Origin of the sequence: Streptococcus parasanguinis, assembly GCF_001069785.1 — a bacterium.
GTDB lineage: Bacteria > Bacillota > Bacilli > Lactobacillales > Streptococcaceae > Streptococcus > Streptococcus parasanguinis_T.
In genome coordinates, this window is the sequence record NZ_JVSR01000002.1 from 1 (window position 1) to 51,339 (window position 51,339).

General features: G+C 40.4%; 53 protein-coding genes and 3 pseudogenes. 49 read left to right on the forward strand and 7 right to left on the reverse strand.

Going from position 1 to position 51,339, the window contains the following annotated elements; all coding sequences use genetic code 11:
- Window positions 1-117: 117 nt before the first annotated feature.
- From ligA to pulA, 3 genes are all read left to right on the forward strand, one after another.
- On the forward strand, window positions 118-2,076 hold the full coding sequence (ligA, locus tag ADG03_RS00040; protein ID WP_049472744.1) for an NAD-dependent DNA ligase LigA: 1,959 nt from the start codon (window positions 118-120) through the stop codon (window positions 2,074-2,076).
- Window positions 2,077-2,085: 9 nt separating this feature from the next.
- Entirely contained in the window at window positions 2,086-3,048 is a 963-nt protein-coding gene (locus tag ADG03_RS00045) for a diacylglycerol kinase family lipid kinase (RefSeq protein WP_023917844.1), read from the forward strand.
- A gap of 78 nt (window positions 3,049-3,126) precedes the next feature.
- Window positions 3,127-5,424 (forward strand): type I pullulanase, encoded by a 2,298-nt coding sequence (pulA, locus tag ADG03_RS00050; protein ID WP_049472745.1) that lies wholly within the window; start codon window positions 3,127-3,129, stop codon window positions 5,422-5,424.
- A 54-nt stretch (window positions 5,425-5,478) separates the two neighbouring features.
- On the opposite strand, the gene ADG03_RS00055 is transcribed toward pulA, so the two are convergent.
- A complete protein-coding gene (locus tag ADG03_RS00055) occupies window positions 5,479-7,638 on the reverse strand; it encodes an LTA synthase family protein (RefSeq protein ID WP_049472746.1) in 2,160 nt (719 codons plus the stop codon).
- 230 nt (window positions 7,639-7,868) lie between these two features.
- Between ADG03_RS00055 and ADG03_RS00060 the strand changes: the two genes are divergently transcribed.
- The 21 genes and pseudogenes from ADG03_RS00060 to ADG03_RS00155 all read left to right on the forward strand — a co-directional run bounded on the left by ADG03_RS00060 (window position 7,869) and on the right by ADG03_RS00155 (window position 26,476).
- Window positions 7,869-9,032, forward strand: a complete 1,164-nt coding sequence (locus tag ADG03_RS00060) for a class I SAM-dependent rRNA methyltransferase (protein ID WP_049472747.1) — start codon at window positions 7,869-7,871, stop codon at window positions 9,030-9,032.
- Entirely contained in the window at window positions 9,029-9,706 is a 678-nt protein-coding gene (aroD, locus tag ADG03_RS00065) for a type I 3-dehydroquinate dehydratase (RefSeq protein ID WP_049472748.1), read from the forward strand. Before ADG03_RS00060 ends, aroD begins: the two co-directional genes overlap by 4 nt.
- Window positions 9,696-10,568: a shikimate dehydrogenase gene (aroE, locus tag ADG03_RS00070; RefSeq protein ID WP_049472749.1), complete on the forward strand. Its 873-nt coding sequence runs from the start codon at window positions 9,696-9,698 to the stop codon at window positions 10,566-10,568. Before aroD ends, aroE begins: the two co-directional genes overlap by 11 nt.
- Window positions 10,569-10,729: 161 nt before the next feature.
- Complete coding sequence (aroB, locus tag ADG03_RS00075) at window positions 10,730-11,803, forward strand: 3-dehydroquinate synthase (RefSeq protein WP_049472750.1); 1,074 nt, start codon at window positions 10,730-10,732, stop codon at window positions 11,801-11,803.
- A gap of 6 nt (window positions 11,804-11,809) precedes the next feature.
- The gene (aroC, locus tag ADG03_RS00080; protein WP_003014383.1) at window positions 11,810-12,976 is read left to right on the forward strand and encodes a chorismate synthase; all 1,167 of its coding nucleotides are present in this window, start codon (window positions 11,810-11,812) and stop codon (window positions 12,974-12,976) included.
- Window positions 12,977-12,992: 16 nt separating this feature from the next.
- Complete coding sequence (locus ADG03_RS00085) at window positions 12,993-14,099, forward strand: prephenate dehydrogenase (protein WP_049472751.1); 1,107 nt, start codon at window positions 12,993-12,995, stop codon at window positions 14,097-14,099.
- A gap of 100 nt (window positions 14,100-14,199) precedes the next feature.
- Window positions 14,200-14,538 carry a YlbF/YmcA family competence regulator gene (locus ADG03_RS00090; protein ID WP_003011745.1) on the forward strand — a complete coding sequence of 113 codons (339 nt, stop codon included), beginning with the start codon at window positions 14,200-14,202 and terminating at the stop codon, window positions 14,536-14,538.
- A gap of 171 nt (window positions 14,539-14,709) precedes the next feature.
- A complete protein-coding gene (aroA, locus tag ADG03_RS00095; RefSeq protein WP_049472752.1) occupies window positions 14,710-15,993 on the forward strand; it encodes a 3-phosphoshikimate 1-carboxyvinyltransferase in 1,284 nt (427 codons plus the stop codon).
- The gene (locus ADG03_RS00100) at window positions 15,986-16,471 is read left to right on the forward strand and encodes a shikimate kinase (RefSeq protein ID WP_049472753.1); all 486 of its coding nucleotides are present in this window, start codon (window positions 15,986-15,988) and stop codon (window positions 16,469-16,471) included. The genes aroA and ADG03_RS00100 overlap by 8 nt, the downstream gene beginning before the upstream one ends.
- Window positions 16,462-17,316: pseudogene (pheA, locus tag ADG03_RS00105) on the forward strand (prephenate dehydratase). Before ADG03_RS00100 ends, pheA begins: the two are co-directional and overlap by 10 nt.
- A complete protein-coding gene (locus ADG03_RS00110; RefSeq protein ID WP_049472754.1) occupies window positions 17,313-18,626 on the forward strand; it encodes an LCP family protein in 1,314 nt (437 codons plus the stop codon). The pseudogene pheA and the gene ADG03_RS00110 overlap by 4 nt, the downstream one beginning before the upstream one ends.
- A gap of 62 nt (window positions 18,627-18,688) precedes the next feature.
- Entirely contained in the window at window positions 18,689-20,047 is a 1,359-nt protein-coding gene (gene rlmD / locus ADG03_RS00115; protein WP_049472755.1) for a 23S rRNA (uracil(1939)-C(5))-methyltransferase RlmD, read from the forward strand.
- A 238-nt stretch (window positions 20,048-20,285) separates the two neighbouring features.
- Window positions 20,286-20,441, forward strand: coding sequence for a hypothetical protein (locus tag ADG03_RS11715; RefSeq protein WP_173019390.1), 156 nt, complete (start codon window positions 20,286-20,288; stop codon window positions 20,439-20,441).
- A 20-nt stretch (window positions 20,442-20,461) separates the two neighbouring features.
- Window positions 20,462-20,953 carry a phosphoribosylanthranilate isomerase gene (locus tag ADG03_RS00125; RefSeq protein ID WP_042766118.1) on the forward strand — a complete coding sequence of 164 codons (492 nt, stop codon included), beginning with the start codon at window positions 20,462-20,464 and terminating at the stop codon, window positions 20,951-20,953.
- A gap of 118 nt (window positions 20,954-21,071) precedes the next feature.
- Window positions 21,072-21,212 (forward strand): annotated as a pseudogene (locus ADG03_RS12020) (VOC family protein); the annotation flags it as partial.
- A gap of 21 nt (window positions 21,213-21,233) precedes the next feature.
- Window positions 21,234-21,554 (forward strand): TfoX/Sxy family protein, encoded by a 321-nt coding sequence (locus tag ADG03_RS00130; RefSeq protein WP_003003487.1) that lies wholly within the window; start codon window positions 21,234-21,236, stop codon window positions 21,552-21,554.
- Between the two features lie 304 nt (window positions 21,555-21,858).
- Window positions 21,859-22,902: a DMT family transporter gene (locus ADG03_RS00135; RefSeq protein ID WP_021153052.1), complete on the forward strand. Its 1,044-nt coding sequence runs from the start codon at window positions 21,859-21,861 to the stop codon at window positions 22,900-22,902.
- Window positions 22,903-23,078: 176 nt separating this feature from the next.
- Window positions 23,079-23,687, forward strand: coding sequence for a Type 1 glutamine amidotransferase-like domain-containing protein (locus ADG03_RS00140; RefSeq protein WP_049472756.1), 609 nt, complete (start codon window positions 23,079-23,081; stop codon window positions 23,685-23,687).
- Between the two features lie 106 nt (window positions 23,688-23,793).
- Complete coding sequence (locus tag ADG03_RS00145) at window positions 23,794-24,672, forward strand: aminoglycoside phosphotransferase family protein (RefSeq protein WP_049472757.1); 879 nt, start codon at window positions 23,794-23,796, stop codon at window positions 24,670-24,672.
- Window positions 24,673-24,803: 131 nt separating this feature from the next.
- The gene (locus tag ADG03_RS00150; RefSeq protein WP_049472758.1) at window positions 24,804-25,607 is read left to right on the forward strand and encodes an alpha/beta fold hydrolase; all 804 of its coding nucleotides are present in this window, start codon (window positions 24,804-24,806) and stop codon (window positions 25,605-25,607) included.
- Window positions 25,608-25,621: 14 nt separating this feature from the next.
- On the forward strand, window positions 25,622-26,476 hold the full coding sequence (locus tag ADG03_RS00155) for an ADP-ribosylglycohydrolase family protein (protein WP_049472759.1): 855 nt from the start codon (window positions 25,622-25,624) through the stop codon (window positions 26,474-26,476).
- Window positions 26,477-26,581: 105 nt separating this feature from the next.
- Here ADG03_RS00155 and ADG03_RS00160 read toward each other — a convergent pair whose 3' ends face one another.
- The 3 genes from ADG03_RS00160 to ADG03_RS00170 are packed head-to-tail and all read right to left on the reverse strand — an operon-like array spanning window position 26,582 to window position 28,910.
- On the reverse strand, window positions 26,582-27,298 hold the full coding sequence (locus ADG03_RS00160; protein WP_049472760.1) for an ABC transporter permease: 717 nt from the start codon (window positions 27,296-27,298) through the stop codon (window positions 26,582-26,584).
- Complete coding sequence (locus tag ADG03_RS00165) at window positions 27,295-28,110, reverse strand: ABC transporter ATP-binding protein (protein ID WP_049472761.1); 816 nt, start codon at window positions 28,108-28,110, stop codon at window positions 27,295-27,297. The genes ADG03_RS00160 and ADG03_RS00165 overlap by 4 nt, the downstream gene beginning before the upstream one ends.
- On the reverse strand, window positions 28,107-28,910 hold the full coding sequence (locus tag ADG03_RS00170; protein ID WP_173019380.1) for a MerR family transcriptional regulator: 804 nt from the start codon (window positions 28,908-28,910) through the stop codon (window positions 28,107-28,109). The genes ADG03_RS00165 and ADG03_RS00170 overlap by 4 nt, the downstream gene beginning before the upstream one ends.
- A 356-nt stretch (window positions 28,911-29,266) precedes the next feature.
- On the opposite strand from ADG03_RS00170, the gene ADG03_RS00175 reads away from it, so the two are divergent.
- From ADG03_RS00175 to ADG03_RS00185, 3 genes are all read left to right on the forward strand, one after another.
- The gene (locus tag ADG03_RS00175; protein ID WP_049472763.1) at window positions 29,267-29,833 is read left to right on the forward strand and encodes a hypothetical protein; all 567 of its coding nucleotides are present in this window, start codon (window positions 29,267-29,269) and stop codon (window positions 29,831-29,833) included.
- Window positions 29,834-30,002: 169 nt separating this feature from the next.
- Window positions 30,003-30,197: a hypothetical protein gene (locus ADG03_RS00180; RefSeq protein WP_080976902.1), complete on the forward strand. Its 195-nt coding sequence runs from the start codon at window positions 30,003-30,005 to the stop codon at window positions 30,195-30,197.
- A gap of 48 nt (window positions 30,198-30,245) precedes the next feature.
- Window positions 30,246-31,052 (forward strand): hypothetical protein, encoded by an 807-nt coding sequence (locus tag ADG03_RS00185; RefSeq protein WP_049472764.1) that lies wholly within the window; start codon window positions 30,246-30,248, stop codon window positions 31,050-31,052.
- Window positions 31,053-31,082: 30 nt separating this feature from the next.
- On the opposite strand, the gene ADG03_RS00190 is transcribed toward ADG03_RS00185, so the two are convergent.
- Window positions 31,083-32,102 carry a hypothetical protein gene (locus tag ADG03_RS00190; protein ID WP_049472765.1) on the reverse strand — a complete coding sequence of 340 codons (1,020 nt, stop codon included), beginning with the start codon at window positions 32,100-32,102 and terminating at the stop codon, window positions 31,083-31,085.
- Window positions 32,103-32,221: 119 nt separating this feature from the next.
- On the opposite strand from ADG03_RS00190, the gene ADG03_RS00195 reads away from it, so the two are divergent.
- The 7 genes from ADG03_RS00195 to ADG03_RS00225 all read left to right on the forward strand — a co-directional run bounded on the left by ADG03_RS00195 (window position 32,222) and on the right by ADG03_RS00225 (window position 36,086).
- Entirely contained in the window at window positions 32,222-32,728 is a 507-nt protein-coding gene (locus ADG03_RS00195; RefSeq protein ID WP_049472766.1) for a YfbM family protein, read from the forward strand.
- A 31-nt stretch (window positions 32,729-32,759) separates the two neighbouring features.
- The gene (locus ADG03_RS00200; protein WP_049472767.1) at window positions 32,760-33,611 is read left to right on the forward strand and encodes a CbrC family protein; all 852 of its coding nucleotides are present in this window, start codon (window positions 32,760-32,762) and stop codon (window positions 33,609-33,611) included.
- An 18-nt stretch (window positions 33,612-33,629) separates the two neighbouring features.
- Window positions 33,630-34,103 carry a hypothetical protein gene (locus ADG03_RS00205; protein ID WP_192832139.1) on the forward strand — a complete coding sequence of 158 codons (474 nt, stop codon included), beginning with the start codon at window positions 33,630-33,632 and terminating at the stop codon, window positions 34,101-34,103.
- A gap of 26 nt (window positions 34,104-34,129) precedes the next feature.
- A complete protein-coding gene (locus ADG03_RS00210; protein ID WP_049472769.1) occupies window positions 34,130-34,684 on the forward strand; it encodes a hypothetical protein in 555 nt (184 codons plus the stop codon).
- Between the two features lie 95 nt (window positions 34,685-34,779).
- Window positions 34,780-35,178 carry a DUF7668 domain-containing protein gene (locus ADG03_RS11965; RefSeq protein ID WP_338151652.1) on the forward strand — a complete coding sequence of 133 codons (399 nt, stop codon included), beginning with the start codon at window positions 34,780-34,782 and terminating at the stop codon, window positions 35,176-35,178.
- 11 nt (window positions 35,179-35,189) lie between these two features.
- Window positions 35,190-35,627 carry a hypothetical protein gene (locus tag ADG03_RS00220; protein ID WP_049472771.1) on the forward strand — a complete coding sequence of 146 codons (438 nt, stop codon included), beginning with the start codon at window positions 35,190-35,192 and terminating at the stop codon, window positions 35,625-35,627.
- A gap of 15 nt (window positions 35,628-35,642) precedes the next feature.
- Window positions 35,643-36,086, forward strand: a complete 444-nt coding sequence (locus ADG03_RS00225) for a GNAT family N-acetyltransferase (protein WP_049472772.1) — start codon at window positions 35,643-35,645, stop codon at window positions 36,084-36,086.
- Window positions 36,087-36,365: 279 nt separating this feature from the next.
- On the opposite strand, the gene ADG03_RS00230 is transcribed toward ADG03_RS00225, so the two are convergent.
- Both ADG03_RS00230 and ADG03_RS00235 read right to left on the reverse strand, forming a co-directional pair.
- A complete protein-coding gene (locus ADG03_RS00230; RefSeq protein ID WP_049472773.1) occupies window positions 36,366-37,151 on the reverse strand; it encodes a CPBP family intramembrane glutamic endopeptidase in 786 nt (261 codons plus the stop codon).
- A gap of 4 nt (window positions 37,152-37,155) precedes the next feature.
- The gene (locus ADG03_RS00235) at window positions 37,156-38,043 is read right to left on the reverse strand and encodes a helix-turn-helix domain-containing protein (protein ID WP_049472774.1); all 888 of its coding nucleotides are present in this window, start codon (window positions 38,041-38,043) and stop codon (window positions 37,156-37,158) included.
- A gap of 353 nt (window positions 38,044-38,396) precedes the next feature.
- On the opposite strand from ADG03_RS00235, the gene ADG03_RS00240 reads away from it, so the two are divergent.
- From ADG03_RS00240 to glpK, 15 genes and pseudogenes are all read left to right on the forward strand, one after another.
- Entirely contained in the window at window positions 38,397-39,416 is a 1,020-nt protein-coding gene (locus tag ADG03_RS00240; RefSeq protein WP_049472775.1) for a DNA/RNA non-specific endonuclease, read from the forward strand.
- Between the two features lie 119 nt (window positions 39,417-39,535).
- Window positions 39,536-39,712 (forward strand): hypothetical protein, encoded by a 177-nt coding sequence (locus ADG03_RS11720; RefSeq protein ID WP_003017298.1) that lies wholly within the window; start codon window positions 39,536-39,538, stop codon window positions 39,710-39,712.
- Entirely contained in the window at window positions 39,712-40,323 is a 612-nt protein-coding gene (locus ADG03_RS00245) for a Fic/DOC family protein (RefSeq protein ID WP_023917895.1), read from the forward strand. The genes ADG03_RS11720 and ADG03_RS00245 overlap by 1 nt, the downstream gene beginning before the upstream one ends.
- 256 nt (window positions 40,324-40,579) lie before the next feature.
- On the forward strand, window positions 40,580-42,328 hold the full coding sequence (locus tag ADG03_RS00250) for a glycoside hydrolase family 13 protein (RefSeq protein WP_049472776.1): 1,749 nt from the start codon (window positions 40,580-40,582) through the stop codon (window positions 42,326-42,328).
- A 149-nt stretch (window positions 42,329-42,477) separates the two neighbouring features.
- Entirely contained in the window at window positions 42,478-42,954 is a 477-nt protein-coding gene (locus ADG03_RS00255; RefSeq protein ID WP_239667191.1) for an RDD family protein, read from the forward strand.
- A 391-nt stretch (window positions 42,955-43,345) separates the two neighbouring features.
- Window positions 43,346-43,933: an Ltp family lipoprotein gene (locus tag ADG03_RS00265; protein ID WP_049472777.1), complete on the forward strand. Its 588-nt coding sequence runs from the start codon at window positions 43,346-43,348 to the stop codon at window positions 43,931-43,933.
- Window positions 43,921-44,256, forward strand: coding sequence for a hypothetical protein (locus ADG03_RS00270; protein WP_003006842.1), 336 nt, complete (start codon window positions 43,921-43,923; stop codon window positions 44,254-44,256). Before ADG03_RS00265 ends, ADG03_RS00270 begins: the two co-directional genes overlap by 13 nt.
- 159 nt (window positions 44,257-44,415) lie before the next feature.
- On the forward strand, window positions 44,416-44,727 hold the full coding sequence (locus ADG03_RS00275; RefSeq protein WP_021153069.1) for a hypothetical protein: 312 nt from the start codon (window positions 44,416-44,418) through the stop codon (window positions 44,725-44,727).
- Window positions 44,728-44,925: 198 nt separating this feature from the next.
- Window positions 44,926-45,702: an Ltp family lipoprotein gene (locus ADG03_RS00280; protein WP_239668696.1), complete on the forward strand. Its 777-nt coding sequence runs from the start codon at window positions 44,926-44,928 to the stop codon at window positions 45,700-45,702.
- 200 nt (window positions 45,703-45,902) lie between these two features.
- On the forward strand, window positions 45,903-46,790 hold the full coding sequence (locus tag ADG03_RS00285) for a DUF4300 family protein (RefSeq protein ID WP_049472778.1): 888 nt from the start codon (window positions 45,903-45,905) through the stop codon (window positions 46,788-46,790).
- 3 nt (window positions 46,791-46,793) lie between these two features.
- Window positions 46,794-47,210: a hypothetical protein gene (locus ADG03_RS00290; protein ID WP_049472779.1), complete on the forward strand. Its 417-nt coding sequence runs from the start codon at window positions 46,794-46,796 to the stop codon at window positions 47,208-47,210.
- 22 nt (window positions 47,211-47,232) lie between these two features.
- A pseudogene (locus ADG03_RS00295) lies at window positions 47,233-47,988 on the forward strand (CPBP family intramembrane glutamic endopeptidase).
- Window positions 47,985-48,740: a CPBP family intramembrane glutamic endopeptidase gene (locus ADG03_RS00300; protein WP_049472780.1), complete on the forward strand. Its 756-nt coding sequence runs from the start codon at window positions 47,985-47,987 to the stop codon at window positions 48,738-48,740. Before ADG03_RS00295 ends, ADG03_RS00300 begins: the two are co-directional and overlap by 4 nt.
- Window positions 48,741-48,896: 156 nt before the next feature.
- Window positions 48,897-49,568, forward strand: coding sequence for an ankyrin repeat domain-containing protein (locus ADG03_RS00305; protein WP_049472781.1), 672 nt, complete (start codon window positions 48,897-48,899; stop codon window positions 49,566-49,568).
- Window positions 49,569-49,754: 186 nt separating this feature from the next.
- A complete protein-coding gene (gene glpK / locus ADG03_RS00310) occupies window positions 49,755-51,263 on the forward strand; it encodes a glycerol kinase GlpK (protein WP_049472782.1) in 1,509 nt (502 codons plus the stop codon).
- The last annotated feature ends 76 nt before the right edge of the window (window positions 51,264-51,339 follow it).

Below are 51,339 nucleotides of genomic sequence, written 5' to 3' on the forward strand. Positions count from 1 at the left end.
TTGCTCGACAATCTAAAAATAATTGAGAGGCTAGGACTTTTGTCCCAGCCCCTTTTTTTAATGCTAAGAATGCAGTAAATTCAAGGCTAAATTAAGATTTTATGATAAAATAAGAACATGAAAACCAGAATGAAAGAATTAGTGGAATTACTCAATCGCTATGCTTATGAGTATTACACAAAAGACGCTCCATCTGTTTCAGATAGTGAATACGATCAATTATATCGGGAGTTGGTGGAACTAGAAACAGCTCATCCAGATGAGATCTTACCAGAGAGTCCAACTCACCGTGTAGGTGGTGTGGTTTTAAAAGGTTTTACTAAATACCAGCATCAGTATCCCCTTTATAGTTTGCAGGATGCTTTTTCACGTGAAGAATTAGAAGCTTTTGATCAGCGTGTTCGTAAGGAATTTCCTTCTATCAGCTATGTATGCGAGTTGAAGATCGATGGCTTGTCCATTTCCCTCACCTATGAAAATGGTGTCCTTGTAACAGGAGCAACACGTGGGGATGGTTCTGTCGGTGAGGATATTACAGAGAATCTCAAGCGGGTCAAGGACATTCCTTTGGTGTTACCAGAGCCAGTGAACATCACAGTTCGAGGCGAGTGCTACATGCCACGGGCTTCCTTTGATCGGGTCAATCAGATCCGTCAAGAAAATGGCGAGCCTGAGTTTGCCAATCCACGGAATGCTGCTGCGGGAACGCTTCGCCAATTGGATACGAAAATCGTGGCCAAGCGAAATCTCGCGACCTTCTTGTATCAAGAAGTGAGTCCCACTGATCAAAGCAGTCAGGAAGGCGTGCTTGAGAAATTAGCTCGCTTAGGGTTTGTCGTGAACCAAGAGCGAGTGTTGGCAGAGGATATGGAGCAAATTTGGGACTTTATCCAAAAAGTAGCTCAGTTTCGAGAGGATCTTCCCTATGATATCGATGGGATCGTCATCAAGGTCAATGACCTAGCTGTTCAAGAAGAACTAGGCTTTACCGTCAAGGCTCCAAAATGGGCTGTCGCTTATAAGTTTCCAGCTGAAGAAAAAGAAGCGAAAATCCTATCGGTGGATTGGACCGTTGGAAGGACCGGTGTTGTGACACCAACTGCCAATCTAACTCCAGTCCAACTAGCAGGAACCACCGTTAGTCGCGCAACCTTGCACAATGTGGACTATATTGCTGAAAAAGATATTCATCAGGAAGATACCGTCATTGTCTACAAGGCTGGTGATATCATTCCAGCGGTCTTACGTGTCGTCAAAGATAAACGGGTCTCTGATCAAGCATTAGCTATTCCAAGTCATTGTCCGAGCTGCCAGAGTGAGTTGCTTCATTTCAAGGATGAGGTGGCCCTTCGCTGTATCAATCCGCTCTGTCCAGCTCAGATTAAGGAGGGATTGAACCACTTTGCAAGTCGGGATGCTATGAATATCACAGGCTTGGGTCCAGCTGTTGTAGAGAAACTCTTCGCGGCTCAGTTGGTAGAGGATGTAGCTGGGATCTACCGGCTCACTGTAGAGGATCTATTAACCTTAGAAGGCTTCAAAGAAAAATCTGCTGAAAAACTCTATGAAGCCATTCAAGCTTCAAAAGAGAATTCAGCTGAAAAGTTACTCTTTGGTTTGGGAATCCGCCATGTCGGAAGCAAGGTCAGTCAAATCTTGCTCCAAGAATTCCATGACCTCGATCAACTGGCTACCGCTGATCCAGAACGGATTGCCAGCATTGATAGTCTCGGTATGGTCGTGGCTGAAAGTCTCAAGTCTTATTTCGCACAAGAGGGATCCAAGCGTCTCCTGCATGAATTGAAAGAAGCTGGAGTCAATCTGACCTATCTTGGTGAAAAAGTTGCTGCCGATGCGGCCCTTTCAGGGATGACGGTTGTTTTGACTGGGAAGCTAGAGCGGCTCACACGTTCAGAAGCAAAGGCCAAATTAGAGAGCCTGGGTGCCAAGGTAACTGGATCAGTTTCCAAAAAAACAGATTTGGTCGTAGCAGGTAGTGACGCTGGTAGCAAATTAACCAAAGCACAAGAATTAGGAATCCAGGTAGAAGATGAGGCCTGGCTTGAAAGTTTGTAGAGGAACTTTATGGTAGAACGAATCAAAAAAGCCCGTTTAATTTATAATCCGACCTCTGGGCAAGAAATTATCAAGAAAAATATTGCGGAAGTCTTGGACGTACTCGAAGATGTGGGCTACGAAACCAGCGCCTATCAAACGACTCCAGAACCATTTTCTGCTCAAAATGAAGCAGAAAGAGCCGCCAAAGCAGGCTTTGATTTAATCATTGCTGCTGGTGGAGATGGCACGATTAATGAAGTGGTCAATGGAGTTGCAGGTCTGGAAAATCGTCCGCAGATGGCCTTTATCCCAACCGGCACAACCAATGACTATGCGCGTGCCTTGAAGATTCCGATGGGAGATCCAGTGGCAGCTGCCCGCATTATCGAAAAGAATCAAACCATTCAAATGGACATTGGTCGTGCTTATGGCAGTAAGTATTTTATCAATATTGCTGCAGCAGGGACTCTGACAGAGTTGACCTTCAGTGTCCCAAGCAGTGTCAAATCTCGCCTGGGTTACTTTGCCTATGTGGCAGAAGCAGCTAAAATGTTGCCGAGAAACAAGGCTCGTAAGGTGCGGATCGAACACGACAATGGTGTCTTTGAAGGGCCAGCGTCTATGATTTTTGTGGCTTTGACCAACTCTATTGCTGGCTTTGAAAGTGTCGCACCAGATGCCAAGCTAGATGATGGAAACTTCACCTTGATTATCGTAAAAACTGCTAAGCTCTTTAACATGTTGTCCTTGATGATTCAGGCCATTAATGGAGGCAAGCATGTGCACGATGAAAATGTAGAATATCTCAAGACCAAGAAATTGTCGATCGAAATGTTAGGGAAAAATGCTCAACCATTCCGCATCAATCTAGATGGCGAATATGGGGGAGATACTCCAGTTGAATTGGAAGTCTTTCATAATCACTTGGAATTCTTTGCGAATATTGATGAAATCAACAACGATGCTTTGGTTCACACATCTGAAGAATAGAAACAAATAGTTAGAGCCATGTACGTGTTTCACGAGCGAATGGTTCCTTCGGTATCAAATTGGAAATAGGAAAATGTTATGCGACAATACCATGTAAAGCTTCATTTTCATAAGCAAAAAGGAAATTATTTTGCCTATGATATGTGGCAATGGCAGGATCAAGTAGAAGGAAAATCAGTCTCTTTCTCCAAGTTGGATTATTTTGGAGTAGAGGGAAATCTGGTATACGAGAGTGAGGATGCCTTGAGTCGGGGTCATGTCTTGGTTAAAGAGGGAGATTGGCTCACCAAAACCCGTGATTTTGAAATCGAACTCTTACCAGAAGGGTATGTTCGAGAAGTTTGGATTCTCGATGGGGACGATACTGTCTATTATTCTTTGCAAGCTGCTTTGACGAGTCATGCTTATAGTCATCGTCAGCCTCATGCCTACGATATGGCGACCCATGCCAAGGAATTTGACACCAAATGGGCTTATCAAGGCTGGCTTGGTTATCGCGAAGAAGAAGGGGAGTATTGCTTTAAGCTGTGGGCCCCTACTGCTAAGAAAGTTGAATTGTTGCTCTATCAATCAACAGAGTTGGATGCGCCTATTTGGAAGACTATTCCGATGATGCGAGGCAAACAAGAGTCTAGCTACCATCCAGAAAACACCCAAGGTGTTTGGATTCTAGATTTTCTAGGAAATTTAAGTGGCATGGCTTATCAATATCGTGTGCATTTTGAACACCAGACTCAAGTGACGCGCGATCCTTATAGCATTGCCACGACAGCCGATGGAATGCGCTCAGCCATTCTCTCAAGAGCAGATCGTCAGTTTGATTGGGGCACTAAAAAAGGCGCCGATGGGACTCCCTGGCGCCTGGACAATCCTTGTCAAGCAGTGATCTATGAGATGCACCTTCGGGATTTGACCAAGTCACCGACATCAGGTGTGGACGAGTCTTTGCGTGGGACCTATCTGGGGGCTTGCCAAGAAGGAACCGTCAATAGCCATGGCGATGCGACTGCCTTTGATTATATCCGTCAGTTAGGGGTCAATGTCGTGCAATTGCAGCCGATATCTGATCGCTATAAACAGTACGATAAAGAAGGTCATGTGACCTACAATTGGGGTTACGACGTTCAGAATCATTCTGCACCAGAAACCAGTTTTTCAACGGATCCATCCAATCCTAAGCAGACGATGAAAGAGCTTAAAACTATGATCCGGGCTTATCATGAAGCTGGGATTTCTGTAGTCATAGATGTGGTCTACAATCATACCTACTCAACTGAGCATGGTCCTTTCCAAAATACAGTTCCGGATTATTATTACCGGATGGAGCCAGATGGGCGCTTCCAAAATGGGACAGGTGTCGGTAATGAGACGGCGAGTGAGCATGAAATGTACCGCAAGTACATGATTGATTCCCTCACGCACTGGGTAAAAGAGTACCAGATCGATGGTTTCCGCTTTGATTTGATGGGCATTCACGATGTGACGACAATGAATGCTATTCGGGAGGCGATGGATGCTCTGGATCCTCGCATTCTCCTTTATGGAGAAGGTTGGGACATGGGAACCGGTCTCGCACCAGAGGATAAGGCTAAGAAAGACAATGCGGCGCAATTGCCACGTATTGGATTCTTTAACGACACGGAGCGCGATGCTATTAAAGGAGCTGAGGTTTATGGTTCCATCAAACGTGGCTTTGTCAGCCGAAAATCAACAGAGAATATCGTTGCGCGTGCTGTTCTAGGTAGTGCGGAGCTGGGTCATTATTTAAGTCCGAATCAGGTTTTGAATTATGTGGAGGCTCATGACAATTATAATCTCTATGACTTGCTTCAGACCCTACATCCAAATGAAGAAGTAGCAGGCTTGGTCAAGCGCTCAGAGTTGGCTACGGCCATGAATCTGCTCTTTCAGGGCATGGCCTTCATGCAATTGGGTCAAGAGTTTATGCGGACTAAATTGGTAGCGACAGGTCCTGATGGAGAGATCACTCCTTTGGATCGTGAACGGGCCATGAATTCCTACAATGCTCCAGATTTTGTGAATCGGGTCAATTGGGATCTGGTCAGTCAAAACAAGGAATCAATTGCCTATATCCGAAGCTTGATCAATTTGAAGACAAGTCTTGCTGTCTTAGGATTTGAAAGCTATGATAAAATCTATCAACAAGTCTTTATTCAATCTGCAACTGATACCAGCGGTCTTGTCATCTATGAACTAACAGGAGACAAGAAGTACTTGGTCATCTTCAACGCCAGCGGACTTCCATATTACCTCCAAAATTCAAATAAATTGAAATTGATGGTTGGGAATAGTCGTCATAAACGACCATTCTACGTGGAGAATTTAACAGCTTCTGTTTTTGAAGTCCTAGACTAAGTTTTTTTAAAAGAAATCATAAAATCCCTGAGTTTTTAAACTCAGGGATTCTTTTTATTTAGAAGAACTGCTACTGGTCTCTGTTGAGGAAGAACTATCGTCTTCTGGGTGCAATTCTTTATAAGTTGGTGCTTTGAAGAGATCAACGGTAGACTGGTTGCCACGTTGGTTATAAAGGCTGGTTGATTTGTCACCTTTTTCCTTTTCAATCTTCTTCAATGCCTTGAAGGAATTGGTGTAGGAATAATCTTCTGGATTGACTTTTCCAAGATCATTGCCCTTGAAGAAGCGAAGGAGGTCACCGGTCTGGATACTATCGCTAATCTTCAATTGCAGGTTAGCAGCTTCCCTGATCTTGTCCAGTTCTTCCTTGGTTTTTTCGTCTGGGTTCGTGATTTCCTCACCTGTTTTGGTGTAATAGGTCCGGCCACTATAGCTCGTATACTCTGGAGTAACAAAGTAGTTAGCAGAGCGGAAGGCGACGATTTGATCATGTTCTGGTGAGAGCATATCTTGGCCAACTTGGAGGAATTTATTGGATTCAATACCTAGCAAATGTTCCAAGGTTGGGAGCATATCAATTTCGCCACCGTAGGTATCAATGATGCCACCCTTATCCATACCTGGAATAACTACCATATAAGGAACGCGTTGCAACATGGCATTGTCATAACTTGACCAAGTCTCAGAGTTCTTACCAAGTAGAGGAGCAAGAGCTGGGTTGCGGGAGTTTGAAATTCCGTAGTGGTCCCCATAGAGAACGATGATGGAATTTTTGTAAAGACCAGATTCTTTCAGGTAATCAAAGAAGGCCTTGATCGAAGAATCTAGGTAGTTAGCGGTCGCAAAATAGCCATTGATGGTTTCGTCCTGTGTCTTAGCTAGAGGGAAGCCAAGATCATCTCCTGACAAACTGGTCGTATAAGGATAGTGGTTGGAAACCGTAATGAACTTAGTATAGAAAGGTTGTTGCAATCTCTCGAGGTATTTGATGGAATCCTTGAGCATGTATTTGTCATTAAGACCATACTGGAAGGAATTGCTGCTGTTTTGTTTGGTGAAGTAGCTAGCATCAAAGAAGTAATTGTAGCCCCATTGTTTATAGGCAGTATTTCGATTCCAGAAACTTCCAGCATTCCCGTGGAAAACAGCGCTCGAGTTGTACCCATTTTTTGAAAGAATAAATGGTGCAGCCTGTTGGGTATTGGTTCCACCATAGTTCACCATAAAGGAACCTTGGTTGAGTCCGAAGAGGCCTGTTTCAATCATGGTCTCAGCATCAGACGTTTTCCCTGCCTTGACTTGGTTAAAGACATTCGAAAAGGCAAAGGTTTCCTTCGAGTGGTAAAGTGAATTTAAGAAAGGCGTTACTTCATATTCTTTATCATCTACTTTCAACTTGTAATCGATCAAGAATTGTTGGAAACTTTCCAAGTGAATGTAGATGACATTACGGCCTTTGGCCATTCCAAAGTATTCAGGATTAGGCTTGGCGTAATGCTGTTGGATATATTCTTCCACCGGTTTTAAATCTGCTTCGGAGGCTTTGGAACGTTCTTTGTTGGCAGCATAGGTCTGATTAGCGCTATAACCCAGAAAGGCTGGTAAGCCTAGGGCACGAACGACATAGTAGTTTGAGAACCCACGAGTCAAGAGCTCAGGTCGGTCAATCTCTGCAAGGAAAAGGTTGGCCGAAAAGAGCATAGCCGATAAAGAGGTAACCGCAAAACTAGCACGTTTATTGAAGGGACGATTGTCCATACGAATCCATTTCTTAAAGAAGAAGAAAGCTAGAATAGGGAAATCTAGAATGTAGATCACATCCCAAGGGCGGAATAATTCTAAAGCAGCAGCTCCGAGACCGGCAGAAACCTTGCTGGAAGCCAACATGGTATTAACTGTTACAAAGTCTGTAAATTCTCGATAATAGATGGAGTTGGAAATCAACCAAATAAATAAGAGAAGGTAGATCCCAAAAGCCAAACTATAAAAGAGCTTGGTAGGTTTGATATAGAGTGCTAGACCGATTAACAGTAAGCTGACCGGAAATGGGTTGATCACTGCTAGAAAGATCTGATAAGGTCCCTGAATGTCTAAATTAAAATCAACTGAATAGGCCCACATGGTTTTGAACCAGTAGAGCAGCAGAAGGGTCAAGACAAATCCTAGTCTGGTACTCATGAAATTGAGTATCGAATTCGTAATTTTTTTCACAAAATGTTACTTCCTTGTCTTATTTCCTAAAAATTTTCATATACAAGTATACCACAATTTTATGGAGAAAGAAAAAAATGACTGTAAAGGAGAGGAAAGAAATAGGAAAGATCCGGCATTTTATATCATTTGAAGCTAAATGATGAAAGCTAGGATAAAACGGTAAAAAAAGTTCCAGTAAATAAAGCCTCTCTTTGTGAAAACTGCAGACTTTTGCTATAATAGAGGATATGAAAAAACTCACAGTCAGTCGCCAAGTCGCAACAAAAATCAAACAAGGACAATCCCTTCTTGAAAAGCAAGATTTTGAGTCACTTCCTGCTTTGAATCAAGAGGTTCAATTGCTTTCAGGAGATGGACAATCCCTCGGGGTCGGATACTTATCTGAACAAAATAAAGGGATTGGATGGTTTGTTTCGCAAGAGTTGGTCGCTTTTGATCAAGACTTTTTTAAAAAGCTTTTCATCAAAGCCAAGCAATACCGTCGTTCTTATTATGCGGATGAAACGACGACAGCCTTTCGTCTCTTTAACCAAGAGGGAGATGGTTTTGGTGGTTTCACGGTTGACTTGTATGGTGAGTTTGTTGTCTTTTCTTGGTACAATCCCTTTGTATTTCAGATCAAGGAAACCATTCTAGCGGCCTTTCAAGAGGCTTTTCCAGAAGTCCGAGGCGGCTATGAAAAGATTCGCTTTAAAGGCTTGGACTATGAATCGGCTCATGTCTATGGAGAAGAAGCTCCGCAAGAATTTTTGATTCTTGAAAATGGGGTTTCTTACCAAGTCTTTCTCAATGATGGCTTGATGACGGGGATTTTTTTGGATCAGCATGAAGTTCGAGGTAGCTTGGTAGAGGGCTTAGCAGCTGGCAAGTCCTTGCTCAATATGTTCTCCTATACGGCGGCCTTCTCTGTGGCTGCGGCAATGGGTGGAGCAGTTGAGACAACATCGGTCGATCTGGCTAAGAGAAGTAGAGAACTATCAGAAGCGCATTTTGTGGCAAATGGCTTGGCGCTGGATGCTCATCGTTTTGTCGTGATGGATGTCTTTGACTATTACAAATATGCCAAACGCCATGACCTAAGCTATGATGTGATCGTGCTCGATCCGCCTAGCTTTGCGCGGAATAAAAAACGGACATTTTCAGTCGCTAAAGATTATCATCGATTGGTCAGCGAGGCTCTTGAGATTTTAAATCCAGGTGGGACCTTGATTCTCAGTACCAATGCGGCAAATGTCAACAAAGATAAATTTAAAAAACAAATCGAAAAGGGATTTCAAGGTCGTAAGCATCGCTATGTAGCGGAATATGGACTTCCGGGTGATTTTCGATGGAACAAGAAAGAAGAAAGTAGTAATTACTTAAAAGTATTTACGATTAGGGTGGATGTATGAAGTTAGTTGTTTCGATTATGCCTCGCTCCTTAGAAGAGGCGCAACAACTAGATAGTTCGCGTTACGAGGATGCAGATGTTATTGAGTGGCGTGCGGACTTTTTAGAAAAAAGCGAGATCTTAACTGTTGCTCCTGCAGTTTTTGAAAAATTTGCTGGACGCGAAATTTTATTCACCTTGCGGACTCGAGCTGAAGGTGGAGAGATGGAGCTGACCAACGAGGAATATGTTGGAATCCTGAAAGATATTCAATCTATCTATCATCCGGATTATATCGATTTCGAGTTTTATAGCCATCGTGACGTCTTTGAAGAGATGTTGGAATTTTCAAATCTTGTGCTCAGCTACCATAATTTCCAAGAGACACCGGAAAATATGATGGAGATCTTATCGGAATTAACTAGCTTTTCTCCAAAATTGGTCAAGGTATCGGTCATGGCCCACAATGAACAAGATGTCCTTGACTTGATGAATTATACGCGTGGTTTCAAGACGCTGAATCCTGAGCAAGAATATGTAACGATTTCCATGGGTAAGATCGGGAAGATTTCGCGCTTGACAGCTGATTTGACAGGCTCTTCTTGGTCTTATGCTAGAGTCGGAGAGGAAAGCGCCCCAGGTCAAATCCCTCTTGAAAATATGCGAAGAATTCGGGAATTATTAAATGAAGATTGATGGCTACACTCGGATGGCAGCAGTCATTGCCCATCCTATCCGCCATAGTATCTCTCCTTTCATCCATAATCTAGCCTATGAATTAACAGCGACCAATGCTGCTTACCTGGCTTGGGATATTGCTGAAGAAGATTTAGAAAGCACTGTCAGCCAAATTCGTAAGTTAGATATGATTGGGGCCAATATTTCCATGCCTTTTAAGCAAAAGGTCTTTCCTTACTTAGATGAAGTGGATGAGATGGCTCTAAAGATCGGCTCTGTCAATACCATCGTTCACCGTGATGGCAAGCTTAAGGGCTATAATACGGATGGGATTGGTTTCTTTCGTAGTTTACCTCCAGCTTTCTCCATTAAGGGAAAAACAATGGTTCTCTTAGGTGCAGGTGGTGCAGCTTTAGCGATTATTGCACAGGCGATTCATCTAGGTGTAAAACGAATCCTTGTCTTTGTGAGAGAGGAGAGATTGGTTCATTATCGTTCAATCGTTCAGTTGATTGAAGATGGCTTTGATTTCTTGATAGAATTGTATGCGATTGAGAAAAATGAAGAGGTTCAAAGTTCCTTTAATCAAGCTGATCTCATCTTAAATGCCACTGGTGTTGGGATGGATGGTCAGTCTCTTCCGATAGCGAGTCACTTGACCTTTCCCCCACATGCCTTAATCGTAGAGATGGCCTACTATCCGGCAGTGACCCCTTTTTTGCAACTAGCAGTGAATCAAGGAAACCAGCGGGTAAATGGGCTGGGAATGCTCTTTTATCAAGCTGAAGCAGCCTTTGAATTAATGACTGGGAAAGTATTTCCTACAGAGTCTGTATGGGAAGCATTGACAACAGAATATCGCCAATTTGTATGTGACTAAGAGAGAGTTTTACCTTTCCCTATTGAAAAGCTTTATGAGATTAGAACAGGAACTGATTTTTTAAAAAACAGTCTTGCTCTAGTCTCTTTTTCATTTTGTTTGAGACATGTGCCTTATTTCATGATAAGATAGAATGAAAGAATAACACGAAGGAGATTCCTATGAACGTATCGGTACCTATTCCAGGACATTCCTATGAGATTGTGATTGAAAGAGGTGGTCTCAACCAGGTTGGAGACTGGTTGTGCACTCTTTGGGGCGATAAAAAAGTCGCTATCATTTCCGATAACCGCGTGGCTAAGTTGTATGCAGCTATTGTTGAGAATAGCCTTGAGAAAGCTGGTTTTCAAGTGGTGCGCTTTGAGTTTCTTCAAGGAGAAGCCAGTAAGAATCTAACCACTGTTTCAAAAGTCTATGACTTTCTAGCTACCCAGGGCATGACGCGCAGTGATGGAATTGTTGCTCTTGGGGGTGGCGTAGTTGGTGATTTGGCTGGTTTTGCTGCCTCGACCTATATGCGGGGAATTTCCTTTGTTCAGATCCCGACTAGCTTGACCGCACAGGTGGACTCCTCTATCGGGGGAAAGACGGGAGTCAACACAGCACTTGCTAAAAACATGGTAGGGACCTTTGCTCAACCAGATGGTGTGTTTATTGATCCTGAAGTGTTGAGCACTTTGGGGCAACGTGAATTGATCGAGGGGATGGGCGAAGTCATCAAGTACGGTCTCATTCAAGATACGGAACTTTGGCAAGAATTGGAAGCCATGGATGGTTCTGTGGAGAGTATTTTAGAGCATGCAGAGAGCATCATTTCCCATTCTTGCCTGGTGAAGCGAGACCATGTGGTGGCAGATGAGTTGGACAATGGTATTCGACTGTATCTCAATTTTGGTCATACCATTGGGCATGCCATTGAAGCGACAGCTGGTTATGGGCAGGTTATGCATGGGGAAGCCGTTAGTATGGGCATGGTGCAGCTCTCCCGAGTTGCAGAAGAAAAGGGCCTGATGCCAAAGGGAATTACTCAAAAAATCGAAGAAATGTGCCGGAAATTTGGCCTTCCGGTGACCTATGAGAACTGGGATAAAGAAGCCCTTTATCAAGCCTTGACCCATGACAAAAAAGCGCGTGGGACGAACTTGAAATTAGTAATTGTTCCAGAGTTGGGGCAAGCAGCGATTCATCAAATCCCTCTTCAAGAAATGAAGGACTTTTTAGAAAGAAAGGTATAAGGTCGTATGAGATATTTAACAGCAGGAGAGTCCCATGGACCTCGACTAACAGCCATCATCGAGGGGGTTCCGGCAGGCCTTCCTTTATCTGAAGAGGATATTAATAAAGAGCTCAAACGCCGACAAGGTGGTTATGGTCGCGGTGCTCGGATGAAAATCGAGAGTGACCGTGTCGAGATCACATCAGGGGTCCGTCATGGCTTGACCATGGGAGGTCCGATTACGCTGAACGTGACCAATCTGGATCACCAAAAATGGCTGGAGATCATGAATGTAGCACCGGTCGAAGAGAAAAAGAAGAATCTACGTAAGATCACCAAGCCACGTCCTGGTCATGCTGATCTAGTCGGAGGGATGAAATACCGTTTTGACGATCTTCGAAATTCCTTAGAGCGTTCTTCTGCCCGTGAGACAACCATGCGTGTAGCCGTTGGTGCAGTTGCTAAACGGATTTTAGAAGAAATTGGCGTTGAAGTAGCCAGCCACATTGTTAATTTTGGGGGAATCGAGATTGCAATTCCCGAGAATCTAACCGTTTCAGAAATCAAGGAAAAGGCAGCGAAGTCGGAAGTTTCGATCGTTGTGCCAGAACAAGAAGAAGCTGTTAAGGCCTACATTGACCAAGTGAAAAAAGATGGCGATACCATCGGGGGGATTGTGGAAACCTTGGTTGGCGGTGTGCCTGTTGGACTAGGCTCCTATGTACAATGGGACAAGAAATTGGATGCCAAAATCGCTCAAGGAGTAGTCTCTATCAATGCCTTTAAGGGTGTTGAGTTAGGCCTTGGTTTTGACGCAGGTCGCCTAAAAGGTAGTCAAGTCATGGATGAAATCATCTGGTCTCAAGACACCGGTTATACCCGTCGCACCAATAATCTTGGTGGTTTTGAAGGGGGCATGACCAATGGTGAGCCCATTCTGGTTCGTGGCGTCATGAAGCCTATTCCGACTCTCTACAAACCCTTGATGAGTGTGGATATTGAAACCCATGAACCCTATAAGGCGACGGTTGAGCGCAGCGACCCAACGGCTCTACCTGCTGCAGGAGTGGTAATGGAAGCAGTGGTCGCAACGGTCCTTGCGACAGAAGTGCTTGAAAAATTCTCATCCGATAACTTGGAAGAATTGAAAGAAGCCGTTGCCAAGCACCGGGACTTTACGAAGAATTTTTAAGAGAAAGAGTTTTCCTTTGGAGAAGAAAGTTGTTTATATTGCAGGGTTGGGCTTGATTGGTGCTTCACTTGCGCTAGGCATTAAGAGAGCCCACCCAAACGTGACTGTTCTTGGGTACAATCGTAGTGAAGCCTCTCGAACCATCGCCCTTGAAAGAGGAATGGTGGATCAAGTGACGGATGATTTCGCAGCCTTTGCCCCTTTAGCAGATATCATTATTTTGGCCCTTCCCATCAAGCAAACCAAGTCTTACTTAGAAACCTTAGCTAGCTTGCATTTGAAAGACCGGGTACTGGTGACAGATGCAGGCTCTACCAAGGCAGAAATTGTCGCACAAGCTGAAAAAGTGTTTACAGACAAGGCCGTACGATTTGTGGGAGGACACCCCATGGCTGGTAGTCATAAGACAGGTGCCGCAGCAGCAGATGCAACCTTATTTGAAAATGCCTATTATATTTTTACTCCTTCCAGCTTGACGACAGGAGGTGCCATGGAAGAGTTGAAAGAGCTTCTGAGTGGATTGGGATCTCGATTTATTGAAATCGATGCCGAGGAACACGATCGGGTGACTTCCCAGATCAGCCATTTTCCTCATATTTTAGCCTCGACTCTGGTCGAGCAGGCTGTAGCTTATGGGGAAGAGCATGAAATGACCCGCCGTTTTGCGGCTGGTGGCTTTCGGGATATGACACGGATCGCGGAAAGTGAGCCAGGTATGTGGACTTCTATTCTCTTGTCCAACCCTCAAGCGATATTGGAGCGGATTGCAGATTTCAAAGAGCGATTGGATCAGGTAGCTGAGACCATTCAAGCAGATAACGAGAAGGCTATTTGGTCCTTTTTCCATGAGGGGCGCAAGCACCGAAAAGAAATGCAGATCCATCAGCGTCCTGGACGCGATAGTGCCTATGATCTCTTTATTGATGTTCCAGATAAAGAAGGTGTAATCCTTGAAATCTTACAACTCCTACAAGGGATTTCCTTGGTTAATATTCACATCAATGAAGAGAATCGTGAAGATATCCACGGGATTTTGCAGCTGACCTTTAAAAATGCAGAGGATCAAGAGCGGGCTCAAACATTGATCAGCCAGGCGACGTCTTATACTGTCCTTGCTCGCTAGGTCTACAGAAGGATTTGCGTCAAAATCCCTGCTTCATTTTAGGAATATTGAAGGAAAAGCAGTATAATAGAAGTATCTTATCAGTAAAGGAGCCTAGAAAATGGCAAATATTTATGATGTAGCAAACGAACTCTCTCGGACCCTGCGAGACCTTCCTGAATACAAGGCTGTCGTAGAAAGCAAAGAAGCGATTGAAGCAAATCCAGAAGCGAAAACCTTGTTTGACGAATACGTTGCTTTCCAAAATCAACTGCAAGGCTTGATGCAATCCGGTCAACTTCCAACAGAAGCTGTGCAACAAGAAATGAAGGACTATATGGAAAAAATCCAAGCAAGTCCGATTGTGAATGAATTTTTCACCAAACAACAACAATTGTCTATTTATCTTGCAGATCTGGAAAAGATCATCTTTGAGCCGATTCAAGATTTATATAAATAAGAATGCTACCAGAGTTGTAATTTCGACTCTGGTATTTTCGTTCGCCAGTAGAAGAAAAGAAGCTCAAAAAAAGCTAGGAAACATTCGTTATTTGTTCCAAATTTTTGATCAAAAATTGAATTCATGCCTTAATTATGATAGAATATGAGGAAAAGCACTCTGGAGAAGGCAATGAAATTAAGAACCAATAGCAAGGGTCTCAGGGGCATCATTCGTGTGCCTGGTGATAAATCCATCAGTCACCGATCCATTATTTTTGGAAGTCTCGCAACAGGTGAAACCAAGGTCTATGATATCTTGCGAGGCGAAGATGTGCTCTCTACAATCCAGGTGTTTCGAGATTTAGGAGTCTCCATCCAGGATGACGGGGATGTGATTCAGATTCAAGGGGTAGGCTTTCAGGGCCTTCAAGCTCCGACCGATCCCCTTGATATGGGTAATTCAGGGACTTCTATTCGTTTGATATCAGGTGTCCTAGCGGGCCAGGATTTTTCAGTGACCATGGTCGGAGACGATAGCCTTTCCAAACGGCCTATGGATCGTGTAGCGATTCCACTGCGTCAAATGGGAGTAGAAATTGCTGGCCAGGGAGAGCGCGATTGCCCGCCTTTGCATGAAAAAGGGACCCATCAGCTACAACCGATTCATTACCGTTTGCCAGTCGCATCGGCTCAAGTCAAGTCGGCTCTCATCTTTGCTGCTCTGCAGGCTGAGGGTAAATCGACGATTATCGAGAAGGAAAAGACCCGTGACCATACAGAGGATATGATTCGCCAATTTGGTGGAGAGATCCAGGTGGATGGAAAAACCATCCGCATCCAAGGGGGACAAGAGTTCCAAGGTCAAACAGTCATTGTTCCTGGAGATATTTCCAGTGCGGCCTTTTGGTTAGTGGCTGGACTCATCCTTCCAGATAGTGTGATCAAGATTGAAAATGTTGGACTCAACCAAACGCGGACAGGGATTCTCGATGTGATCCAGGAAATGGGGGGAGATCTCACCATTGAGGATCGTGATGAAAAAGCGATCTCTGCGAGTCTCACTGTCAAGACTTCGTCCTTAAAAGGGATTCGGATTGATGGGGAGTTGATTCCACGCTTAATTGATGAATTGCCGATTATTGCCTTACTTGCGACACAAGCCAATGGTCAGACTGTGATTGCGGATGCTGAAGAGCTTCGTGTGAAAGAAACGGACCGCATCCAGGTCGTGGCAGATAGCCTCAATGCCATGGGAGCCAATGTTGTGCCAATGGAAGACGGAATGATCATCACTGGTCCGACTCCCTTACATGGAGCTGACTTAGAGACCTTTGGAGACCACCGGATTGGGATGATGGCTGCCATTGCTGCCTTATTGGTGAGTGAAGGAAATGTGGTGCTGGATCGAGCAGAGGCCATCAACACCAGTTACCCCGGTTTTTTTGAAGATTTGGAGACCTTACTGCATGGCTAAAATTTTACTTGGTTTTATGGGAGCTGGAAAAACGACCGTTGGCCGGATTCTTGATCCAAAATTTCATGATATGGATGAATTAATTGTTAAAGAGATCGGCATGTCGATCAATGACTATTTCGCAGTAGAAGGAGAAGCTGCCTTTCGTCGCCGTGAGGCTGAGATGTTAGAGCGTTTATTGGAAAACGAGACAGCTATTATTTCCCCTGGTGGCGGGATTGTCGTCAATCCTCATAACCGTGCCCTCTTGGAAAAAAATCCATACAACATTTATTTGCGCGTGGATTTTGAAACCTTGTACAGTCGCATTCAAAATGACAAAGCTATGCAACGTCCCCTCTTTTTAAACAATACCAAAGAAGAATTCAAGAAGATTTTTGATGGCCGTTTGCCTTTGTATGAAGCGATTGCTACTCATATTGTGGATGTTAAGGACAAAACACCTGACGAAATTGCGGAGATTATTCGATGCTTGTAGGCTATCTAGGTCCCAAGGGATCTTTTACCCATGATGTGGCCACTCATAGCTTTCCGACTTCTGAACGCATCGCCTATCGGACGATCACAGATGTCATCAAGGCTTATGAGAATCAAGAGATCGATTTTGCAGTTGTCCCCGTTGAAAACTCGATTGAAGGCAGTGTCCACGAGACCATCGATTACCTCTTTCACCAAGGGACCATCCAGGCCGTTGCAGAAGTGGTCTATCCCATCAAGCAACAGCTCTTGGTGGCTAGAAAAGATCGGCCTATTCGAACGGTCTATTCGCATCCACAGGCCTTGGCTCAAGGGAAGGCTTTTCTAAGGGCCCATTATCCAGATGTGGCCATGGAAATGACGGCTTCAACAGCCTATGCAGCTCGCTATGTAGCAGAACATCCAGAATTGGAGATTGCGGCTATTGCCCCTCTGGCAGCAGCCAGTTAGTATGGCTTGGAAGTCTAGGCCAAAGATATTCAAGAAATCGAGGACAATTATACACGTTTTTGGATTTTAGGGGCAACAGAGCCAGCGATCTCAGAAACTTTAAGTTCCTCCCTTCAAAAAGTTAGCTTGGCTTTAACCTTGCCAAGTAATCTGGCAGGAGCCCTCTATAAGGGCTTGTCCACTTTTGCTTGGAGGGGAATCAATTTAACCAAGATTGAAAGTCGTCCCCTAAAAACAGCTTTAGGAGAATACTTTTTCATTATTGACCTCCTAAACGAAGCGCCTGACCTTTTGCAATTTGCCTATCAAGAATTAGACAGTTTGGGCATTCAGACAAAAGTCTTGGGTCAGTATCAGGTCTATACCTTAAAAGATAACGGAATGGAGAAAAGATGAGTAACGAATCCAACTTTCTATCTCACCATGAGCGAAAGCGATTAGAGTACTTATACTCAAATTTTCATTATTTGAATGAACGAGAACAACTAGAATACAATTACCTGCTCAAGAAGAGCCAAGGAGCTTATGAGGAAGCAGAAGCCCTTCAACCGGAGGTAGACGCTACAGAAGAAGTGCAAGGAGAGATTGCTGAACCAATTGGGGATCTCCCTGTTTACCAATCACGTAGCAAAAAGTCTAAGAAGAAAACAGTTGCTACGACGAGCGATATACCTAAGAAACCACGAAAAAAGATCCGCGTCAAGCGGATTCTCAAGTGGCTTGCTCTCTTTTTCTTGCTCATTATCGGTGGCATGGTCTTCATGTTTGTGAAAGGCCTGAACAGTAAGCCGACAGGTCCAGATGCCAAACCAGCTGTCGTTGAGAAATTTAACGGCAAGAAGTCGCGAGATGGGGTCAATATCCTGATTTTGGGGACAGATGGTCGGATCGGTGAGAAATCGGACGAGACCCGGACAGACTCCATCATGGTGGTCAATGTCAATAACAAAGAAGGTAAGATCAAGATGGTCAGCTTCATGCGGGATACATTGGTCCATATCGATGGTGTCAGCCAGCAAAATATTCCTGAATATGATGGCTACTACGACCAGAAGCTTAATGCAGCCTTCACCATCGGGGAGCAAAATAACAACCAAGGGGCTGAATTGGTGCGTCAGATGCTCAAAGACAACTTTGACATTGACATCCAATATTATGCCATGGTCGATTTCAAGACCTTTGCGACAGCGATCGATACGCTCTTCCCAAATGGGGTCGAGATGAATGCGCAATTTTCAACGGTTGATGGCGAAAAAGTCAGTGAAGTAGAAGTACCAGATGATTTGAACATGAAAGACGGTGTCGTTCCGCAGCAAACCATCAAGGTTGGAAAGCAACGGATGGATGGCCGGACCCTTCTCAATTACTCGCGTTTCCGTAAGGATGATGAAGGGGACTTTGGTCGGACCCGTCGCCAACAAGAGGTCATGTCTGCTATCATGCATCAGATCAAGGATCCAACCAAACTCTTTACGGGATCAGAAGCCCTCGGGAAAGTCTTTGCTATGACGTCTACCAATGTACCTTTCTCCTTCCTATTGACCAATGGACTTGGCCTAGTCGGTAGTGCTGGAAAAGGAATTGAACGAGTGACCATCCCAGAAAACGGGGATTGGGTCGATGCCTACGATATGTATGGTGGCCAAGGCTTGCTCGTCGATTTCGATGCTTATAAAAAGAAATTGTACCAAATGGGACTGAGATGATATAATAAGGGGATAGGAGTTTTGGACTCCACCCCTTTTAATTTGTAGAAAGATAGAACACCATGTTAAAGAAAAATGAAATTGTAACCGTTGAGATTGTCGATTTGACCCACGAAGGAGCAGGAGTGGCTAAGGTCGATGGCCTGGTCTTTTTTGTGGAGAATGCCCTGCCAGGAGAAGTTGTCCGCATGCGCGTGCTTAAAGTCAACAAAAAGATTGGCTATGGAAAAGTAGAGGAGTACTTAGAAAAATCCCCTCATCGTAATGAAGAGCTGGATCTTGCCTATTTACGAAGCGGAATCGCCGACTTGGGGCACCTGGCTTATCCGGAGCAACTGAAATTCAAGGCCAAGCAGGTCAAGGATAGCCTCTACAAGATGGCGGGAATCACTGATATGGAAGTGCCTCTGACCTTGGGGATGGACCATCCTGTCCAGTATCGCAACAAGGCCCAAGTCCCTGTTCGTCGTGTCAATGGTCAGGTCGAGACAGGCTTCTTTCGGAAGAACTCCCATGATTTGATGCCGATTGAAGATTTTTATATCCAAGATCCAGTCATTGATCAAGTGGTCTTGGCACTTCGGGATTTGATTCGTCGGTTTGACCTCAAGCCTTATGATGAGAAGGAACAGTCAGGCCTGATTCGCAATCTTGTCGTCCGTCGAGGCTACCATTCTGGAGAAATTATGGTCATTTTGGTCACCACTCGTCCCAAGATTTTCCGTGTGGACCAGTTGATCGAGCAATTGATCAAGCAATTCCCAGCTATCAAATCCGTCATGCAAAATATTAATGACCAGAATACCAATGCCATTTTTGGAAAAGAATGGCAAGTTCTCTATGGTCAAGACTATATTACGGATCAAATGTTGGGAAATGATTTCCAAATCTCTGGACCAGCTTTTTACCAGGTCAATACCGAAATGGCAGAGAAGCTCTACCAGACAGCCATTGACTTTGCGGAGTTAAAAGAAGATGATGTGGTGATCGATGCCTATTCAGGAATTGGGACCATTGGCTTGTCAGTTGCTAAGCATGTCAAGGAAGTTTACGGAGTAGAAGTCATCCCCGAAGCCGTGGAGAATAGCCAGAAGAATGCTAGTATAAATGGCATCACCAATGCCCACTATGTCTGTGACACAGCTGAAAATGCCATGAAGAATTGGCTTAAGGAAGGCATCCAACCAACTGCCATCCTAGTCGACCCACCACGCAAGGGCTTGACCGAAAGCTTCATCAAAGCCAGCGCCCAAACAGGCGCTGACCGCATCGCCTATATCTCCTGTAACGTCGCCACCATGGCGCGTGATATCAAACTCTACCAAGAGTTGGGCTATGAATTGAAGAAAGTACAGCCGGTGGATCTTTTTCCGCAGACGCATCATGTCGAGTGTGTGAGCTTGTTGGTGAAACGCAGTTAATCCTCAAAAGGTTCCCCGAACCTTTTGAGTCCCACAAACGCATCATGTTGATGCGGTATCACTGCTTGTACGAGCTGAGTCATCAGCGAAGTAGAAGTAGATGTTCAGCCCATGGGATAACTGTCGTAGAGTAAGGAGTATACGACGAAACGATACGGTAAGTCCGAACAGCTGAATGTGTAAGCTTGTTTGTGAAATGTGGATAATCGTTCAAAAATCAGAAGGACTAGAGATGTATATGTTGGAATTGTATCAAAATCCTTCTTATAAAGATCTAGTCGCATTTGGGTCCTTAAAAGAAGGAAAAGACTTTGTATCTAAAATAACTGGATATACTCTAGAAAATGAAAATGATTTTGTTCAAGGTAATAAAGTAGAAATAACGAACATTTAGATGAAAGGTTTAGAGTAAATATGAGTCTCTTATTTGAAGAATTTAAAACCATTTGTTTCCATTTAAATCGAGTCGGAATTACACCGACACTGATGGGTTCTTTGGGATTGGAGTTTAGAACGAAAGAAAATTGGGGGCCGTCTGACATTGACATTCATGTACCTGGTGACCCTAGAGGTTGGGAAGCACCTGATCATCTCAGAATTTATGACTGGTTCAAGATAATGAAAGTGATGAAAGACTTAGGCTACGTCTTAATAGATATTCATGAGCATGAATTCCAAAAGGATAGAGTGAGTGTTGAATTTGGAAGTATCGATTCCTTACTTGATTTTGCAGGAGTTTCGGAATCGGATATAGAGCTTATTCACATTGAAGGCATCACTTTTCGTCTTCCAAGTCTGGAGCAGTATCTAAGTATTTACAAAGCTTCTTCTCAAGACTCCTATCGAAATGATCACAATAACAATAAGGATTTTAAAAAGATCGAGTGGCTGGAAAGACATTTGTAAATTATCATATGAAAAGTAGTAAGTTGTAGGAATGGCTGCTATGTTATTTTATCTTCAATTTTATTGGTCATTTAATTTATACTATATTGGCTAGTAATAGAATTAGTAATGAAAAGCAGGTGGAAAAACTGTAAAAGAGCCACAGGTACTTTTCTGGGGTGAATATCACGCATATTTTTCGGATTTAGATGGATATTATTGGGAAGTTTCTTGGGGACCCAATTTTCAATTTGATGAAAATGGACTATTGAAATTTTAGTAATTAAGGGAGATAGCAAAAATGGCTTCAAGTAAAGAATATTTAGATTTCATTTTAGAACAATTGTCCGAGTTAGAAGAAATATCATATAGAGCAATGATGGGTGAGTATATAATTTATTATCGAGGGAAAATCATAGGTGGAATTTATGATGATAGATTTTTAGTGAAGCCTGTCAAATCTGCAATTGCGTATATGCCGAATGTAGAATACGAATTGCCGTATGAAGGTGCAAAGGAAATGCTATTGGTAGATGATGTTGACAACAAAGAATATTTAACCGGCTTATTTAATTCAATGTATGATGAGTTACCTGCACCAAAACCAAAGAAAAAGAAATAATAAAATCTCAGTTTATCTAGGTAATACCATTTAACGATAACCTTATGCGATCGTTAAAAAGCATGTGAATATGTTCTCGGTGACTGCGCATGTCGAGTGTATGAGCTTGTTGGTAAAACGTAGCTAAACCTCTCGCTTTGACATTTCAAGGCGAGATGCTTCAAAGCTCCACTGGAGATTTGAACTCCCCAAACCTTTTGAGTTCTAGGCGAATTCCTGTTTGGATGGAGTGATACTTTGGTTTGGATCTGGGCTGTGATATAGAGGTCATGACCAGAAATAATGAAATAGAGGAGTAAAATTGATGGAGAAAAATAAGCTCAAAGCAATTATGTTTGCCTTTCTGGCAGCTGTTTTTTATGCCATAAATGTACCGATATCAAAGGTTCTTTTGCAGCATGTGGGCCCGACTACAATGGCAGCATTGTTGTATCTTGGTGCTGGGATTGGTATTGGGATGATGTCACTCTTTAATAAGAAGGACAGGGAGAAAGCTGAGAGCCTGACAAAAGCGGAACTTCCCTATATTGTCGGAATGATTGTTCTCGATATTGCTGCACCGATTTTTCTGATGCTTGGAATCAGCTATGGTTCCTCTGCCAATGCATCGCTTCTCGGGAATTTTGAAATTGTGGCGACGACAGTCATTGCCTTGATTCTCTTCAAAGAAGCTGTAACCAAAAGATTATGGGTAGCTATTGGGCTAATCACCCTGTCAAGCATCTTGCTGTCGTTTGAAGGAACAGACAGCTTTCATTTCTCTTATGGTTCTTTGCTGGTGATCATGGCTACCGTTTGCTGGGGACTTGAAAATAACTGCACTAGAGAACTATCATCAAAGAGCACCTATCAAATTGTCATGCTAAAAGGCCTATGCTCAGGTCTTGGCGCTCTGGTCATTTCCCTTATAAAAAAAGAGTCCTTTCCAGGATTTGGCTATATCGCCATTGCCTTGGCTTTAGGTTTTGTGGCTTACGGACTCAGCATTTTCATGTATGTGAGAGCCCAGAATGTTCTCGGAGCAGCTAAAACTAGTGCCTATTATGCTGTCAATCCGTTGATCGGAGCTCTCCTTGCTTTTGTATTTTTAAGTGAATCCTTATCCTGGATGTATGTGATCGCCTTGATCGTGATGGTCATTGGTTCTGCTTTAGTGGTAGTCGATACGTTTATTCGCCAACATGACCATGAACACCAGCATACATTCACGCATAGCCATGGCGGAAGTACCCACACGCATACGGTAAGGCATTCGCATGTCCACAAGCATTATCTAACAGAAGAGAAGCACAGGCATCGTCATTCTATCGAGGAACTAGAGAATCTAGGAAAGGAAAAAGATAGGTAAAAGCAAATATAAGACAGGCTATTACGAGAGGCTGATATGAAATCAGAAGGAGCTGCTTTTGTTCTGAAATTCGGTAGATGTGAAGAGTTTCTGAGAGCTATCGGCAAAACTTGTATGGACAGATTAAAAGTTGGAGTACCATCTTTGCCTCGTTTTTGAGAAAGGACAAAGAAAAAATGGAAACACAAATTTTTTTAATGGGTGGAAATCCGCCGATAAAGAACCATACGGTTGTTAATAAAATTGTGTCATCAAGGAAGATCGAAAGAATTGTCATTTTTACAGTTTATCGAGAAAATTGGGAACCGTATATGAAAAAGTACACGGAAGTTTTCCGAAGTCAATGTCCTAATCTAAACACTGATTACTTACTCTTGGACACTGAGCAGATTAATTTTGATAGCTATCTAGATGCTGATCTAATTATTATCGGTGGTGGAAATACGGAAAAGTATTTAGCTACTTACGTCAATCAGCAGTTCAAAAATTATATCGATTGTATGCTGAATAAAGGGGCGAAAGTTATGGGATTTTCTGCAGGAGCCCTATTATTAGGAGAAAAAGTTTATGTTTCACCTAATGATAATGCAGATCATCAGATAAAGATAAAAAATGGATTAGGACTCTTTAGTCAGTTTTTAATTAGTGTCCATTATGATTCCTGGAATGATAAAGCTAATAAGGATAGAGCTGAAGAACTCGTTAATGTTCCCATAATTCCACTAAATGATCATTCCTGTCTTGTATTAGATAAACTTGGAAACATTATTGAGAAAATTGACTAGATTCCATTATCTAAATCTTGATCTAGGTGACTAAAGTGTAGACGAACTGGATGGGTTACTAGTGAAAACTGCAAGAAGTGTTGGAAAGTGAATCGGAGAGTGCTTGATGAATTTTATTAGTAAGATAGGCATAAATAAAGGCTGGTCAGATGATAAAAAATATTGTGTGACAGATCAAAATCAGCAAAAATATTTCTTGCGTGTTTCTGATAAGGAGAAGTTAGATTCTAAAAAATTTGAATTTGATATGATGGAGAAAGTAGCTTCTCTTGGAGTTCCGATGTGTAAACCGATTAACATAGAACTATGCGATGACGAAGTACATTCTTTACATGAATGGATAGATGGGAAAGATGCTCGAGAAACCATTTTAACTGTTTCAAAAGAACAACAATACATTTACGGAGTAGAAGCAGGAAGAATCCTTCAAAAAATTCATTCACTCCCTGTTACAGAAGTTCGTGAAGATTGGGAGGTCTTTTATAATCGAAAAATTGATGACAAAATCTCCAAATACAAAGAATGTCCCGTTCAATATAAAAATGGTCAGATCTTTATTGATTTTTTAAATGCAAATCGAGAATTGTTAAAAGATAGACCTCAGGTTTTCCAACATGGAGATTATCACATCGGGAATTTCATGATTGGTGAAGATCGTAAAATTTATGTCATTGACTTTGATCGATTTGATATCGGAGATCCTTGGGAGGAATTCAATCGTATTGTATGGTCTGCTCAAGTCTCTTCCTCTTTTGCGTCTGGTATGATAGATGGATATTTTGATCATAAGGTTCCGGATTTATTTTGGAAGCTTCTCGCTATCTATATTCTAAATAACATAGTTGGTGCTCTGTCGTGGGCTGTACCTTACGGAGCTGAAGAAATATCAGTAATGCAACAACAAGCTAAGGAAATTTTAGAATGGTATGATGATATGAAGCAAATCATTCCTAGTTGGTACTTGAACAAGAAGAAGACTGAATAATGTAAACGTTGGAATATCATTTTTGGAAAATATGACACGATTATTTGCCCAAATTTAAACACATCTGACTATCTTTAATATGGGTGATTTTAATCAATACAAGTTAAACTGGTATAGTAAGGAGTTTAAACATGAAATTCCATGAATTTGGTGATAGGAATTCGCCTTCTATCTTACTGATACATGGCGGTGGCAGTTCTTGGTGGAATTATCTTCGTCAAGCACGTATTTTATCAGAAGAATACCGTGTTATTCTACCCACTTTGAATGGCCACGGCGAGGAATATCAACTTGATTATGTTTCTACTGAAGATTCTGCTTTGGAGATTCTAGACTATATCAAAGCAAACTGTGGTGGGAAATTGTTAGCAATCGGTGGTGTTTCACTTGGTGGTCAAATTGCCATGGAGCTTTTGTCTTTAGACAGTGAAATTGCTGAGAAGGCCATCATAGACGGAAGCCTCTGTATTCCTCAACCAAGGTTAGCTAAAATCAGCATCTTTCTAGTGTCTCTATTTGGTAAATTGATGTTCAATAAATTCTCTTGTAAACTTCAGTTAAGCATGATGAACAAACTCTATCCTAAACTGGCTTATCCAGAGGAAATAAAAGCTTATTATTTAGAGGATCTGCCAAGGACACCTATCAAAACATTGGTGACCATTTACAAAACCTATATGGGGCGTTACAAGCTCAAGGACACGATTTCTGCTAGTAAGGCGCAGGTTCTGTATATCTACGGTGAAAAAGAATTGAACTGTGTGAAAGCATCGGCGAAATTATTTCAGCAGCTCCATCCCAATACGATCTTGTATGAAGCTAAAGGCTATAACCACGGCTATTTATCAGCTTATCTACCTCAAAAGTGGATTGATTTGGTTGAGCCGTTTTTAAAGAGCGATTCATTGGAAATGTTTAATGAATCTGATATGTAATAAGGAGGAATCTGATGTTAGGAGCAATAGTTGGAGACATTGTTGGTTCTGTTTATGAATGGGACAACATTAAAACGAAAGACTATCCATTATTTCGTGAGGATTGTTTTTTCACAGATGATACGGTTATGACCTGTGCTGTTGCAGAAGCGATCATGAATGGTGGACAGAAGGATGACTTTATTGATGCCATGAAGAAGTATGGTAGGATGTATCCCGATGCAGGTTACGGTGCAAGATTTGGGAATTGGGTTGATGGCGACGATCGAGAACCTTATAATAGCTTTGGAAATGGCTCAGCAATGCGTGTTTCTCCATGTGCCTGGACCATGGATTGTAGTTTCTGTGCACGAACGGGAGCCTGGCCGTCCAGAAGAGCAGTTGCACGACTTTCTGCAGAGGTGACTCATAACCATCCAGAGGGGGTCAAAGGGGCTATGGCGACGTCTGATGCTATCTTTATGTGTCGTTATTACTTTGGAGGTTACAGTGGCGACTATGGAAAACCGATCAACGATAATCCTACAGAGTGTAAGAGACTCATCAAGGAACACATAGAACAAGAGTATGGATATAATCTTTCTCAAACACTAGATGACATTCGTCCTACTTATCGTTTTAATGAAACTTGCCAGAATACGGTACCTCAGGCCATCATTGCCTTTCTTGAAAGTACAGATTTTGAAGATGCTATTCGAAATGCCATTTCTCTTGGTGGGGATAGTGATACTCTTGCTGCTATCACAGGAAGTATAGCAGAAGCAGCTTATGGCATACCTGATTGGATTAAGGATAAGGCCTATACCTATCTTGATGAGCCTTTAAAGGATGTCCTCAGACGATGGGAGCAAGAAGTTTCAATAACATAACAGAGATTAGATAAAGACAACTAAAAACGGCAAAGCGACGAGATAGGAAACAATCTCGTCGCTTTTTGCTTAAAAGTTAATGTTGCTATGGATTTATTCAGGCACCTAGTTAGATTTTTGCTGATTCAAGAGGAGGATACAGGATATTACTGCAATACAGGATACAAGAATCAGATACCAAAGATTTTCAAGACCAAAACCATGATTGACCATCAATCGGAATCCCCAAAAGGCTGGGAAAAGACGCCCGATTGCTTGAAGAAAATCAGGTAGTAAGTTGCTAGGAAACATGATTCCTGAGAGCATAATTGAGGGTAAAAAGACAAGTTGCGCTATCATGGTAAGCTTTGCTTGATTTTTTACAGTAAGGCCCAGTATACTTCCGATACTCAACGATACGAAAATGTAGATGCCCAGAGCGAGAAAGAAAAGGGGAAGTTGACTCGGTAGACTTGCTTTAAATAAAATTGGAGCAAGCAGTAGGATCACTATGCAAGTCATTATCAAATGAACAAAGGCAGAGAGAACCATGGTCACCAGTCCTAAGTGAATAGGCACACCATTTGCTTTATAAATCTTTTTTATGTCGCTTCCGAATGTTTCAATCAAGGAAGGCGGTAAGCCGAGAAAGGCCCCCATAGAAACACTCAGGACAATCATTGACTGAATGAGTGTACTACCCATTTTAGGCATAACGGAAGTAAAAATACCACCCATGAGAAGAAAGAAAATAAGCGGTACAATATAGTAAGTAACCAAGAGAGACTTACTTCGTATGTCCAATTTCCACTGTAATGCTAGGCTATATAAGAATCCTTTCATTCCGATCCCCTCCTTGCCATTTCGATGAAATGCTGCTCCAGTGTGCCACGATCAACCTTGATATCCAATATCTGGATATTTTTGTGTTTGCATTCTTCCAATAATGAAATCAAAGTGTCCTCGATCGTATCTGTTTCAAAAGATTCCTCTCCGTCCCGGGTCTTTAAATGGATGAAATATTTTCTTCCCAACCTGTCTGTTAGTTCTGAAGGAGTACCACAAAAGACGATCTTTCCACTATTCAAAATAGCAATGCGGTCACATAAGGTTTCAACTTCGGCCATATCGTGGCTTGCCAAAACAATTGTCTTGCCCTGTGATTTGAGCTTTCGGATTTCTTCATGGAGGGATAGTCTTCCTTCAACATCAAGTCCCGCTGTCGGTTCATCGAGAAAAATAATATCCGGATTACTGATAAGTGCAAGAGCAAGATGTAATCTTCTTTTTTGACCGGTGGATAATTCTATGTATTGCGACTCCTTCATTTCTTTTATGCCAAGGGCCTTTAGCATAGCATTATCAATGTATGTATGATTCCATTTTGCAAAGAGCTTTATGGCTTCTATCGGTTTGATGTGAGCGGGTAGAGAGGAGGACTGTAGTTGAATTCCGGTTTTCCCGTTTACAACGATAGTGCCTTCGTCATATTTTCTCAGACCTTCGATACATTCAAGCGTTGTTGTTTTTCCAGCTCCATTCACTCCGAGCAGAGCAAAGATTTCTCCTTGTTTGATTTGAAAATCGAGACCTCTAAGAACCATATTGCTACCATAACTTTTCTTTAATCCAGAAACCTCTATTGCGTCTTTCATGGTTCTACCTCCTCAAGGGGATTGGTTCCAAGCCTTGAAAAATAGACTTGTAAAGCAGGCCCTAAATAATCATTAACGATTTTTTGCTTTTCTTCCCAAGCGTTTGAGGCGGTATCAATATTCCCTATTTCCATCAACTTCGGAAGCATGCTCATATCACCATTTGTAAACTCCATAATCAAACTCCAGTATTCTTGCACAACCTGTTGGCATTGTTCGCTTTCAGCTGGTACATTTTCTTTCTGAAGCTCTACGATTTGATCACTTAGGCGGTTCAACCTATCCATAAAATCTTGCCCGCTTTTTTTGTCAAATCGACTGCGTATCTGGTCGAGCGTATCATCATCAAAGCGCTTAATGAGAGAGTAGGAGTCATTCTTCATCTGTAGATTGACAATAATGTCTGCATACTTCTTAAAATTGACCGTCTGTATTTGTAAAACTTCTGCCTTTAACTGCTCTATTGCGACTAAAGAATCCTTAAGTTGTTCAATATTTTTACGAAGAATATCTGCTTGCTCTGTAAGAGCCTTAGCAACATCATCAGGTGTTTTCAAAGAGATCAAACGCCCCTTTATATCCTTGAGAGAAAAGCCTAATGATTTTAATGATAGAATCTGATGGAGTAGCACTATATCTTTATCGGTATAAAGCCTGCGACCTCCCTCACTTTCTGCCGATGGGGAAAGTAGCCCCTCTTTATCGTAATATTGTAGAGTACGGATGGTAATGCCCATTTTCTTAGCAAGTTCCCCCACTGTCATAAATCCTTCCGGAATTGCTCTATATTTAGCCATCATTACCCACCTCCTCATACCTATTATACATCGTTACGTAAGGTCATGAACAAGGATTTTTAATAAAATTTAAACTGTAAATCTTTTAGCATTAATGAAGAATCTCATAAAAAATATAGACTTGATGAATTGGTGAGCTTGTTTTCTATTTCAAAAGGTTATTTGGTCCAATAATAAATATCTGATATGTGAGTGGAAACGTGTTATAATTGAGGATGAGACAAGAGGAGGTAAGCTGGTGAAATTTTTAGCAATCAATCCTATTTAGTAAAAAGAATGCTTGAATCTCTATCCTCACGTGTTGAGTATATTAGTTTGCTAAAAAACTATCTTCTATCTAAATATTGAAAGGATTAAGGATGTATCTATTAGAATTTTACCAAAACAATTATTCAAAAGATTTAGTCGTGTTTGATTCTTTAGAAGAGGGAAGAGCCTTTGTAGCGCAAATCCCGGGATATACTTTAGAAAAAGAAGATAGTTTTGATGTGGAGTATTTTAATCCAAAAAATCTACCGGATTATATGGAGATTGTCTTCAATGGAAATATTGTCCCTTTATCTAGATTTTCGTTTAATTCTGAGGAAAATGTGGACATTATTTGGAAAGAAATTTCGAATCTATCCGTTAAAAACGATAAAATGATCGAAGGAGCTACAAAAGTAGATGCATATGTCGTGAATAACGATGAAGTGAAAGCTTATGTCGAAGCACGAGAAGCAAACTTCCGCAAGGCAAAAGTATTTCTAGAAAACAAAGGGTATGAAGTTGACAGAAGCTTTTTCGGAAGTGAAGACGGCGAAGCGATTCTCTACAGAAAACGCGGCACCGAAGATTGGCACTTCTTATGCCACTTAGACCCGCTGTTTGTAGAGATTGAAGATGTCGAAGAATATGTGAAAGAAGCGATGGAAGATATTCAATAGTCAAACAAAGTTCTTTATGAGTGTATGCCACTGCTTGAGTAGACGGATTGAGCAGTAAAGAGAAACATCTAGCACTATCTAGCTTCTTAAGGAGAAATATCTATCATGAAAATGGAAATCAGGAAAACCTATCTTGTAAAATAAGATTATCGCATTAATTCCTCAAGATATGATTAAACGGATTCCATTTTTTGTTAGAAAACATGCCATTACACGTACTGTTAAGAGAGTTTCGCTCGAGTATCCGGAGTTGTATGCAGTAGCTGAACAAGAAGGCCAACTTCCTGAAAAGGAAGCTCAAGAATTGCAACAAATTCTTACAGATATTTTCCAAGAGAAAATGAACAAGCATAAGATTAAATAAGCTTTGAGATTTACCAATAAGATGTCGATTGAGCATTAGGAGTTGAGAATGGCTATTGATGGCGTTAAAATAATTGACAGTGATCAAGGTTATGATATTTACAATGAAGTAGTTGGTCGCTATAGAGATGGTGAACATGTGACGAATATCATCAAGTATATCCTCGATGCAGAGAAAGATTACTGTCAAACAGACTTTTTTACAGAAATTTATTGGACTGCTCTTGCCTACTCACTGTGGAAGATTGGTCACCTGACAGACGATATTAGAGATAAAACCTTGGAGCTTATCAAAAAAGGGGCTGATCCATTTTGGTTGGAAATAGATTCAAAGGCTTTGAAGCAAAGGCAAAAGGTCTTGGATAAACTTGCTATCCAGTTGCAAACTGAAAATCCTAGACCTCTAAAGGTCACTAAAGCCAAAACTAAACGTAAACCTTATTTTGAAGAAGGAGATCTCCTTACTGTTAAGTTCAAAGACCAGTATGGTCTTGTCTTTGTATCTATGGTTGAGCAGAGTCCTAGAAAGCTTGAGTATCATTTGGCTTGCACACGCCTCTTACAAACAAAAAAGCCCTCCATCGATGATTTTTTGACCAGTCAAATCTCCTGTAAGATGGACAATACAAAGTTTGCTCTCGTTACAGATTGCTGGTTCAATCACAAAGATTTAGGGCAATTATTAGAAAATATTGAAAAAATTGGACAGGTGAAACTTAGACCTTTTAGTCTTTGGATGTTAGCACCTGCCCAAAATTTAGAAGATATTTATGAAGAAATCACTAGAGATAAAGGTTCCTCTGGCCTTCGATTCATCGAAACCTATAAACTTGTCGACGATATTTTTCCAGTTTAATGCTTATGTGATAAAGTGGGAAATGGTGAATCATTCCCACATGCTATGCTGGGCTCTGACTCCATAGCTATCTAGGGAACCATCTGAATTGAACTTGGATTCAATCCGGTATCTTTTCCAGAGGTCGTAATCTGCTGTTTGAATAGTCAGAATGAAGTTGGTATCCTTATCAGAGACATTATAATCAGCTGGATTGACTTCAAAGATATCGATTAATTTTCGTGTTTGAAAGTCTTGGAGTTTGAGATTTGCTAGCTTGACATGATTGATGGAAATTTTTTCTAGTTGCTTGCTATCCTTAGGTGTTCTGTAATAGGTGATGACGCAGTTTTTGAGTTGATCAGTATCTCTTCCAGTAGGAGTAAGGCTCATAAAGCCACAGGACTGATCATCCCGCTTGACTTCAAGAAGCTGACCGTAGTAGAAGTGGTCGTTTTTGGGATTGGTGATGGAACTCTCTGCTCCTTTATCTCCAAAGGTATAGCCTTGGTCTAAAAGCTCGGAAGCCTTGGTTTCACCGATGATGACAGTGGTATCTTGAATGGTTACTGGAACTGGTTGAGCTGGAAGACCACTCATCATCATGCAGAACATAAAAACATAACTTGTTAAAAAAGCTGTCCCGATAACAGCGTTGGTTGATGCATAGACATGACTGTTATGAAAGTTTTTGCTTATTGCCAGTACAACAAATTTACCAATACTTTTTAAAACCATACTAACAAGTACGATGAAAAATTGTTTTTTCAAACATTCATAAATGGCTTGAGGAAAGCTATTACTATGATAGTAGAGGACAGCCAATACGAGTAGATTTACGATTAAATAGATCAGCAAGAACCAATGAATCTCTTTAAGGGCATTAGCATCAGTGATTTCTTCATAGTCAACGTGAATTCTTCCTTGAACAGCATGGCCAAGTTTGTAAATCCATTTGGGAATGTCTTTGCCTTTTTTAACCGCAACTACAAGTCTGATATAGAGGTAGATAGTAAAGGATAAGGATAGAAAGAAAAGAGCATAAAAACCCAAAACAATACTAGTGAACATTACTATTTCCCTTTATTTAACATTCAATAAAACAATTTCTTAGCTCCATTATAGCATTTTCTATAGAAATAGAGCTAGAAATATCAGTATTATCCTACAAGATTCAAAGGAGAAAAATCATGGGAATGATTGCCAATTATCAATATTTATCAGACAATGAATTAGAACAAATAAAAGCTCTTTCTAACCAAGAAGATGACTTGTTAGACTTTGCTGAGGACTCCGCTGACACTCATGATATCATAATAGATATCGACAAAATGTGGGATGCTCTTCTCTTTGTCATGACAGGATTTAGTAGTTCAGAATTTTTGGATGACAATCCCTTGAGAGAAGCTGTTTTAGGGGTGACTCCTCTAGAGGATGTATCTGAATATATCGCCTATACTGAAAAATCGAGAATTGCGGCTATCAGTCAAGCTTTAGAAGAATTTGATATGGACAAGGCTTTGAAATACTTTAGTATGGAAGCATGCAAGAAAGCCGACTTGTATCCTGATATTTGGGATTATCTTGAGGAAGAGGAAGAAATCAAGGATGATATTTTAACCTGCTTTGTCAAAATGAAAGACTTTTACAAGGAAATCTTAAACCACAAGGGGAATGTCTTAGTGACTATTTGTTAAGGTTCTTATATTCCATTAGAAAGGTAGTCCCATGAATCCATTTCTAGAAAAGTATATTACTTTAAAAAAGCAATACCTGGAACAAGATGGAAATTCTTCCAGTGTTGCGGAACTCTATGATTTAGCTGATGAATTAGCTAAGTCTGATGATTTAGAAGCTAAGAAAGTCTTAGTTGATCTCTATGAGCAATTGGGTCTCTACACCAGTGCCTATAGCTTATTTACCGAAATTTTAGATAAACCAGACCGAAAACAATTAAAGAAACTGAGCTGTTTACAAGAAATGAGTCAGAGTCATGGCGATCGTTTTGCCCTTCCTCGTCCTCTAAGAAAAGAAGAGAAGAAGCAAAGACAGGACTTGTTAAAAAACTTGCCTCATTTTCTCTATCATCCAGATCCCTTAGCTACAGGTTCATTTGTTGAAGGAGAAGCCAAGCTTTGTCCATCTTGTGGGAAAGAAAGTAATGTTTATTATACTCTTAGACCCTATAGTATTGAAGAGATAGTACATCTCTGCCCAACTTGTATTGCAAACGGTCAAGCAGCTAAGAAATTCGATGCGGAATTTATCCAAGATGCCGAGTGGCAAGGTGAATTGGATCCAGAAAAGAATCAGCTGCTTTTTTGTCAGACCCCAGGCTACTCTAGTTGGCAGGGAGAATATTGGCTTTCTTGTTGCCAAGATTATTGTGCTTACCTGGGTACAGTTGGAACTCGAGAATTGAAGGATATGGGAATCGCTGAGCAAGTCTTGGCAGACTATGAAGCGCGTGAAGAATATAAAGATGTAGAAGACTACTTGGTTAAAGACGGGCCTATCTGTGGTTATTTGTTTAGATGTCTCCATTGTCAAAAATACCAGATCTGGGTTGATGCAGATTAAATCAAAATGTGATTCGCTATGAAAATTAAAGAGAAGACTATGAAAGAACTAGAATTATTCGAAGCTGCCTCCAAAGATTTATTTGATACTATGCAGGGATTTAAAGACAATCTATCTGCTCAATTTCCCCTATTAGATAGTGATAACTGGCAGTATGATAAGGGATCGATAAAAGTTTGTAAGGCTGATGAGTCAGGATTCAAAAAAAGATGTAGAGTCGGAATCAGCTACAACTTGAAAGTCTCCCTATTAAACGAAGCTGCCGAGCAAATCTGGTTACTGTTTAAAGACTGGTTCAATACTAGCAGATTGAGTCAAGTTGAAAGAAATTCCAATAACGAAGATTTGGGAAGATATGATTTTTCAGCAAGTTCTCCTCTTGGAGATCAGGTAGATTGTTCGATTTATTTGCCTAATGAGTGGAATATCCCTCAGATTAGCTTTTCAGGCTATCTAACAGCTCGTTATAGGGCTTGTGATCTTGATAAATAGCAAGAATAAGATGGAGGTTTTTAGAGATGAGAAAGATTGATTGGGACAAGATAAAGACTCGCTTAGATGCCTTGCTAGTCATTGACGAATATCTGACAGATCCGAGTGAGGATTGGCTCAGACTCGTGATTAAGACTGAGGAAGACTATGGAGTCCGCTATCTTATTGATAATGGATCTGGTGATTCTTTAGATGTGATTTTGACTGATAAAATGATCCTTATAAAAGGCTTTGATCATGAAAGTAGTTTAAGCCAGTTTGGTGCTGACGAGTGGAATCAAGATATCATCGATAGTTTTTATAAAGGACTGGATGAAAAGTATGTCTCACTTTATTCAGAAGAACAAAAAGATGAAACAACCTTCTTTATCTGGTATGACGGTCACGCGCATCAACAGACTTACCAAGATCAGGATGGCGGAGAATGGTTGCTATCTTACCTCTTTGATAGCTTTGAGAGATTTCATGAGTTTGTGACTGACTATTATGAAATTACCGTAGATGAAGCCTTGTTAAGTAAACTATACAATCATGGATATCTTTCAGAAGTAGAATTGGAGAAATTAATTCATAATTCCTAGATTAGATAAAAAATCAGGCATATTCTTATTTGGATAGGCCCTTAAAGCGATGGGATAAGTACATCTCAGTAAACTAATATGTACAGTGAGAAAGGATTTCCCTATGGGATTTTTCGATAGATTTAAAAAGAGAAAAAGTTATAGAGGTTATCACAAATATTTTAAAAGATATTCACTTAAAATATTATGAAGATATAAAGAATTATGTTGACGAATCTGAGATTGACTATTTAAATGAATTCTTTGGATATGTTGAAAAAACACTTGAATTAAATGATTTTGACACGATTGATGAATATGGAGTGGCATGTAATTTCCATCTACCTTATGAGTATTCTCAATTGGAGATTTATGATTATAATGACCATTCTGGGTTTACCGTTGAATATGAGATGACTTCTAATTCAGAATTAGTGGATATGACCCTTCAATTAGAATTTTTATATACCAAAGATGGCTATAAGGTGAGATTTCTTAATATTGATTCAGATTAGTAAGGACCCACATGTTAAAATCGAATAAGCTGATTATTTTTTTAATTTCCCTACCTTTTCTGGTGGTTATTGTTTTCTATTCTCTTAGTGAGCATCCTGGATATAGTGATGATGGGAATTTCGTCAGAAATCATGAGGCTGCTATTAAGAGTGAGATCATCGCACACTTAGCCCAGGAAAAGCAAGACATAAAATCTGTGACGCTCTTACCAAATACTGCTAGAGGAGAGTATGATAATGGTGGTGATGTGAGCGGACATTACCATATCTATTTTACAGCCTACGTCGATCATAATCGCGAGCGAACGATAAGTGTAGAACTATTCTTCCCAGATGCCAGCATTCCCCCATTTACCTTGTTTCCCCCTAACCCTTATAAAGACAAGGGCAAAAAGATGTCCAATTGGTTGATGGGGAATATTGAAGTATCGGAAGAACCCTCTAAATAGAAATAAGAACAAGTCATGATGAATAGAATAGTAGATGATCGGATCACTCTTATTCCTTATTATAGAAATGATGCCATCTCCCTTCTTTGGTATCAGGATAGTGAGGTTTGCAAACAAGTGGATAATACTGATCAGATTTACGATGTAACAAAACTTCATAAAATGTATGATTACCTAACTTCACATGGTTCGTGCTATTATATCCAATATGAGGGAGTGTTAGTTGGAGATGTGACACTTCAAGATAATTCAGAGCTTTCTATAGTGATCAGCAAAGAGTATCAGAATTTACAGATCGGAAGACGGTGTATTTCTGAAATGATACAGCTGGCCAAAGAGAAAAAAATGGTTAAGGTAACTGCTCAAATTTATCCTTTTAATACTCAAAGTCAAAGAATGTTTTTGGCTTTGGGATTTCAGAAAGTAGATGAAGAGTGGTATGAATATAAGTTGATTTAGGAAAGGTGTGTATCTCCACATAGATTAAGACTGTAATCTGCTGTTTATAAAACAATGTTCATGAAAAATAGAGATAAAGGGTAGCCACTGATACATGGACAAGAGTTTTTTCCGAAATCTAAATATGAAGAGAACACCAACAGATGATTTTTGTTGGTGTTCTTTTTATATGATTTTACAATCTATCACTCTGATTCATGTTTGAAACAAGTTAAACAAACAGTTGTAGGAGGACCTTCGAAGTCGAAATTTTGTACGGTTAATGGAGGGATTTTCCCACTATAATCTCTCCACAGTTTTATTTCGTATATGAATTGCAATCGGTGTGATAAGTAGGTATAGTAAGGTCAAAATGATAAAAAATCCGATATCAGCATCCAAAAATACATAAACGATGTTAAAGCCAAAATGCATGAAAATAGAATAAATCAGATTATTATATTTTTCCAAAATAATATTCATACAAATAGTAATAGATGTAATCACAACTATATTAGCAATAATATAAGGAACGGCCCGCCAGTCCGTAAATTTTGAATCTACAACCCACAGAAGTGTATGCCAGAAACACCAGACTAGGCCTTGGTAAATAGAGGATTTAAAAAAATGATATTTTTTATTAAATTCTTCTCTCATATAACCACGCCACCCTAATTCTTCACCAGTCGGACCTGATGTAAATGATAAGAATATACTTAGTGGCAATGATACGGTTCCTAGATTGATGTAGGAGAACATTGTTTTTTGGGTCATAAGTGAGTAGAGGAAGAGTGATAAAATACTGAGCCCAAATGTAAGACCAAATGAAGATAGAAGTGGGAGTAACGACACTTTAGCAGAGAAACACCGCTTAAGGAAAGTTGTTCTTTTCTCATCAGTCCTGAAATACTTCCATCCAAATAAAAGAAGGTATGATGGAGACCATGCGACGATATTTCGTACAATCCACATGATAACAGGTGGAACCTTAAATATTAAACTTGCAGGAGCTGCTACAAAAATAATGAGTGCCCAAACAAGTACATAAGAACTGATGATGTATCTTTTTAAATAATTTACATTCATTTAGTTACCCTCTTTCTTCAGCTGTATAGATAACTAGTTCACTCTTAATACCATTCAATTCAATTATATTATCTGCATCGGGTGAATCGAATGATTCAGTTTTTTGCCCATTTTTTTCATAATAAATATTTGTTCCAATCCCTTTGGTGACAGCAGTAAATAGGCTGTTTTCAGGAATACGAATTCTGGATGTTGCTGAAATCTGGTTAATGTCAATTTCACCGTTTAATGAATGACATAATACTTCCATATCAAGATTACAGTTTATTTTTACTTTACCTGAAATATCTTCTAGGGTAATACGAGATGTTTTAAGGTCAAGTTCGATATTGTCACATTCTAGGGAGTGAATTTCTACAGACTCTGCACGAACCGCGCATTCAATGTGACTAATATAGCGAGTTGGGATTTGCACAAAGATACTGACCGTTTCTTTAGCCGTTGCCTCTGTTACACCATTGTAACGTTTTACATCTAGGTCAATTCTTTTTCTACTATCATCAATTTTTACTTTAAAATCATTTTGAAGTGTAGAAAGAAGATTGGATACCAGACGAACTCGAATCTTTTCTCCCTTGTATCCGGACAATACAAACTTTTCTGCGCCTCCAAATTTCATATCATAGCTCTTGATCTTATCGATATCATACTCTGTGATACTCTCAAAAAGATATTTGCTTGTCTTAAGACTAGTTCTTTCATTACAGATTAGCTCATCGATAGAGATGTTAAATAGGTTTGAGATGGAAATCATATTTTCGATATCTGGAATACCAGCACCAGTTTCCCACTTTGTTACAGCCTGTCTTGATACACCGATTTTTTCAGCTAAAAGTTCTTGTGACATCCCTACTTGTTTACGTATGGATTTTAATTTTTCAGCAAATGTCATGTTGTATGACCTCCTCTATATTTTATGATGTAGTTTGTCATAAAGTAGCAATATGACTGATTTTAGTATAGAATAAACGATGATTACAGCACAAGCAAGTAGAGGTTGCATTCTCATTATTTTTGCTACTTTGCGTGGCATTTATCGTTTTAACGTTGATTTTTAGCATTATTTTAGTTATTTTACCATACATTCAAATGGAATGATGAATACAATTAAAATTAATATTTTGAAATTCCAGAAAGTCTGGAAGTAATAAAAAATAGCATAAAATAGTTTCTAAAAAGTTATTTGTTCTGTAACCTCTTTTTTCTGCTATAATATCACTAGATAGAAATGTGGGAGTTTCAATCATGGTTACAAAACGGTTTTTGAAAAATGTTATTGTTGCGATCGTCTCGGTTTTTATATCCTTTGCTTTTGTTCAAGGGGCTCAAGCCCAGCAAACTGGACTGGATTACCAGAGTCTTCATCTACTGCCTTTTAATGGCAATAAGCAGCTTGTACTGGGGGATTTTGATCATTTAAGTCGGGCGACTTCGGCACATATTCAGCTGCAGGACAAGGATGAGCCAAAGAAAAAAAGAGAACCACGTCTCAACTATAATCCGGTTGGCTGGCACAATTATAAGATTGCTTATGGAAATAAAGGAAAGAAGGCCTGGTTGTTCCATAGAGGGCATTTGATCGGCTATCAGTTTAGTGGATTGACCAATGAAGGGAAAAATCTGGTTCCTCTAACTGCCTGGACCAATACGGGGAATTATAAAGGGACAGCGGATAGTAATGTGGAGGGCATGCTCTACTACGAGAAACGACTCGATAGCTGGCTGGCCACCCACCCAAATTACTGGTTAGACTACAAGGTGACCCCGGTCTATACTGGTGATGAATTAATTCCTCGGCAGGTGACCTTGCAATATGTAGGAATTGATCGAGATGGCAACCTTTTACCTATCCATCTAAGTAGTCCCAAAGAGTCGGTAGATGCTTATGGGATCACCACCGTGACCTTGGACAACTACTCTAAGAATGCGACCATTGACTATCTGAAGGGGACTGCCAAGCCATCTTTAGTGCCGACAGAACCAAGTAGCCAACCACAACCAGCCAGCCCTTCTGTAGAGACGCAACCAAGTCAAGCCCCTCAACCGAGTCAAGCAGTAGAACCAGCTCAGCCAGTCCAACCTGTCGAACCTGTAGCACCAACTCGTCAACTGGCTCCAGTAGTTTATGTAGCCAGAAATGGGAGTGCGGATGTTTATTGGTACTCTTTGGACAGTATGCCTCGCAATACTAATTTTTCTAAGGTGGTTCAGATGTCAGAAGAGCAAGCGCTAAGTCTTGGAAAGCGGCATACAAGTAAGGAATGAAGATCAGTTATTTTGATAATGAGAAAGCCCATTTGCTGGGCTTTTTGTGTAGGGTAAGTACTAAATAGGAGAACTAAAATGATTTAAAATATGCTATAATAATAGGACGGAGGTAGAATATGACCTTAGATGTAGATAAAGAAAAAATGATGATTATGGGTGTGATTTTTGACAACAAAAAGGTTTTTAAGAGTGTCTGGTTTGCTCTGAGCACCAATATGATTGAAGGATGGCATCCCACGGTAGAAGACGTGGAGCGACTGAGAGAAGAGGCAGTTGCATTAGGAGTTGGATAATGGTCAGAAAAATATATGAAGGGTATGATTATATAGACCCTGATAATTTATACACCTATCCCCATTCATCTGTTCTCATAAATAAATTTAATGAGAAAAATGATAATAAAGCACGAGAATTAGAATATCGTTTAGTAGCAAGTCAAAGTTTAAAACTGTTTATTAATCCAATTGAAGTAAATACTGTTTCAGATATTTTAAAGATTCATAAGTTTCTTTTTGAAGGAATGTATACTTGGGCAGGTCAATACCGTCAAGTAAATATCTCTAAAAGTGGAAATGCTTTTATGCCAGTTCAGTCTTTTGATATGGCAGAAAAATTTTTAAATACTTTGCTTTCAAACTATTTACTGAACGCAAATAATAAAATTGAGATTTGTAAAAGTTTAGCTGAGATATTAGATAATCTAAATTATTTTCACCCATTTCGAGAAGGAAATGGTCGTACTCAACGAGAAGTTATCCGTTCTTTAGCTTTGATGAAAGGCTATGAATGTGAAATTTCAATTGGTTTAGATGATGATATCTATCACTTATATATGGATGGAACAGTTTATGGAGATACTAGTAAGCTCGAAAAACTGTTCAATAAACTATTAACAGAAATATAGATCTGTAGTATATTTTAGTAGGAAACAGTATAAAGTGATGCTTATAAGGTAAAGTCATTGCTTCAACAAAAATCTTTAAGCCCAATTGATGGGCTTTTTGTGTGCAATACAATTATAAAAAGTTAGTAGTCTAAAATTATCTCTCTCAACATATTGCAAACCTTTTCATAAAGTTGTATACTAATAAATGATTTTATGTAATCGTTTGCATAAAGTGGTAAATGATGAAAAGAGAGTATAGTAGGAGACGAGACAGATGGAATTAACAGCGATTTATCATCGGCCTGAATCGGAGTATGCCTATCTTTATAAGGACGGGCAGCTTCATATTCGCATCCGGACCAAGAAAGAAGATATCAAACGGATTGTCTTGCACTATGGGGATCCCTTTATTTTTATAGAGGATCTTTATGAGGCAACTAAGGAAATGGACAAGGTGACGACAGACGACCTCTTTGATTATTGGCAAGTGTCGGTATCTGTCCGCCATGCCCGGATCCAGTACCTCTTTGAATTAGAGTCCACGGCGGGAGAGAAGACCTTGTACGGAGATCGAGGTGTAGCAGCCTACACCAAGGAGAACCTGGACTTCGTCATGAACGGCTTTAAGCTTCCTTTTATCCATGAGATTGATGGGTGTGCTGTTCCAGATTGGGTGGCGCAGACGGTTTGGTACCAAATCTTTCCTGAGCGCTTTGCCAATGGGAATCCAGCCATTTCACCAGAAGGCGTCCGCCCTTGGGATGCCTCTATTGCTCCTCAAGTATTGGATTTCTTTGGTGGAGATTTACAAGGGATCATCGATCACTTGGACTACTTGCAGGAGTTAGGGATTACAGGGCTCTACCTTTGCCCGATTTTTGAATCTCCAAGCAACCACAAATACGATACCATTGATTATTTTGAAATTGATCGACATTTTGGTGATAAGGACACCTTCCGCCAGCTAGTGAAAGAGGCCCATGCGCGTGGGATGAAGATTATGCTGGATGCCGTCTTCAACCATATTGGCTATGATTCACCCCAATGGCAGGATGTGGTCAAATACGGGGAGGATTCGATTTACAAGGACTGGTTCCATATTAAAGAGTTCCCTGTCTCCTCAGAAAATCTGTGGAATAGTCGCGACTTGTCTTACCATGCTTTTGCCTTTGCGGGCTATATGCCTAAGCTCAATACGGCTAATCCTGAGGTGAAGGCCTATCTTTTGAAGGTGGCGACTTACTGGATTGAAGAGTTTGATATTGATGCTTGGCGACTGGATGTGGCTAATGAGATCGACCATCAATTCTGGCGGGATTTCCGTAAGGCGGTCTTGGCCAAGAAGCCAGACCTCTATATCCTCGGGGAAATCTGGCATTCGTCCCAACCTTGGCTCAATGGTGATGAGTTCCATGCCGTGATGAACTATCCGCTCTCTGAAAGTATCAAGGATTATTTCCTGCGAGGACATAAGGAGACGCAACGCTTCATTTGGGAGATCAATAGCCAGTCTATGTACTACAGGCAGCAGATCTCTGAGGTGATGTTCAACCTCTTGGACTCCCATGATACAGAACGCATCCTGACAACGGCTAAAGGCAATCTTCAGTCCGTCAAGTCTGCTCTTTCCTTCCTCTATCTGCAACGAGGAACGCCTTGTATCTATTATGGAACGGAGCTAGCCCTCATCGGTGGCCCAGACCCAGATTGCCGCCGTGTCATGCCTTGGGAGCGCGTGTCAGCGGACAATGACATGCTGAACTTTATGAAGGAATTGATCCAGCTACGAAAAGAAGTGGCGGGCATGATTCAACATGGTAAAGTGAGCTTAGAAGAAGTAGAGCCAGATATAGTAGCAGTAGAATGGCAGCATGAAGGACAGTTTCTTAAAGCCTATTTTAACCACTCTAAGAAAGAATTTGTATTAGAAAGAAGACAAGCAGATCTGATCAGCCATGGGACCATTTCCGATGATCGATTGATCATTCAACCGAATGGATTTGTTATTTATAGAGAAAATTAGGAATGAAGTAGACTGGAATCGAAAGATTGCAGTCTTTCTTTTTTATTAATAGTTTCTTTATTCGTGCCCTTATATTATAATAGGAGATGAGAAAGGGGGAGACAGTGATGAAGATATTAGCAATCAATCCTATTTCATTTTAAAAAAGAATGACAGAATTTCTGTTTGATTATCTTTTCATTCTAGCTTATTTAGTACTTCTGTTTTTAGGTTCGATGCTTATTTACATCATCTTTTTTAATGGCGTCCCAGAGTTTACAGAAATTCAGTCACAGTGGCTTGTATTTTTCACCTCTGTTTTGCCAATCACGCTCCTGTTCACATTCTTGGATTATAAAAATGATGGCAGTTTTGGGAAGGTAAAAGCGGGACTTGAACTGGTCTACCAGAAAAAAACAGTGCAGGCAAGCTTAATCAGAAACACCATTAAATTTTTACCTTGGCAAATCGGTCATATGGGCACGATTCATGGTTTCTATAGTGAGTTTGATGTGTTATCCATTAGCCTCTCTATTTCGGCGACTCTCCTCGCAGTTTTGCTACTGGCAATGACAATGTTTAGAAATGATAAGAGGCATCTAGGAGACCTGCTAGCCCATACGCAAGTGCAACTAAAAGGTGACTAGGATGAAATGTTAGGCTGTCGATAAGAAAAAATGGAAACATAGCTAGGAAATAGGGCTATGAATGAGACTCTAGAATTCACAAATCTTTGTATGGTAAGAGACGGCGATAGAGTTCTTGTTATGGATCGTGAGAAAGAGTCTAGGCAAGGAATGACATTGCCTGGTGGTCCTGTCACAAATGTTGAGTCTTTTATGGAACCAACTCATTTTTTAACATCATTAAGAATGAGTTGCTATATTTAAACAGGGATTAATAAAACCGTTATTGAAGGATTCTATAGGAATTGTTTTGAGTGACTGGAGAAGTTAATTCTCCTAGTGTTGAGTGACAATATTGTTTTATTAAGCATAAAATAACAAATTAGACTAAAAACAAGTAAAGGTATACATTATGAAAAAATTTTTTATATTTATTTTTGCGATGTTTGGATTGATGGTGGGATTTGTAGCTATTGTGTTAAGTGGTTATTATAGAGATTATGAAAAATTTCATAATAGATCAAGCTTTCCAGAACCGAAAGAAAATTTACTAGTACCAGTAAGTACAAGGGCATATGCAAAAGCTAAATCTTGGTCAGAGAAATCTCCTTTATCGAAGCAACAAATTAAAAATTATCTTACTAAGTATGGCAGGTATTCAGAGTATACTTCCCAGTCCGCTGTCAATAAGCTTAATATAGACTGGAAAGATCAGGCTGTTTTAAGAGCAAAATCATATCAAAAGTTTCATTATTCAAAAGAAAAGTTAGTTGGGCAACTTGTAGATGTTGATCTATTTACTCCAGAAGAGGCTGACTATGCTATAGAAAAAGTTCATTTCGATTGGAAAGAGGAAGCTGTGAAAGAAGCGGAATCTTCTGCAAACGGTGGCAATATTTCGAAAGAAAGGTTATTAGAAATACTTGTTGAAAATAGAAAATTTACTCAAGAGGAAGCGGAGTACGCAATAGAACATGCTCAAGTAGATTGGTTAAATTAAACAATAATTTTACTATTGATTTGAAGAACTTAAAAGAGGCTGATGAATCTAAAATAGCTACGATAGAAAGTAATGAAAAGTGGCATAATGAAAATAAGGACACAATTTCTATTTATGATCGCTATTTGAACAGTGATGATTACAAAACAAGTCCAATGAAAAATATTCAAGATCAACTGAAAACATTTTTGATGGACCATCACTACTATGAGGTCGCTATTCCGCTGATTAGACAATTTAGTAAGAGTTACGATCATTATTATAAAAAACTAACTGAGGCAAGTGACTATTATTTAAAGCAAAAGGGTGATGCTCCACAGTAAATCGGAAATTAATATCCTTCATAAGATTTTACGATTAAGAGATAGAGTGAGGGATGACTTGCCCTTGCTCTATTTTTCGGTTCCTTTAGTTGTAGTTTTCACTACATAAGTGTATAATGTGCTCTTAGATAAACAAAATAGGAGAATGAGGAGTTTTAAATGGAATTAAAAGATTTTACAGAACAAGAACAAGAACAAATCAAGCAAGGATTGAGCACAGCTGAGATTTCTGATAAAGAAGCAGGTAAGAAGTTGCTGGCTCTTGTACCGCAAGAATGGATCAAACGCATTCCTTTCTTTGTCAGAGGGCATGCGACGACCAAGACAGTTGAGCGTGTAGCCAAGCAATACCCTGAACTCTATGCAGTGGCGAAACGTCAAGGCGACCTTCCTGAAAAAGAAGGAGAAGAGCTCCGAAAGATTATGACAGCCATCTTTGAAGAAAAGATGAACAAACACAAGATTAAATAATCTTTTATAACACTTTGTTATTTTTTATTTCACATAGAATGAGTGATTGCAGTTGAAATGCAGTCACTTTTTTATTTACTAGCCATAGAGACTTTTACACTAGTAAATAAAAATGAACAATATTTCATGATATAATACTAATGAAAGCAGTTCCAGAGGGATGAAAATTTCATTGGAGAAAAACAAGTAAAGGTAGTCATGATGAAAAAGTTTTTGATATTTATTTTTACAATTTTTGGATTATTTGCAGGAATGCTAGCTCTTATAGTAATTGATTATGAAATAAATTATAATAAATGGATAAATTCACGTTCAGGATCACAGTTGACTAATCCTGTACAAAAATACTCTTCTTCAAGTGATGGAAATAAGGATGATTTTGAATCATCAAAACAAGAATACGCTACTTCAAGTTCTAGTACACAGAATTATGATTATAGAAAATACACTTCTTCAAGTGATGAAAATGAGGACGATTTAGAATTATTATTTAATTTGCTTGTGAAAAAACTTTTTCATCCAACTTTAGTAGAAGAAGAATTTAAAAGGGCATATGCAACAGCTAAGCAACTGTCAAAGGATTCTCCTATTTCGAAGCAGGCTATCAAAAATAAAATAAAGATTTATAATTATTCAGAAGGAGCTAACCAGTACGCTATATATAAGCTTAATATGGACTGGAAAGAGCAGGCTGTTTTAGCAGCAAAATCACTTCAAAGGTATCGTTATTCAAAAGAAAAATTAGTTTGGCAACTTATAAATGTTGAACTATTTACTCAAGAAGAGGCTGACTATGCTGTAGAACATGTTAATTTCGATTGGAAGGAGGACGCTGTGAAAGAAGCGGAATCTTATGCAAACGGTCGCAAGATTACGAAAGAAAAGATATTAGAAATACTTGTTGAAAAAAGAAAATTTACTCAAGAAGAAGCCGAGTACGCAATAGAACATGCCAAAATAGATTGGTCGAATTAAACAATAGTTTTAATTTTGATTTTTGTAATATATTGAAGAGCTGGACAGTTGCCAGCTCTTTTTCGCTGCTTATAATCTTTTCTTATTTCGTAAAAAATAGTTGGAGCTAACCTAGTTTTAAACTATAATAGAGGAGAAGGATTATCAATATGAAAAATTTATGGTACAAACATTTTAATCAATAGAAAAGGAACCACTTTATGAAACCATCTAAAAAAATCATGCTCCTTACTAGCTGTGCCTTGGCGATCTTTGCTTTAGCGGCTTGTGGTAGCAACCAAAAGCAATCCAAGGAAAAGCAGGAAAGTTCCACTGTGCAGAAATCTAGTTCAGATAAGGAGCGCTACAGGGGAAGCTACAGCAACCTCAACAACAAGGCGAGTGTCGAAGAAGTGCGGACTCTTTTGTCTGCTTATTTGGATCGGGAAAGTGTAGATAAATTTCTGGGTCTAGTAACGGATTACGATAGCATTGTCGGCTCGGTCGGCTTGACGGGTGACTTCAGCACCTTCAAGAAAACAGACTACAATGTTGAGAAGATCAGTGACTTGTGGACCAAGAAAAAGGGCGATTTCGTCGGGACCAACTGCCGGATCAATAGCTATACTCTTCTGAAGAATCGCATCGAGATTCCTAAGATGAAAGCGGATAGTGAACTTTTGTTCGTGGACAATGATGCGATTGACAAAGGGAAGATCTTCGGTGAGGCAGACAAGGAAGCCTTTAACATTCTGTATTCACGGGTTCCGACAGAGGCGACAACGGATGTCAAGGTCCATGCCAAGAAGATGGAAGAGTATTTTGCTCATTTCAAGTTCAATGAAAATGCGCGCATGCTTTCTGTTATCGTTCATGATAACCTGGATGGAAATACCCTTTTTGTCGGCCATGTCGGCGTTTTAGTTCCTGCAAAGGACGGCTATCTCTTTGTCGAAAAGCTGACCTTTGAAGAACCCTATCAAGCCATCAAGTTTGCGACCAAGGAAGATGTCTACAAATACTTAGAGACCAAGTACCAAGACTACACAGGCGAAGGTCTGGCTAAGCCCTTTATCATGGATAATGAAAAATGGGTTGAGATGAAGTAGAGGATGAAAGACAGCGTGTTAGAATTTAGAAAGATAATGGAGAGTGCTCCGATTCTATATGTGCTCGTTTTCTTGCTCTCTTCTACTGTTCTCCTTTTCCTGAGAAGAAGGGCAATTGTGAGACGTAGCGGCGGTCCCTTCTTTGCTCCCTTCCATATTAACCGTGGAATCTTCTATATCCATGCCGCTCTGTGTTTCAGTCGTCGCAGGATCCCACTGAAAGAGATCAAGCAAATCACCTATGCAATTTTTCGTGGACGATCTGGTGGTGGGGCTCGCTATGCTTTCTATATCGAACTCAGAAATGGAAAGACTATTCCCTTCTTTTTTGGAAAAAGCAAGCGGAATGAAGCTCTGGTTGAGAAGCTCAAACGAAATGCAGGTAAGTATGGGTTTAAAGTAGATAGCACTGGTAATTAATTGAAAGAAAAAGGAATCGCGAATGAGTAGAAAGCAAGCCCTATCTATGTATTTGTTAGGGACCTTTGGTCAAGTATTAGGAGTCAGCCTTCTGGTTTGTTTTTTAAGAGCAGGAGGAGTCAAGGTTGATTTTACATCATCATTTGGTATCATCGCTATTATTGTAGGTGGCTTATCATCTGCATTTTGGGGTAGTCTTGCTAGTATTGGCTACTATCAATCTAGTTTCAAACAACTTCTAAAAGATTTTTTTCAAGTCAAAGACAGTTTGGCAAATTATTGCTTGGTGCTCGTTTTCTTGTTACTCGACTTTTTCCCATTTATCTTAGGTGGTAAGATCACCACTCAATCGTTGGTCTTGCCAGTAGTGCTCTTTTTCAAGGCTCTTCTTTTTGGTGGAGTTGAAGAAATTGGCTGGCGTTATTTCTTTCAACCAACTTTGCAGGAAAAAATACCTTATTTTTCAGCTACTTTGATCACCTTTTTAGCTTGGTCTAGTTGGCATCTACTATACTTTTATATCGACGGTTCTTTAGCTGTCATTCAATTGTTTCCGTTTCTAGTAGGTCTGCTAACTAACTGCTTTATCTTGTCGGCCTTGTATCATAAAACGCAAAATTTATGGCTCTGTGTCATAACCCATGCCTGTATCAATTCCTTGTCTCAGATGATAGTGAATGAAGAGGTATAGCTATCTATCGTCAGTAAAATTCTTATTATTAGTTTAGCAATCTGGATTGCAAGAAAGAAGTATATAACTGTAAAGGAAGAAAAATGAGCAAATTTATTTCAAAACAATCAGTCGCTATCTGGTATGCATTGACTGCCCTCCTTGCTACATTTCTAGTCGGGCAAGTGATCCTTTGGTTGTTCCCAGATAGGAGTAGTATGGGGGCCTCACTACTGTTTATCCTAATGAACTTGATTCCCATGATTGTAGCTGCTGTCTTTTCTCTTGTGTTGGGTGAAGTCAACTCCTTGGATAAATTTTTCAAAAAGGTCTTTCTTCAAAAAGAAAGTCCCCTATCCTGGATCCTAGCATTCTTCATCCCCGTCATCTATTATGGAATCTCCATCCTGCTCATGAATGTTCGCTTTACTGGGAACTCCCTCTTGGCCTTCTTTCTTTATTTCCCCTGGACCTTATTATATGGCGGTCTAGAAGAAGTCGGTTGGCGTTGGTTTTTACAAGATCATCTTTCCTATAGTAAGCACTTTATACCTAAAATGATGCTTCTTTCCATTGTCTGGTTCCTCTGGCATATTCCTATCTATCAACTCCCTTGGATTACAGCAGGTTCGTCCAACTACCTCATCTTTTACCTGATGATCTTAGGGAATACCTTCCTATTTGGAGCGCTTAGGGAGTACTCGAAAGGAGCTGTCCCTTGTATCCTCGCTCATATGCTAATTGATAGTCTGGCTGTCCTTATGCTGGTTCAAAGTTCTCTTCCTCAGATTATCTTTCTAGTTATTTTCGAAATCCTTGTATCCTCTTGGCTAGTGGCTATACGAAAATCAGAGAAATAGAGTTGTACCTCTTCGGTGGAAGTCTGTCATCTTTACCCTTTAGGAATTCAATGTAAAGTCCATAAAATGCTATAATCAGTTTAATGAAGATGCTAGATATAGGATCAAAGTATCAACATAGTGTTATTTTTATCTATAATGAGAGGGGGAAAGACCATGCAAAAAACCTTTCAGTTGTTGCGAAGAGGAGATATAGAGGGAGTCCGTCAGATATTGGATAAAAAGCCTGAAGAAGTCAATGCTGTTTCGGGTGACAAACCTAAAAGAGATCAGGGACAGTCACTCCTTCAAGTCGCTATCAAATCGGGACATTTAGATATTGCAGACTTACTCATTGATAGAGGGGCAGATCTTAACTTTATCGAAGAGCCGACAGAGCTGAATCCATTTTGTCAACCAGTCATCCAAACAGCCGGTGGACGAGCTGTATTTGACTGCAGGCGCATGATCAAACGCTGGAATGGCCAATATGAAATGTATTCGTCTAAGGAAAAGGCTGACCTGTCTTTCAAGGTTTTTGAGAAAATGTTGGAACTTGGAGCCGATATTTCTCAGAAAGACAGTCATGGTGGGACTTTGTTGCAAACTATTTTAATTGAAACCAAGGAAGTGCTGCCATCTTATTATTGGAAAACAAAAGAAACCAGCGATAATGTCCTCATAACGGATGAATTACGTCATGATTTAAATCGTATTTATGATCTATTAATTCGTTACGGTGTGACTGCGGACGAAATAGCTGTCTATCAGAAGATTCCTCTCAAAGAACTTTATCAAGACAGCCCGACCATGGAGTTCTTAAATCGGTTAGATCAGAACAGATCTTGATAAGCATTTGAATACTAGTTAAAAAAACCTCAGGGCTCTTTTAACTTTTCCTGACAGAGCTGGAAGTACTAGGAAAATGTTAGACCGGATTTTCTTAAAAAAATGGATACAAATCCTAGATGAAATAGAGTATACTAGTTTGTGAAAGAACAAGATTTTTAAGTATCTAATTTAGGAGGGCAGTTTATGTCTCAAGAAACTTTCATCATGGCGATTGACCAGGGAACCACTAGTTCGCGGGCTATCATTTTTAATAAAAAAGGCGAGCAAGTTAGCTCTAGTCAAAAGGAGTTCACTCAGATTTTTCCGCAGGCTGGCTGGGTGGAGCACAATGCCAATGAGATTTGGAACTCGGTTCAGTCGGTGATCGCTGAGGTCTTTATCGAAAGTGGCATCAAGCCCAATCAAATCGAGGCGATCGGCATTACCAATCAACGGGAAACGACAGTTGTTTGGGATAAGAACACGGGCCTTCCTATTTATAATGCTATTGTCTGGCAATCACGTCAAACTGCTCCACTGGCTGAAGAACTTAAAAACCAAGGCTATGTAGGAACCTTCCACCAAAAGACAGGTTTAGTCATTGATGCCTACTTTTCAGCTACTAAAGTCCGTTGGATTTTGGACCATGTAGAGGGAGCACAAGAGCGTGCGGAGAAGGGCGAATTACTTTTTGGAACCATTGATACTTGGTTGGTCTGGAAGCTGACGGATGGAGCTGCCCACGTGACAGACTATTCCAATGCAGCCCGTACTATGCTCTACAATATCAAAGAACTGAAATGGGACGATGAGATTTTGGAAATTCTCAACATTCCTAAAGCCATGCTTCCTGAAGTGCGTTCAAACTCTGAAATCTATGGCAAGACAGCGCCTTTCCATTTCTACGGTGGACAAGTACCGATTGCAGGGATGGCGGGAGACCAGCAGGCTGCTCTATTTGGCCAATTGGCCTTTGAACCTGGTATGGTCAAAAATACCTACGGAACTGGATCTTTCATCATCATGAATATAGGTGAGGAGATGCAGTTATCAGAGAATAACCTGCTGACGACGATTGGTTATGGGATCAATGGCAAAGTCTACTATGCCCTTGAAGGATCTATCTTTATCGCTGGAAGTGCCATTCAGTGGCTTCGTGACGGTCTGCGGATGATCGACAGTTCTCCTGAATCTGAAGCCTATGCTCTGAAGTCTCAGAACCAGGATGAAATCTATGTGGTCCCTGCCTTTACGGGTCTTGGAGCACCATATTGGAACCAAGAGGCGCGTGGTTCTGTCTTCGGACTTACCCGGGGAACGACCAAGGAAGACTTTATCAAGGCAACCCTTCAATCCATTGCCTATCAAGTACGCGATATCATCGACACCATGCAGGTAGACGCCAAAACTCCTATCCCGGTCTTAAAAGTAGATGGAGGAGCAGCGAAAAATGATTACTTAATGCAGTTTCAGGCAGATATTCTTGGAATTTCGATTGCCCGCGCGAAAAACTTGGAAACAACGGCTTTAGGAGCAGCCTTCCTAGCAGGTCTGACCGTAGGCTATTGGAAGGACTTGGAAGAATTAAAATCTCTTCATGGAGCAGCTCAAATCTTTGAACCAAAGATGGATGAAGCTCGCAAAGAGAAATTGTACAAGGGGTGGAAGAAAGCAGTCAAAGCCACTCAAGTATTTGCGGAGTCCGATGACTAAAGGGATCAATCAAACGAATAGTTTATAAGAGAGAGTGGGACAGAAATCGGTCATTCGTTAGAATTCGATTTCGTCG

Excerpts from the sequence above, each read along its gene's own strand:
- ADG03_RS00250 (WP_049472776.1), top strand. The coding sequence starts at position 40,580 with ATGGAATTAACAGCGATTTATCATCGGCCTGAATCGGAGTATGCCTAT.
- ADG03_RS00200 (WP_049472767.1), top strand. The coding sequence starts at position 32,760 with ATGAATCCATTTCTAGAAAAGTATATTACTTTAAAAAAGCAATACCTG.
- ADG03_RS00220 (WP_049472771.1), top strand. The coding sequence starts at position 35,190 with ATGTTAAAATCGAATAAGCTGATTATTTTTTTAATTTCCCTACCTTTT.
- aroB (WP_049472750.1), top strand. The coding sequence starts at position 10,730 with ATGAACGTATCGGTACCTATTCCAGGACATTCCTATGAGATTGTGATT.
- ADG03_RS00170 (WP_173019380.1), bottom strand. The coding sequence starts at position 28,910 with ATGATGGCTAAATATAGAGCAATTCCGGAAGGATTTATGACAGTGGGG.
- ADG03_RS00255 (WP_239667191.1), top strand. The coding sequence starts at position 42,478 with ATGACAGAATTTCTGTTTGATTATCTTTTCATTCTAGCTTATTTAGTA.
- ADG03_RS00245 (WP_023917895.1), top strand. The coding sequence starts at position 39,712 with ATGGTCAGAAAAATATATGAAGGGTATGATTATATAGACCCTGATAAT.
- ADG03_RS00275 (WP_021153069.1), top strand. The coding sequence starts at position 44,416 with ATGGAATTAAAAGATTTTACAGAACAAGAACAAGAACAAATCAAGCAA.
- ADG03_RS00135 (WP_021153052.1), top strand. The coding sequence starts at position 21,859 with ATGGAGAAAAATAAGCTCAAAGCAATTATGTTTGCCTTTCTGGCAGCT.
- aroE (WP_049472749.1), top strand. The coding sequence starts at position 9,696 with ATGAAGATTGATGGCTACACTCGGATGGCAGCAGTCATTGCCCATCCT.
- ADG03_RS00100 (WP_049472753.1), top strand. The coding sequence starts at position 15,986 with ATGGCTAAAATTTTACTTGGTTTTATGGGAGCTGGAAAAACGACCGTT.
- ADG03_RS00130 (WP_003003487.1), top strand. The coding sequence starts at position 21,234 with ATGGCTTCAAGTAAAGAATATTTAGATTTCATTTTAGAACAATTGTCC.
- ADG03_RS00210 (WP_049472769.1), top strand. The coding sequence starts at position 34,130 with ATGAGAAAGATTGATTGGGACAAGATAAAGACTCGCTTAGATGCCTTG.
- ADG03_RS00180 (WP_080976902.1), top strand. The coding sequence starts at position 30,003 with ATGATTAAACGGATTCCATTTTTTGTTAGAAAACATGCCATTACACGT.
- ADG03_RS00240 (WP_049472775.1), top strand. The coding sequence starts at position 38,397 with ATGGTTACAAAACGGTTTTTGAAAAATGTTATTGTTGCGATCGTCTCG.
- aroC (WP_003014383.1), top strand. The coding sequence starts at position 11,810 with ATGAGATATTTAACAGCAGGAGAGTCCCATGGACCTCGACTAACAGCC.
- ADG03_RS00265 (WP_049472777.1), top strand. The coding sequence starts at position 43,346 with ATGAAAAAATTTTTTATATTTATTTTTGCGATGTTTGGATTGATGGTG.
- ADG03_RS00045 (WP_023917844.1), top strand. The coding sequence starts at position 2,086 with ATGGTAGAACGAATCAAAAAAGCCCGTTTAATTTATAATCCGACCTCT.
- ADG03_RS00165 (WP_049472761.1), bottom strand. The coding sequence starts at position 28,110 with ATGAAAGACGCAATAGAGGTTTCTGGATTAAAGAAAAGTTATGGTAGC.
- ligA (WP_049472744.1), top strand. The coding sequence starts at position 118 with ATGAAAACCAGAATGAAAGAATTAGTGGAATTACTCAATCGCTATGCT.
- ADG03_RS00185 (WP_049472764.1), top strand. The coding sequence starts at position 30,246 with ATGGCTATTGATGGCGTTAAAATAATTGACAGTGATCAAGGTTATGAT.
- ADG03_RS00090 (WP_003011745.1), top strand. The coding sequence starts at position 14,200 with ATGGCAAATATTTATGATGTAGCAAACGAACTCTCTCGGACCCTGCGA.
- ADG03_RS11715 (WP_173019390.1), top strand. The coding sequence starts at position 20,286 with ATGTTGGAATTGTATCAAAATCCTTCTTATAAAGATCTAGTCGCATTT.
- ADG03_RS00300 (WP_049472780.1), top strand. The coding sequence starts at position 47,985 with ATGAGCAAATTTATTTCAAAACAATCAGTCGCTATCTGGTATGCATTG.
- ADG03_RS00110 (WP_049472754.1), top strand. The coding sequence starts at position 17,313 with ATGAGTAACGAATCCAACTTTCTATCTCACCATGAGCGAAAGCGATTA.
- ADG03_RS00305 (WP_049472781.1), top strand. The coding sequence starts at position 48,897 with ATGCAAAAAACCTTTCAGTTGTTGCGAAGAGGAGATATAGAGGGAGTC.
- ADG03_RS00225 (WP_049472772.1), top strand. The coding sequence starts at position 35,643 with ATGATGAATAGAATAGTAGATGATCGGATCACTCTTATTCCTTATTAT.
- ADG03_RS00140 (WP_049472756.1), top strand. The coding sequence starts at position 23,079 with ATGGAAACACAAATTTTTTTAATGGGTGGAAATCCGCCGATAAAGAAC.
- ADG03_RS00230 (WP_049472773.1), bottom strand. The coding sequence starts at position 37,151 with ATGAATGTAAATTATTTAAAAAGATACATCATCAGTTCTTATGTACTT.
- ADG03_RS00160 (WP_049472760.1), bottom strand. The coding sequence starts at position 27,298 with ATGAAAGGATTCTTATATAGCCTAGCATTACAGTGGAAATTGGACATA.
- ADG03_RS00195 (WP_049472766.1), top strand. The coding sequence starts at position 32,222 with ATGGGAATGATTGCCAATTATCAATATTTATCAGACAATGAATTAGAA.
- aroA (WP_049472752.1), top strand. The coding sequence starts at position 14,710 with ATGAAATTAAGAACCAATAGCAAGGGTCTCAGGGGCATCATTCGTGTG.
- ADG03_RS00145 (WP_049472757.1), top strand. The coding sequence starts at position 23,794 with ATGAATTTTATTAGTAAGATAGGCATAAATAAAGGCTGGTCAGATGAT.
- rlmD (WP_049472755.1), top strand. The coding sequence starts at position 18,689 with ATGTTAAAGAAAAATGAAATTGTAACCGTTGAGATTGTCGATTTGACC.
- ADG03_RS00280 (WP_239668696.1), top strand. The coding sequence starts at position 44,926 with ATGATGAAAAAGTTTTTGATATTTATTTTTACAATTTTTGGATTATTT.
- ADG03_RS00125 (WP_042766118.1), top strand. The coding sequence starts at position 20,462 with ATGAGTCTCTTATTTGAAGAATTTAAAACCATTTGTTTCCATTTAAAT.
- ADG03_RS00190 (WP_049472765.1), bottom strand. The coding sequence starts at position 32,102 with ATGTTCACTAGTATTGTTTTGGGTTTTTATGCTCTTTTCTTTCTATCC.
- ADG03_RS00060 (WP_049472747.1), top strand. The coding sequence starts at position 7,869 with ATGAAAAAACTCACAGTCAGTCGCCAAGTCGCAACAAAAATCAAACAA.
- ADG03_RS00235 (WP_049472774.1), bottom strand. The coding sequence starts at position 38,043 with ATGACATTTGCTGAAAAATTAAAATCCATACGTAAACAAGTAGGGATG.
- ADG03_RS11720 (WP_003017298.1), top strand. The coding sequence starts at position 39,536 with ATGACCTTAGATGTAGATAAAGAAAAAATGATGATTATGGGTGTGATT.
- ADG03_RS00290 (WP_049472779.1), top strand. The coding sequence starts at position 46,794 with ATGAAAGACAGCGTGTTAGAATTTAGAAAGATAATGGAGAGTGCTCCG.
- ADG03_RS00150 (WP_049472758.1), top strand. The coding sequence starts at position 24,804 with ATGAAATTCCATGAATTTGGTGATAGGAATTCGCCTTCTATCTTACTG.
- glpK (WP_049472782.1), top strand. The coding sequence starts at position 49,755 with ATGTCTCAAGAAACTTTCATCATGGCGATTGACCAGGGAACCACTAGT.
- ADG03_RS00205 (WP_192832139.1), top strand. The coding sequence starts at position 33,630 with ATGAAAATTAAAGAGAAGACTATGAAAGAACTAGAATTATTCGAAGCT.
- ADG03_RS00155 (WP_049472759.1), top strand. The coding sequence starts at position 25,622 with ATGTTAGGAGCAATAGTTGGAGACATTGTTGGTTCTGTTTATGAATGG.
- ADG03_RS00175 (WP_049472763.1), top strand. The coding sequence starts at position 29,267 with ATGTATCTATTAGAATTTTACCAAAACAATTATTCAAAAGATTTAGTC.
- aroD (WP_049472748.1), top strand. The coding sequence starts at position 9,029 with ATGAAGTTAGTTGTTTCGATTATGCCTCGCTCCTTAGAAGAGGCGCAA.
- pulA (WP_049472745.1), top strand. The coding sequence starts at position 3,127 with ATGCGACAATACCATGTAAAGCTTCATTTTCATAAGCAAAAAGGAAAT.
- ADG03_RS00285 (WP_049472778.1), top strand. The coding sequence starts at position 45,903 with ATGAAACCATCTAAAAAAATCATGCTCCTTACTAGCTGTGCCTTGGCG.